The organism is Kluyvera sp. EC_51 (genome assembly GCF_019584505.1).
Lineage (GTDB): Bacteria > Pseudomonadota > Gammaproteobacteria > Enterobacterales > Enterobacteriaceae > Kluyvera > Kluyvera sichuanensis.
This window is the reverse complement of record NZ_VDAG01000006.1, coordinates 171,989-229,659: the sequence shown is the minus strand read 5'-3', so window position 1 is coordinate 229,659 and position 57,671 is coordinate 171,989. Positions and strand designations below refer to the sequence as shown.

Sequence of the window (57,671 nt, the reverse complement as noted above, 5' to 3'; positions counted from 1 at the left end):
CGGGTATAGCCGAAAAGCCCGCTGGAAGGACGAATCTCGGGTAGCGCTTCACGCGGAATGGCGAAGAGATCCAACATCTCGTCATCCCATCCGGCGGTGTGCAGATTAAATAGCTGCGTACGCGCTGCGTTGGAGTAGTCGCAGCAGAAGGCTTCTCCGCCGGTCAGGTTCCACAGCAGCCAGCTGTCGACGGTGCCCAAACAGATCTCACCGCGCGCCGCCAGCTCCGCGCCGTTAGGCACCGAGTCCAGCAGCCAGCGCATCTTAGAGGCAGAGAAAAGCGGCGCGATCGGGAGACCGGTTACTGCTTTGATACGCGCCTCTTTTCCCTGTTGACGGAGAGACTGGCAGAACCCGGCGGTGCGTGAGCACTGCCAGGTCAGCGCAGCGCCGAGCGGGCGGCCGTTGCGACGGTACCAGCCAACGGCGGTTTCGCGCTGGTTGCTGATGGCCAGCGCGGCAACGTTTTCCGCGCCTACCGTCTCAATGACTTGCGCGAGTACGCTGATGGAGGCCTCAATCAACAACTCCGCGGGCTGTTCGACCCAGCCATCGCGTGGTGTGCTGATGGTCAGCGGCTGCGAGCAGGACGCCAGCACGCGGCCGCGCGCATCCAGCGCGACGGCTTTGGCGTTAGTCGTGCCCTCGTCGAGGGCAATAATTACCTCTTTACTGGCCACGGTCGCCTCACTGGTGCAGGTAGGTGTTAACCCCAAGATAGCGGGTAAAGGCTTCATGCAATACCCCCGCGCAGGCGGAGTGGTTCATGGCGACATGGTGCTCGAAGCCTTCGCGGCAGATCCACGACAGCAGGTTTTCCAGGTGTGGAACCTGAATCACCGCGCGGCAGCCGACAGTATCCAGCGGATCGTCGACCGAACGGCCTTCGCCCACGTAGGCTTTGATTTCACCGGTAAGGTCGTCAGTGCTTAAGCGGAAGTAGGTGAGTTCGCCGCTTTTCATGCGCCCATGCACCGCGCCGCAGGTGTTCTCTTTGCCGACGGTGGTGCCGATGATATCAGCGGTCCCCATGTGCGGCGATTCGAGGCTGGCGGAGGCAAAGTTGCCGCAGTGGAACAGCACGCATTTGTCGCGATCGTCGCCAAAGTTATTGTTCCAGTCGGCGATAGAGGCCGGGCTGAGGTTACTGCTAGCAAGTGCGTACATCGACAGCGCCCCCATCACGTCCACTTCGCAGGCGCTCGGCATCAGCTGGCCGGACATTACGCTCATAATTGAGCAGACGTTAATGCCTAAGTTCTCCTGCAGCGAGGTCCAGCACTGGATGGCCGTAGTGTCGATGTCGTTGGCGATAACCCATTCGCTGATAACCACAAACAGTTTCGCCATGGTGACCAGTTTATCGGCAGGAATGCGGCTGGCATCGGCGTTGTCGAGCAGCAGGCGGCGCTTCTCATCGACACGAATATCGTCGTCGCGCAGCTGTTTAATGCGGGTGAAGACTTCGGACAGGTCGAGGGTTTCTACAGCGATCCCTAATCTTTCGAGCAGTTTTTCGCTGTAGCGGACGGTGTTGAAGCCCGCCGGACGCGCGCCGATAGCGCCAACGCGCACGCCGCGCATGCTGCTAACCACGCGGCAGACCTGAGCAAAGCGCTGCAGATCCTGGGCGAACACGTCACCCTCAAGGGCGCAAACGTGCTGGGTGGTGAGGGTAAACGGAATGCCGTACTGGCGCAGGTTGTTGCACAGTGAGATTTTGCCGCAGAAGCTGTCGCGACGCGTCGCCAGCCCCATCTTATCGAGGTTATCCTCTTCTGCCTGTACCAGCACCGGTACGTTGAGTCCGGACAGGCGCAGGGTTTCGGCGACGGCTTTTTCGTCACCAAAGTTTGGTAACAGGACGACCACACCGTGAATTTCATCGCGGTGAGCGCGGAACAGATCGGCGCAGATTTTTGCATCCTGGCGCGTTTCCACGCCGCCCAGTTCGGTCTGCGTGTCGTTCAGCATAATGGTGTTAATGCCGAGACGGGCAAAAAGTCGGGTGGCCTGCTCGCGGGCTTCTGCCACCAGGTAGCTTGGGAAAAATCCACGGTTGCCAATAATGACGCCCATCGTCAAGGTGTGAGGAATTCGGGACATTGCATGTTCTCCAGTAAGATGTTCGTCTTTTTTTATTGTATTGCCCGCTCCGGGCACAGCGCGGTGGCTTGTTTTACGATCCCTGCGGCATCAATGCCGTGGTAGGCCCGCATGGCGGCGCGATCGGCGGCCAGGGCATATTTCCCATCGCTAATGCCGAGTCGGCGCAGCGGTATGGCGCAGCCTGCTTCGGCCAGCACTTCGGCCACCAGGCTGCCAACGCCGCCGTTGATATTATGTTCTTCTACGCTGACCACGGCCCGGTGCGGCTTGAGCAGCGACAACAGTTGAGCGGTATCACAAGGGCGAATAGAAGGTACACTGAGAACCGTAGCATCAATACCCTTTTCCATCAGTTGTGCGGCCGCGCTGACGATTTCGTGAACCGTTGAACCCATCGCCACCAGCGCCACATCTTTGCCTTTGCGCAGCACGTCAATTTTCCCCGGCGCAAAGCGGTAATGCTCATCGTGCAGTTCGGGCAGCGCTTTACCGTCCAGACGAATATAGACCGGGCCGACGTGCTCGAGGGCGTAATCGATAATTTGCCGACATTCAAGCGGGCAGGAGGGGGCGTAGATTTCGATATTGCCGAAGCCGCGCATCACCGCAATATCGTCAATGCTATGGTGGGTGCTGGCGAGCGGGCCGTAGCTGGCACCGGAGTTCAGGCCAAACAGCTTCACGTTGGTGTTGTTGTAGCAGATATCGACTTTGATCTGCTCGTTGGCGCGAGAGATCAAGAACGGTGCAGCGTTGCAGGTTACCGCCACTTTGCCGCCCAGCGCCAGACCAGCGGCGGCGCCAACCAGCGTCTGTTCCGCGATGCCGACGTTGACCAGGCGGCCGGGAAATTTCTGCATAAACGGCGAGATTTTGGCGGTTGAGGTGGAGTCTGCCACCACCGGAACCAGGTCAACGCCGCGCTCGACGGCATCGATAAACGCATTCACCATGACGGTGGCCAGGTGTTCGCTATTACTCATCTTTCAGTTCCTCCAGCGCCAGTTCAATTTCTTCACCTTTCGGTACCCGGTGGTGCCACTCCGAACGCCCCTGAATAAAGGAGACACCGGCACCTTTAGTGGTATGGGCAATGACGACGTGCGGTTTACCGTGCGGCTGAAGCCCTTCGAGGGTGGCGACCACGTCGGCCATGTTGTTACCGCTGCACTCGGTCACTTCCATCCCGAAGGCGCGCCATTTTTCATCCAGCGGGTCGGTATTGAGAATTTCTTTGGTTGGGCCTGCGAGCTGAAGGCTGTTTTTATCGTTGATAATAAACAGGTTATCCAGCTGGTAGTGTGCCGCGACCAGCGCCGCCTCCCAGTTGCTGCCTTCCGCCAGTTCGCCGTCGCCGGTGACGACGAAGACGCGGCGTTTGCTGTTATCGCGTTTAGCGGCCAGCGCAATGCCGACAGCGACCGGCAGGCCGTGACCCAGCGCGCCGGTATTCAGCTCAATCCCCGGCGTTTTGTGACGAACGGGGTGGCCCGGCAGATGAGAGTCGGCGTGCTGATAGGTGGCAAGCCAGGATTCAGGGATAAATCCGGCTTCCGCCAGCACGCAGTAGTAGCCGCCCACCGCGTGACCTTTGGACTGAATATAGATATCCCGCTCGTCGCTGCTTTTCAGCTCTGGCGAACAGTTGAGAATACGGAAGTAGAGGGCGGTGAGCAGTTCAACCTGCGACAGGTCGGCCCCGGTATGGCCGCCCGCAGGGCTTTCGGCGTTCAGCACAATGATGCGGCGGCGAATGGCCCGTGCTTTCTTCTCTAACGCCTCGATGGAGAGCGAAAACGGATTCATAGAATACCTCTTGAATGTTAATTCCACTTTGAATAAATATTCAATCAGGGTGAAAAAAAACGCCGACCATCCTGACCCCGTCACATCCTGCGTAAACGCGGCCTTTTTCTATCGGCTGGAATATATATTCACTACTGATTTATTATTCATAATGGTAAGATATGCCCTGCTATCCGGTTTGTCCACGACTTGTACAGGCTATTTTCTACAAAAAGAGAAAACGATCACATTTGCACTCTGGCCTGCCGACAGGCCATGCTTGTTATCTATTCAGCGATGAATAAAAATAACGGGCAGGGAATTAAGGGGAATGCCATGTCAAAGCAGGATGAACAGCGGCTGTTGGTAAAGATAGCCACGCTTTACTACAGCGAAAATAAAAAACAGTCTGAGATCGCCTCGTTGCTGCATCTGTCGCAATCTTTTGTCTCGCGCGCGTTGACGCGCTGTCAGAAAGAGGGGCTGGTGAAGATCACCGTCGTTCAGCCGACCAATATTTTTGTCGAGCTGGAGAAGGCCATTGAGGAGCGTTACGGCATTCGCCAGGCTATCGTCGTCGACGTGGGGGAAAACGCCAGCAATGCGCAGGTCAAACATGCGATTGGCAGCGCGGCGGCGCACTACGTCGAAACGCGACTGCGTCCGGAAGATCTGGTGGGGATCTCTTCCTGGAGCAGTACCATCCGTTGCATGGTGGATGAGATGCACCCGCAGAATATTCGCGCCGCTGGCGTGATTCAACTGCTGGGCGGCGTTGGGCCGAACGGCAACGTGCAGGCCACCATTCTGACACAGCAGCTGGCGGCGCACCTCGGCTGCCCGGCCTGGCTGTTGCCGTCGCAAAGCATTGAACACTCGGTAGAAGAGCGCGAGCGCCTGGTCAACAGCCCGGACGTGGCGGCGGTGGTGGATAAATTTGCTGAAGTGGACGTCGCCATTGTCGGCATCGGCGAGCTTGAGCCTTCTCAGCTGCTGAAAAACTCCGGTAACTACTACAACGAAACCATGCTCGAACTGCTGGCCGAACGCGGTGCGGTGGGCGATATCTGTCTGCACTATTACGATGCCGAAGGCCGCCCGGTGCTGAGTCGTGAAGAAGACCCGGTGATCGGCATGGAGCTTGAGCAAACCCGCGCCTGCCCGCACGTGGTTGCGCTTGCCGGCGGCGTGGAAAAAAGCAACGCCATCCGCGGTGCGCTGCAGGGAAAATACATCGACGTATTGATTACGGATTACCCTACCGCACGCTCTTTAATCAAAGAGTGATTTTATCTCTTTGAATTTATTTATTTTATAAACATCGCTGTTTTTGTTGGGGTGTTTATTTATTGACTAAGTTCACAAAAGAAACTAAATGAGCTTAACTTTGTTTCCGCAGTTTACTAATGTGCGGATCGCTGAATCCTACAGTGCGAACTTCGATGGTGAACAACAATGAAAACACTCGCCACAACCCCAATACGCTTTCGCGAAAAGTTTTGCTACGGGCTGGGGGATACCTCTGCCAATATCTTCATGGGCATGACCATGATGTTTTTGTCCATCTACTACACCGACGTGTTTAAGCTGAACCCGGCGGCGATGGGCACCCTGTTTTTAATTACCCGCCTGATTGATGCCATTAGCGACCCGGTGATTGGCTCACTCTCCGACCGCACCCGCTCGCGCCTCGGGCGTTATCGTCCCTGGCTGCTGTGGTTCGCGGTGCCTTACGGTTTGAGCTGCGCCGCCGTCTTCTTTTCGCCAGACCTCGGAGAAACCGGGCGCACGCTGTATGCCTACGTCACCTACATCATTCTGGTGCTGACCTTTAGCCTGGTGGTGGTGCCTTACGTCTCGCTATTAGGGGCGATTTCCGCCGACAGCGAAGAGCGTATTCAAATAAACGCCATTCGTTTCCCGCTGGCGAAAGTCTCCTATCTCATCTGCTCGCTGCTGGTGCCGACGCTGATTGCGCTGTTTGATAACGACGTGCTTGGCTACCGCGTGGTGATGTGCGGTATTGGGGTGCTATCCACGCTACTGGTGCTGCTGTGCTATTTCAATACCACCGAGCGCGTGCTGCCGGATACCGGCCAGAATTTGAGCCTGAAAGAACAGGTGCAGTTCGTCTTTAAAAACGACCAGGCGATGATTGTCTTTGCCGCGCAGCTGGTGGTGATGATCATGAACACGCTGAAGTTTGGCGCGGCGGCCTACTTTGTGAAATACGTGCTGGAGATGCCGGCTTCTTTCCTCAGCCTGCTGCTGACCGCCGGTTCCATCGCTGGAATTGTTGCACCGCTCCTCACCGGCTACTGCCTGAAAAAAGGCTGGGTGAAGCGCATTCCGCTGCTGGTTGCCAGCCAGATTATCGGCGGGGTGATCACCCTGATTATCGGTCTCACCCCAACCAACGCCATCTATCTGCACGCCGCGCTGTTCGTTCTGGCGACGCTGGCGGTTGAGCTTATCGCCGTTATCCTGTGGGCGACCGTGGCCGACGTGGCGGATTATGGTTTCCACCGCTACGGCGTGCGTATTAACGGTATGATCGGCGGCGGGATGCTGTTTGCCACCAAGGCCGGTATGGCGATTGGCGGCGCGATTATTGGCTATGTTCTCGCCTGGTATGGCTACAACCCGGACACCATGACCAGCGCCTCACCGACCCAGCTTTCCGCTTTCACCTTGCTGTACGCCTGGCTTCCTGCGGCCTGTATGTTCCTCGCTGCGTTCCTGTTCTCTCGCTACAAACTGGACGAAAAAGCCTGCCAGGCGTTTCTCCAGGACAGCCCATCTTTATCATCAGGAGTAGGTTATGAAAAAACTGCACATTAATGGCCGAAGCTTTTATGACGACAATAATCAGCCATTTTTCTATACGGCCTGCACCGCCTGGGAACTGTTTCATAAGCTCACGCTAGAGGAGGCAGAGCGCTATCTGCGTAACCGGGCGGAGAAGGGATTTAACGTGGTGCAAGCGGTGGCAGTATGCGAACTCGATGGGCTGCATACGCCAACCTATGCTGGAGGGCATGTGCCGTTCCATGACCTCACCACGCTCGAGCCGAACGAGGCCTACTTTGACCACGTTCGCCAGGTGAGCGAAATGGCGAACCGCCTGGGTATTTTTATTGCGCTGGTGCCAATGTGGGGCTCCCACTGGAGCGTCAATAACAGCTGGGGGACCGATAAAAAGCCGCTGTTTAATGTTCATAACGTGTCAGGGTTTTGCCGTTATCTTAGCGATAAAATGCGTGATATTGGTCTTATCTGGATGATTGGCGGCGATCGTGCCATCGCCAGCGACGAGCAGCGTGACCTGCTGGAGGCGATGGCAAAAGGGCTGCGGCTGGGTGCCAGCGGTGACGCGCTGCTGACCGTGCACAGCCAGGGAGGACGCAGCACCCTGGATATGCTAGGCGAACGGCCGTGGCACGATTTTGTGGTCTGGCAAACCGGCCATATGGGTCAGGCCTATCCCTCATGGCGGCCGATTGAAATGGACTACCAACGCCAGGATAAACCGGTGCTCGACAGCGAACCGTGCTATGAAGCGCATCCGGTCATGTGTCAGCATCAGTTCAAACGTTCGCAGGATGCCAGCCGCTTCACCGACCGCGAAATACGGCGTACCAGCTACTGGTCGGTGTTTGCCGGCGGGGCAGGGATCACCTACGGCTGCTACAGCCTCTGGCAGATGCGCCGCCCGGAGGACGACAGCGTGGCGATCCCGGAAAGCGCCGCCAGCACCTATCAGGGCGACACTATCCCGTACTGGTTTAACGTCCTTGATTATCCGGGCGCGTTTAACATCGGCCAGCTGCGCCGCTTTATGGAATCGCTGCCGGACTGGCAGCATCGGGTGCCTGACCAAACGCTGCTGCAAAGTGCCAACCCAACCGACAGCCGTCACTGCCGGGCGATGCGTGATGAGAAGTGTCGCTGGATAGCGGTTTATGTTCCGGAGCAGCAGAATATCGTGGTCGACGTACGCGATTTCGCCCAGACCGGGTTTGAGATTGCCTGGTTTGACCCGCGATACGGCATTATGAACCGGGTGAGTGATGATATTTCCGAAACCTTCTTCCTGAGCATTGATCCGCCGGAAACGGGAGGTGATTGGGTGCTCGTTTTGCGGCAAAAAGAGAAGAGCAGGTAATACGCCGCCAGGGTGTTATGATACCGGCGCCAGGAAGTTATCACGCGCACCGAGGTTGAACACCATGGATTATAAAAAGCAGATCCTCAATATTCTGCACAGTGAAAATGAGTCGCGGGCGGAAATGACCCGTCGACTCGGCGTGACCAAAGCGTATATCACCAAGCTGACCTCTCAGCTGTTGGCTGACCGGCTTATCGAAGAACGCGAGGTCAAAGATATCGCTTTTGGTCGCCCGCAGCAGATGCTGGCGGTCAAATCGCAAACCTGGTTTAGCGTCAATATCATGCTGCGAAGAGGGAACTTGCAGGCGACGCTCAATGACTACAATACGCAGCAGACCGCGCTCGCCAAATATGATGGGGCGCTGGCGGAGGTGATGTCGCCAGCATCGCTGGTGCAGATTGTGGTCGACTGCGTTAAATCGCTCTGTGAATCCGCAGGCGTTCTGCTGTCCCGTATCAAAATCATTAGCATCGCGTTGCAGGGGGGGATTGAACACTACACCGGCATCGTGCGCTACTGCCCGCTGTTTATCGAAAACAACGTCAACCTGAAGCGCGATGTTGAAGAGGCGATTGGGATCACGGCGCAGATTTTTAATATTGCGCACTGTACCAGCCACATGCTTGCCAAGCTTTCACCGGGCTCATCCTGGGTGGCGTTTATGCCGGGCTTTGGTAGCCTGGGCTACGGCTATTGTATGAACGGTGAAACTGGCCTCGGCGAGAACGGTTTTTACCCGGAGATAGTCCATCTGCCCTATGAAGGTGGCATTGAGCAGGCATTTTACGTCAGTGAAGAGAATAAACCCGAAACGCTGCTCTCGACCGCGAAGGCGCTCTATTTCGCTATCTGCTGTACCGCACCCATCCACAACATCAAAAACGTGATTGTGACCGGGGAGCTGTTTGAAGACTATGGCGATGAAATTCTGCCGCTAACGCAGGGAATGCTCAACGACAGCCCGGACCGGCATATCCGCGAGATTCACATTCGCCACTACAAGACTGGCTATTACTATGGGGTGAAAGGGCTGGTGCAGCTCAGTTCCGATGGGATAACCGAGCTGCTGGTATAATGAGTTATGCGCGCTGCAGGCGCAGCGCGATCCACGGTTTGCCCGGCAGTTCCAGTTTGTCACCGTGCTGGATAAGCCCTTCAACCGGGGTGATGGTCATCGCCCAGGTATCGATAATCTCCACTTTCCAGCGGCTGCCCTCTTCGAGCATAGTCATCATCTTGAAGCCGGGGCAGTACTCGCCAAAGTAGAACAGCGCGTAGTCGCTGCCGCTTAGCCCCATCGACGTATCCCAATGGCTGCCCCACGGCTGTGCGGTCAGGCGCTTCGGCTGACCGTCTTCCAACATTTGGCGCAGGAACGCAATGCGCGCCACGCTCTCGCCTTTGAGCTTGCCGCCGTGCGACCACCAGATAATCTCATCGTCGCTGAGGAAGGTTTCGCCGTGGGTCACGTAGCCGCCGAGGCAGACGCCGTGCCAGAACTGCGCCACCATTTTCTGCGCCGTAATGTTGCCCCAGCCGAGGTCGACGTTGCCCTCATAGCAGCACTCGTCAATCACAATGGGTTTCTTAAACGCCTCGCGCCATTCCGGGACAAAGTGCATATCGTGATGCTGAATGCTGGCGTGGGTGAGTGCGGGGTTGTGGTGATCGTACCAATGCGCGTTAGAACGATAGTGGATCGGCGGGTTATGCCAGTTGTGAATGGAGATCAAATGGCGGGACGGGTCTTCGCGCAGGATTTGCGCGATCGCTTCATCCCAGAAGGCCATCGTTTTCGCTTTCAGCAGATCGAACTCGTTGGCGAGCGACCACCAGATGTTTTTAAACGACGCCAGACGCGCCACCAGATAACGGATATAGCGGCGATCCACTTCGGCGGGCAGGGCAGAGAAGCCCCAGCGGTCATACGGATGGAAAATAATCAGATCGACTTCAATGCCCATCTCATCCAGGGTGGCTATCTGCTGTTCGAGCTGGTCGAAGAAGGCGACGTTAAAACGTTGGGTATCAAACCCTGACTCAATATTGCCGGGGAAGGGGAAATGTTCTGGCTCGGCTAGATTGTAGCGATAGTGTTTCGGGAAGACGCACATGCGAATTTTATTGAACGGGCTGGCGGCAAGCGAGGCGTAGGTTTGCGCCTGCACGGCTTCGTTCTGGTAGTTCCAGACGTAGGCGGTTGTGCCAAACGGGTAGAACGGCGTGCCGTCGGCGCGGCAAAAATGTCCCTCGCCATCGCGCTGAACCGGGCCTTTTTCCTCAGGGGCTGCGTGACAGAAAAACGCGCCGCTCTGGCCGTGAAGCGTTGGAATATTTGACGCCAGGGTATAGCGCCATTCGCCCGGTTTGTCCGGCATAAAACGCAGAATAAACTCGCCGTTATCGTTGTAGAAGCCGTAGACCGTCTGCGCGAGTTCATCATGAATGAACGTGGCCGTAAGCCAGGAATCGGTAAAGTGACGCGGGTCGTCACTGACCTGTCCCACATATTCAAAACGCTGCCATTGCTTCACTTCACGTCTGGACATAGTTCGTTTCCTTATCGGTAAGAATATATATTCACATGTGATTATTTATACAATCACGATAAGGAAGTTACCGTTAACATTCTATGGCGATGTCGGTGATTTGCGTATTGGATCACAAAACCCTGCTGGAGTGCGCCGTTGCATCGCAGTTGCTACTCGAACGCGTAAAAAGGCGAATCGGGCTTTCTGTGATACTGGTAACAATGTGGCGTTTATTTTCTTGCCAGTGCGAATTGCTCGGGTTTAGGCTTTTGAATATAAATTTGATACTGAATATATATTCAATGAGCGAGGGTGAATTATGAATCAGCAAGACAAACTGACGATTAAAGAGAAAATATGCTACGGACTCGGCGACTCATCCGCGAATATCTTTTTAGGTATGACGATGATGTTTTTGCCTTATTTCTACACCGATGTGTTGGGCATTTCCGCCGCCGCAATGGGGGTGCTGTTTGTGGTTGCCCGTCTGGTGGATGCTTTTTACGATCCGTTTATCGGCAACGTCGCCGACCGAACGCGCTCGAAGCACGGCTCCTATCGTCCTTTCTTACTTTATCTGGCGCTGCCGTACGGCGTCTCCTGCCTGCTGGTGTTTCTGGCGCCTGACTTCTCGCCGACCGGCAAGCTGATTTATGCCACGGTGACCTATCTGTTCTTGATTCTGATGTACGCCTCCACGGTGGTACCGTACGTTGCACTGCTGACCTCGTTAACCTCCGACCCGATGGAGCGACTGAGCGCCAACTCCTGGCGCTTCCCGCTGGCGAAGATGGCCTTTTTGATTTGCTCTACCGTGGTGCCGATGTTCGTTGCCTGGTATGGCAAAACCAATGAGTCGCAGGCCTATATGGTTGCCATGAGCTTTATTGCGGTGCTGGCAACGGTGTTTATGCTGCTCTGCTTCTGGGGCACCAAAGAGCGTTATCAGGTGCAGCAGGCCAGCGCCAGCGTGCCGTTCACCAAACAGATTGGCATTATGCTCAAGGCCAAACCGGTGGTGATTTTCTACCTGTTCAAAATCACCAGCTCGATTGCGTTCGTGATTAAAGGCAGCGTGACCATTTACTTCGTGAAGTACTTCCTGAACCGTGGCGACAGCTTTGTCTCTGGCCTGCTGTCAGCGACGGCGATTGCCGGGATCATCGCGCCGATGATTGCCATCCAACTGATTAAGCGCGGCGTACTGTCAAAACTGGGGACGCTGAAAGTGGCGCAGGCGGGCGGCGGCCTGGCGGCGCTGGGGCTCTATTTTGTTGACCCGCAGCAGATATCCCTCGCCTGCGTGTTGCTGGTGGTGTCGGTGCTGCTGGCGGAACTGGGGGCGATTACCGCCTGGGCGCTGCCTTCCGACTGCGCGGACTACTGCGAAGCACGCTCTGGTGTCAAAATGTCCGGCGCTATCGCGGCGGGAACGCTGTTCTCCATGAAGGTTGGCCTGGCGCTGGCGGGCGGCCTGGTGGGCTTCGTGCTGGCGGCCAGCGGCTATAAAGCGGGTGAAGTGGTCTCGGCGGAGTCGATGAGCGCGATCATGTTCCTGATTGCCGGGGTGCCGGTTATCTTCCACGGCATCAGCCTGGTGCTGCTGATGATGTTCAAGCTGACAAGCGAACAGGCCCGAGCCGTTGAGCAGCCTTCGCTGAACTAAGGGAATAAAATAGCAAACCATGCCGGGCGAATCATGCCCGGCTTTTGCCGTTCAGCGGGCGGCATGATTACGCGGCGAGGATATGCTGAATGCCGAGGAACATCGGCACGGCACCGAAGGCGTTAGCGGGCTCATCCAGTTCAGTAAAGCCAAGCCGTGCATAGAAGCCCACCGCCGCGGGGGCGGCATCCAGATAGATACCTTTAATCGGCAGCGCGTGGTGAATCACTTTAACCTGCTGGAAGAAGGCATACAGCAGGTCGAGCCCATAGCCTTTCTTTTGTTCGCTTTCAACAACCCCTAACATCACCAGACGCACCACGCCGATATCGTTTGGCAGCGAGCCGGCAAGGGCGCTGGAGAGCCTGCCTTTTGTCAGGGAGTAGGCGGTATAGGTGCAAATCCCCAGCAGCTCGCCGGACTCGCTATCTATTAACGCTTTGGCGGCGCAATTGCCTTCGCGGACATTTTTCTTCAGCGAATCCTGAACATATTTGTTGATGACGGGATCGCCGCAGTTGAACTGCTTCTGCTTAGGATATGAAATGTCTGCCTGATAGTGGCAGCACATCACCTGGCGTTCATTATTCTGCGCTTCCATTCTTTTTTCTCTGCATCAGTGCCTGCAATGCTGGCGTCGGCGCGGCGGGTTCGGCAAGCAGGGCGTTCATCTGCTTCCAGCTTTTGCTGGAGAGCTGACGCTGGCGCTGGTTATCCAGCACGCTTTCCGCTCTTTCCAGTGCGGCATTCAGAATAAATGCGCTTAAATCCAGTCCTGCTGCCGATGCGGCTTCTCGCAGCATCTCCTTTAAATCTGAGCTGGTTTTTAACTCCACTCGGGCGTTCTTTACGCCTTTAGCTTCCAGAGGGAAGCGTGCTGCCTTGTCCATACTAACCTCACGCGTGATTCACATTTCTGCTTTAACGTGACATTACGATCGGCATCGCAATTAATTTTCACGTACGGCTATTAGCCGGATAAATTTACTGTAGGCTTATTAAAAAATGAAGTCAAATGGTACGGCTAATAGCCGTACCATTTTGAAGGGGAGGGGGAGTGACGACCGGTTATCGCAGCTTTACTGATTCTCTATCATCGCCTTTTGCGCCACCACCGCTGCCTTTTGCTGCATACGGTTTTGCATCTGGTCGATAATCACCGCGACGATAATTACGATGCCTTTAATGACCATCTGCCAGAATTCGCTGACCCCCATCATCACCAGGCCGTCCGCCAGAAAACCGATGACGAAGGCGCCAATCAGCGTGCCGAGGATGGTGCCGCGCCCACCGGCCAGCGAGGTGCCGCCGAGCACCACGGCGGCAATGGCGTTCATCTCAAAAGCGGTGCCGTTAGCCGGGTGGCTTGCCAGAAGCTGCGCGGAGACCACAATGCCCGCAATTGCCGCGCAAAAGCCGGAGAGGGTATAGACCAGCACTTTAATCTGCTTCACCTTAACGCCCGACAGTTCGGCGGCCCGTTCGTTATCGCCGATGGCGTAGACGTGACGGCCAAACGGCAGGCGGCGCGCGATATAGGCAATCACCAGTGCCAGCACCACCATCAGCCAGATGGCCCAGGGAATGCCCAGCAGCGAACCGGCACCTATCTCATCAAAACCGGTATTGCCCAACTGCGGATTACCCGCCAGCCCCGGGAAGGTTTGCCCGTCCGAGGTGAGCATAGCCGCACCGCGCAGCACGTACATCGTACCAAGGGTGCAGATAAACGGTGCGACGTTATAGCGGGTGATAATCCAGCCGTTGACCGCGCCGATAAGCGCGCCAATCACCAGCACGATAGGCACGATAAGCCAGACGCTGGGGAAAATGGCGATGCCAAACATCGGCAGGACAATCCCTTTGGTGATAAGCCACCCGGCTATCATCCCACATAGCCCAAGCGTCGCGCCGATAGAGAGGTCAATGCCAGCGGTAATAATGACAAAGGTGATCCCCAGCGCCAGAAACGCGTTGATGGCGATATGCTTAATCATGATAACCATGCTGCCTGCGGACAAAAATCCGGGCACCATCACGGTGAAAAAGCCGACGATCAAGAACAGGGCGATAAAGGTGCGCAGCTTCAGCAGAAGCAGCAGGATATTTTCGCGGGACAGCGATGTCCCGCCGCGTTGGGTTAACGCGACTGATTGTGTCGTTTTCATACTAGAACCCCTGAGCACTTGCTGAAACCAGCGCGGACTCTTCCGCTCGTTCGCGAACGATATCGGCGGTCAGTTTGCCGCCGGACATCACCAGAATACGGTCGGAAACCGCCATAATTTCTTTTAAATCCGAGGTGGAAAACACCACGGCGATACCCTGTGAAGAGAGCTGAACCATCATGCGAAACACATCGGCTTTGGCGCCGATATCAATGCCGCGCGTGGGTTCATCCAGAAACAGTACCTTTGGATTGGTGAGCAGCGAACGGCCTATCACCACCTTTTGCTGGTTGCCGCCGCTCAGCGCCTGGATCTCGACCTCCGGCGAGGAGACTTTGATCGACAAATTGCCGATGGTGCTGGCCACTACCGCCTCTTCTTCACTATTCGCGATGGTGAGACCGCGCCGCAGTCGTCGCCAGAGGCTGGCAATGGTCAGGTTATTTGCTACCGACGAGATGGGGAAAATCCCCGTGCGCTTGCGGTCTTCCGGCACCAGGCTCATCCCCATGCGGATGCGGTCGGCGGGGGTTAAGCGCTGCGGCACCGGCTTACTGTCCAGCCACAGTTTCCCCAGATAGTTACGTTCGGTGCCCAGCATGCATTCGAACAATTCGGTGCGCCCAGCCCCCATCAGCCCATAGATGCCGACTATCTCACCGGCATGGACCTTAAAGCTGACGTCGTTGACCACCGCGTTGCCCGCAGCGTTGATGCAGGTGATATTTTCCGCCTCCAGCAGCGGTGGGCCAAAGGTTCGCCCCGGTTCCAGGAAGTTACTGACCGGGTCGCTGCCGAGCATTTCACGGACAATCCACGGTACGTCGATATCGGCTACTCTGGCCTCGGACTGGAACCTGCCGTCGCGCAGGATAGTAATCCTGTCGCCGATCGCCATCAGCTCTTCCAGCCGGTGCGAAATGTAGATGATCGAGACCCCTTGACGAGTCAGCTCACGGATCACGCGAAACAGAATCTCCACCTCAGTTTTGCTGAGCGCGGAGGTCGGTTCGTCGAGGATCAGAATGTCGGCATCTTCGGCCAGCGCTTTGGCTATCTCGATCAGCTGCTGTTGCCCGACCTTCAGGTTACCCACCAGCTCGCGCGGCGAGATCGGCTGATCGAGGCGTTTGAGCAGTTCGGCGGCGCGTTTTTCCTGCTCTGCCTCATTAATCGGCGCAACGCCTTTTTGCAGTTCGCGGCCAAGGAAAATGTTCTCCGCGACGCTCAGGTTTTCAAACAGATTCAGCTCCTGATGCACCATGCCGATCCCGTGGGCGGCGGCATCGCGCGTGTTAGCAAACTTCACCGGCTTGCCGTTGAGCTGCATCTCGCCAAGGCTCGGCTGCTGTACGCCAGCGAGGATCTTCATCAGCGTTGACTTCCCGGCGCCGTTCTCGCCAATGATGACGTTAACCTTGCCGCGCCAGACGTTGTAGTCCACGTTGTCGAGCGCGATGGTGCCGGGGAACAGCATCGAGATGCCGCGGGTGCGCAGAATAATGTCATCGGCACAATGTTCAGCCATCATGGCGCCTCCTGTTTCAGTTCTAACGCGGCGGCGTCCTGCGCCACGCCGTTAACCACGGTCACGGCAAACAGCAGAGTCACCGGTTTTCCTACCCAGCTGTTGTCGAGTTTGGGCAGCGTTTTGACCGCTTCCCGGCTGTAGGCGCGGGAAAGCTGCGCGAACTGCACCTGGTTGGTGAAGTCGTCAAACTTAAAGCCGGTCGCGTCGCGGATGGCGTTGCCGCGCATCACCGGGCCGGTCTGAATGCTGAGCGGCTGGCCGTTAAGGGTTACCGTTAGCTTTTGCTCACGTTCATTGCTGATATCCACGGCGCTGACCTCGCTGGTCAGGCGCACGAAAACGCTCTGCGGCGTGTTGCCGGAGGTTTTGCGTAAATTCTCCAACGCATTCGCGTCAAGGGCGTGCTGATGCGCGGCATCGATAACGCGGGGTTTCCAGGTCTGTTGCGCGATCTGCTGTGGGGTCAGGTTGTCGAAGCTGGCTTTGGCATTGGGGTCGGCAGGCAGAATCGGCTTGCCGTTTTCATCCAGATCCACCACGGTGCAGGCCGTCAGCAACAGAGCGGCGCAGCCCATCGCTACGGCGCTCCATTGTTTTAAGGACATAACGTACCGCCTTACTCGCTAAGGTTGAACATGTTGAGTTTGCTGGCGTTAGCCTCATCGATCAGAATGCAGTCCATCAGCTGCTTCTCATCTTTTTGCGCTTTGCCATTTTTCAGGAAGAAGTCGGCCTGTTCGACGGCCATTTGCGCCTGTTTCCAGCCAGGTTGCAGCACGGTGGCCTTGATATTGCCTTTGTTGATGATCGAGTCGCGGGTGTAATCGCTGCCGTCAAAGCCGACGACGATGACATCTTTTTTCCCCGCTGCTTTCAGCGCCGCTTCCGCGCCCAGCGCCATGGTGTCATTACCGGAGATCACGCCGACGATATCCGGGTTGGTTTGCAAAATAGCTTCCATGCGGGTGAAGGCTTCGGTCTGGCTCCAGTTGGCGGTTTGCTGCGCCACCATTTTCATGTCCGGGTAATCGTCCAGCACGTCGTGATAGCCCTGCGAACGGACGCTGGCGTTGGTGTCCGACTGGCGGCCCAGCAGTTCAACGTATTTGCCTTTGCCGTTAAGTAATTTGGCGAACTTCTCTGCGCCGAGCTGCGCGCCCTGATAGTTATTGGAGACAATCTGCGCGACGGCCACGCCGGTTTTATTAATCTCGCGGTCGATGAGGAAGGCCGGTACGCCTGCGGCCTTTGCCTTCTCCAGCGGCCCGACGGTGGCATCGGCTCCGGCGTTATCGAGGATAATGGCCTTTGCCTTACGCGCGATGGCGGTTTCAATCAGTTGGTTTTGCTTGTTGACGTCGTCGTCATGCGAGGCGATGAGCGCGGTATAGCCCAGCGCTTTTGCCTTTGCGGCGGCACCGTCGGCTTCCGCTTTAAAGAACGGGTTGTCATGAGAGGGGGTGATGATGGCGATCAGGCCGTTATCGGCGGCGAACAGCGAACCGGAGACGGCGATCGTTGAAGCAAACAGCACAGACTTGATAAGGGTAGCGTTCATCTCTTTCTCCACATTGAATATATATTCAATAATGATTTATTATTCAATTTAACGATAAAGCTGAGCGATGAAACTGTCTACGGTTTGCACAGCTAATTTCTTAAAAGGAGAAAAGGATCACGCTTCGTTGGCGGGGGCAGTACAGGTGATAATCCGGTCGTTTAGTTTTAACCAGTTGATTAAGATAAGTTTATTTTCAAGCTTCGGTGAGAAGCTGGCCGTCAGGCGCAGCGTCAGGGCGCTAGCGTTCATATTGACGAGCTGCGCGCTGAAAAAACCGGGGAAATCCAACGCGTTGTGAGAAAAAGCCTTAAACACGCTCTCTTTTGCCGAGAACACGACGGTGAGGGCCAGCTCAAAAGTCAAATCACTACCAGCAATGACAAGGCGCTCTGCCGGGGTTATCACGCTGTTTTCCAGCTCCTGCGCCAGACGGCAATCGAAAAGCCGCTCAATATCCACCCCTACGGGTTCGTGGGAGACGACCGCCAGCGCGGTATTGCCGCAGTGGCTGATGCTACCAAACCACGGCGCGGGCCACAGCGGTTGGCCTCGGTCGCCGGGATGCGGTACGCGCTTTTCACCCACCTCTCGCAGCGCATGGACGGCGGCAATACGCCCCGCAAGGTGCTCGGCCTGACGCTTGTGTCCGTAGCGGTTGAGCAGTGCAGGATAGGGCAGCCAGAGAAGATCGGCCGGTCGCAGCGTCGTCGCATCAAAATCGACGCCGTGCAGGGTGTGGTGAGGGAAGGCGAGTGGGTAATGAGTGGTGTGCATTCATCCTCCCGACGCCCTCTCGAAAGAGGGCGGGGGATAGTGAGTGAGCTATCAGAAGTGGGTGTTGATGCTCATGTACCAGGTACGGCCAGGCTCGTTGTAGGTGTAGGCACCTGCACCGGCCATGTAGTCACCGGTTTTGGTGTCGCTCACGGTCTGGGCGTTGCCTTCACGCCACAGGCGTTTGTCGAAGACGTTGTCCACGCCGCCGGTCAGACTGACGTTTTTGTTGACGTCCCATGTTGCGCTCAGACCCACAATGCTGTACGGGCTAACCTCAGTGGCGGAGGTGCCAGTAACCGGTTTGCCCTGGTAGTCATATTTCTTAGGCTGTTGTTTACCGTACCAGGTGAAGGTTGACTGCAGCGACACATCCTGACGAACCTGCCAGCTCAGGGTAGAGTTCAGCGTGTACTCTGGAATGATCGACAGACGTTCGCCGGTCTCTTTGTTTTTACTTTGCAGCATATAGGTGATGTTGTTGGTCCAGCTCACCGTCTCGCTTACCGGAACGTTCAGCGTCCCTTCCAGCCCTTCAACCACCGCTTTAGGAATGTTTTCCCACTGGTAGATGTCGGTGTAGGTGGTGGTCGTGCCGCTGGTAATGGAAGTGCGGCTCAGTGGAGTGGTACCCGCTTCAATCTTGTTGCGGTAATCGTTACGGAACCAGGTCACGCCCGCAAGCCAACCGTCACGCTTGAATTCCAGACCAATCTCTTTGTTGACGCTGGTCTCGGCCTTCAGGTCATCATTACCCATCATGTAACAGCCGATGCCGGTAGCTGCGCCAGTGGCGTAGCAGCCCTGGCCTTTGCTGTACAGAATGTAGTTCGGGTTGAGCTGATACAGGCTCGGGGCTTTATAAGCACGGGCAATGCCCATTTTCAGCGTGAAGTCATCGCCTAAGCCCTGAGACAGGTTCAGTGAAGGGCTCCAGTTGTCACCCACGACGCTATGGTGATCGAAGCGCAGCGCTGGGGTCAGCATGGTGCTGTCGGTGACTTCCATGTTGTTCTCAGCAAACAGCGAGAAGATCTCAGCCTGAGAATACGGGCTACGGTCGGTGCTGCTGTAGCCTGGAATATTACCGCCCATGAAGGTCTGCGTGTTGGAACTGGAGTCCTTCATACGCTGCTGGTTCCACTCGGTGCCCAGCGTCAGGTTCTGATTCACCACAAAATCGAACGGAATGTTGATTTCGCTGTGCAGCGTCACATCAGCCAGATCCGTATCGCTGAACTGGTTGCTGTTAAACAGCCCTTCCAGACCACCGGCCAGGCCTTCGCCAAGACGGGAGTTACGGGTATGTTCATACTGCGCCCAGTTGCTAGTGGTGATGCCGCTATCCCAGCCACCGTTCCAGGTCAGCGCATAGTTCTGGCGATACATACGGTTAGTTTCTTTCCCGTAGTATTTTTTCACCAAACCTTTGCCGCCCTTGCTGGTGTTGTTATCGTTGTTGGTGTTCTGAGTATCGCCCGCGTACAGGTTACCCTGACGGCTGTAGCCCGCTTCGAACTCCAGCGACTGCATTGGCGCGAAGTCCCAACGAACCTGACCGTTAATATCTTTATTCTCAACGCCTTCACGACCGGCTGGCATCGTATCTGCGTAAGCACCGGTACGCTCTGACTGGTGCCCATCGTTGATGTCCCAGGCATCGGCCTGGGTTTTATCCAGGTTACCGAAGAGACGGAAGCTGAAACCATCGCCCATCGGGCCGGTCAGGCTGAAGTTAGTGCGCTTGGTGGAACCTTCTTCTTTGTGTTCCGGTGCGTTGAAATAGGTGTTCCAGGAACCGTGCCATTCATCACCACCTTTTTTGGTGATGATATTCACTACACCGCCCGCCGCACCGTTACCATAACGGGCAGCCGCGGGGCCACGCAGGACTTCAATGCGTTCAATCATCTCTGGCGGAACCCAGCCGGTATCACCGCGGGTATCACGCTCGCCGCGCCAGCCCTGACGCACCGAGTTACGGCTGGTAACCGGCTTGCCGTCGATCAGAATCAGGGTGTTTTCCGGGCCCATACCGCGAATATCGATCTGGCGGTTGTTACCGCGCTGGCCGCTGGTGGAGTTACCGGTCAGGTTAACGCCCGGCATGGTACGGATGATTTCAGAAACGTCGCGAGCCGGTGGGCGCTTACGAATTTCGTCGGCGGTGATGGTCGATACGCCCGGTGCCTGCAGATTCTGCTCGGCAGCGGTCACGACCATGGTTTCACCATCCACGTCTTTATTGCTGGTAGTCTCGGCGGCAAAAGCCGGCGATGCAACGCCATAAATACCCAGGTTGACCAGGAAGGCCAGGGATTTGATTTTATTATTCATTGTGTGTCCTGCTTTTCGTCGCCAACGTCCCGTCGTGATCCATTCCCAAAAGGGGAGACGCGGCAAGGTTGTATGCCAGAAGCATGAGAAAGTGCGCGGCAATACGCTATTGCAAATGCAAATAGTTATCAATAATATTATCAATAATTTTTTAGATGTAACAATAAATTCCACAATAAACATGGGGTTAACGTGGTGGAGAAGTTAACAACAGTAAGTGACGCGTGGTGGGATGCGATAAAAGGCCCGCAATATGAACGAGTTGGCGATAATTATCGCGTCACGTTCTGGTGGCGCGACCCCGCAGGCAGCGAGTATTCATCGCCCGTTTGCCGGGTGTGGATTTACATTACCGGCGTCACCGATCACCACCACAACTCTGCCCCGCAGACCCTCGAACGTATTCCTGATACCGACGTCTGGCGCTGGACAACCACGCTGCCATCCACCTGGCGCGGTAGCTACTGCTTTGCGCCGAGCGTGCGCGATGACGACTTTTCCCCCGAGCTGTTTACTGCCGCCGAGCCGGACCGCCAGCAGCTGCGCGAAGGCTGGCGCAAGCTGCTACCGAAGGCCATCTCCGACCCGCTGAACCCGCAAAGCTGGAAGGGCGGGCGCGGTCATGCGGTGTCCGCACTGGAAATGCCGCAGGCCCCGGAACAGCCCGGCTGGTCTGACCCAGCGACAGCCTGGCCCGAACCGCAGTGCATCACCTGGCGCAGCGAACGGCTGGGCAACCAGCGTCGGGTGTGGATTTTTACCACCGGCGACGTCAACGAGACCGACAGGCCGCTGGCGGTGCTACTCGACGGCCAGTTCTGGGCCGAAAGCATGCCGGTATGGCCCGCGTTAACCTCACTGACCACGGCAAAAAAACTGCCTCCCGCGGTCTATTTGCTGATTGACGTGATTGATAACGCGCACCGCAGCGTCGAACTGCCCTGCAATGCGGATTTCTGGCTGGCGGTGCAGCAGGAATTGCTGCCGCAGGTACAGGCCATCGCGCCTTTCAGCTCCCGCGCAGACCGGACGATAGTGGCCGGGCAGAGCTTCGGCGGCCTCTCCGCGCTGTACGCCGGGCTGCACTGGCCGGAACGCTTTGGCAGCGTGCTGAGCCAGTCGGGGTCGTACTGGTGGCCGCACCGAGGTGGGCAGCAGACCGGGGAAATTGTACAGCAGCTTGAAAGCGGTGAGTTGAACCCGCAGGGGCTGCGGATCGTGCTGGAAGCGGGCATCCGTGAACCGATAATTTTTCGCGCCAATCAGGCGCTTTTGGCGCAGCTACAGCGCACACAGCAGCCGATTTTCTGGCATCAGGTTGATGGCGGACATGATGCGCTTTGCTGGCGCGGCGGGCTGACCGCCGGGCTGATAACGCTCTGGAACCCCCAGACGGCAACGCGCGATTAACGACAGGAGTTTGGTATGCAAGTCAGTAACCCCTTCGACGTGGCGCAAGGGCAGTTTTACCTTCTGCAAAACCCTCACCAGCAGTTTAGCCTCTGGCCCCAGCAGTGTTCACTGCCTGTGGGCTGGACGGTGGTCTGCGAACCGCAGTCGCTTGAGGCGTGCAACGCCTGGCTCACCCAAAACTGGACGACGATTTATCCTGACCATTTCTCCGTCACCGGAGGCCGCCCATGAGCCCGCGTTTACCGCTGATCGCCGCCCAGCCGGGCATCTGGATGGCGGAAGCGCTGTCGACATTACCCAACGCCTGGAGCGTGGCGCACTACGTTGAGCTAAACGGGGAGATTAACGGCGACCTGTTGGCGCGCGCTATCGTGATGGGGCTGAACCAGGCCGACACGCTGCGCATGCGCTTTAGCGAAGAGAACGGTGAAGTCTGGCAGTGGCTGGATGACAGTATGGCGATTGCCGAACCGGCATGCCACGACCTGCGCGGTGAGTCTGACCCGCAGCAGGCGGCGCTAGCTCTGATGCAGCATGATCTCTCGCAAAATAGCCGCGTCGATAGCGGCAACCCACTCTATTGCCATCAGCTTTTCCGCGTCGGCGACAACCGCTGGTTCTGGTATCAGCGCTATCACCATCTGCTGGTGGACGGCTTCAGCTTCCCGGCGATTACCCGCCAGATAAGCCTGATTTATCAGGCGTTGGTCGCGGGTGAGACGCTGCCGGAACCGGCATTCACGCCGTTTGCCGACGTGGTAGACGAGTATCAACGCTACCGTGATAGCGAGGCGTTTCAGCGAGATAAAGCCTTTTGGGCCGAGCAGCGTAAAGCCTTGCCGTCTCCGGCCTCGCTCTCTTCTGCGCCGTTGCCGGGTCGCGCGCAAAGCACCGCTATCTGGCGTTTGAAGCTCACCGCCGACCGCCGGGCGTTTGCTCGACTGACCACCTCTGCACCGCAGTGCCAGCCCGCCGATTTGGCGTTGGCGCTGGTTGCACTCTGGTTAGGGCGTCTATGCGGGCGCAGCGACTACGCCGCCGGGTTTATCTTTATGCGCCGCATGGGCTCTGCCGCCCTGACGGCCACCGGCCCGGTGCTGAATGTGCTGCCGCTGGGCGTGACGCTGAACGGCCAGGAAACCTTGCCGGAACTGGCAACTCGCCTCTCCGGGCAGCTGAAAAAGATGCGTCGCCATCAGCGCTACGATGCGGAGCAGATTGTGCGTGATGCTGGAAAAGCGGCGGGCGATGAAGCGCTGTTTGGCCCGGTATTTAACGTCAAGATGTTTGATTATCGCCTCGGTTTCGCCGACGTTGAGGCGATAACACATACCCTAGCCACCGGCCCGGTAAACGACCTTGAGCTGGCGCTGTTCCCCGATGAAGAGGGCGGCCTGTCGCTGGAAATTCTGGCCAACCAGCAGCGTTATGATAAAGCGACGTTGCAGCAGAATATCGCTCGTTTAACCTCACTTTTGCAGCAGTTTGCCGATAATCCTGCACTGATGTGTGCCGATGCGGAGCTGCTGTCGCCTGACGAATATCAGCGTCTGGCGCAGATCAACGCCACTGAAAAATCCCTGCCGCGCGCCACGCTCAGTTCGCTGGTGGCCGAGCAGGCGGCGAAAACGCCGGATGCCGTGGCGCTGGTGGATGCGAACTATCGCTTTACCTACCGCGAGATGCGCCAGCAGGTAATCGCGCTGGCAAACGTGCTGCGCGAACGCGGGGTGAAGCCCGGTGATAGCGTCGCCGTCGCACTGCCGCGCTCGGTGTTCCTGACGCTGGCGCTGCACGCTATCGTTGAGGCGGGTGCGGCCTGGCTGCCGCTGGATACCGGCTACCCGGACGACCGCCTGCAGATGATGCTGGAAGACGCGCGACCGACGCTGCTGATTACCGCGGCTGACCAGTTGCACCGTTTCCCCAATATCGACAGCCTGTGCCTGAGCGCACCGCTGGAGGTGGGTGACGACCAGCCGCTCGCGCTGGCAACGCCGGAACAGACGGCCTATATCATCTTCACCTCAGGCTCGACCGGCCGCCCGAAAGGGGTGATGGTCGGCCATGAGGCTATTGTTAACCGTCTGCTGTGGATGCAAGACCACTATCCGCTGACCGCCGATGACGTGGTGGCGCAGAAAACGCCGTGCAGTTTTGATGTTTCGGTATGGGAGTTCTGGTGGCCGTTTATTACCGGCGCAAGCCTGGTAATGGCCGAGCCGGAAGCGCACCGCGACCCGTTGGCGATGCAGCGCTTCTTTGCCGATTATGGCATCACCACCACCCACTTCGTGCCGTCGATGCTGGCGGCGTTTGTGGCCTCGCTGACGCCGGGAACCGTAGACAGTTGCTGCTCGCTACAGCGGGTGTTCTGCAGCGGTGAAGCGCTACCGACCGCGCTATGCCGTGAGTGGGAAGTGCTGACCCACGTGCCGCTGCACAATCTCTATGGGCCAACGGAAGCGGCGGTGGACGTGAGCTGGTACCCGGCCTACGGCGAAGCGCTGGCGGCGGTGTCCGGCAACAGCGTGCCGATTGGCTTCCCGGTGTGGAATACCGGCCTGCGTATCCTTGATGCCATGATGCGCCCGGTGCCGTTTGGCGTGGCGGGCGATCTCTACCTCACCGGCATTCAGCTGGCGCAGGGCTATCTGGGCAGACCGGATCTGACCGCCAGCCGTTTTATTGCCGACCCGTTTGCTCCCGGTGAACGCATGTACCGTACCGGTGACGTGGCGCGTTGGCTGGATAATGGTGCGGTAGAATATCTCGGTCGCAGCGACGATCAGCTCAAAATTCGCGGTCAGCGCATTGAGCTGGGTGAAATCGACCGGGTGATGCAAAGCCTGCCGGACGTGGAACAGGCGGTAACGCACGCCTGCGTGATCAACCAGGCGGCAGCCACCGGCGGCGATGCACGCCAATTGGTGGGCTATGTGGTGTCGATTTCCGGTCTACCGTTAGATACCGAATCCCTGTTGGCGCAGCTCCGCCAACAGTTGCCGCCACATATGGTGCCAGTGGTGCTGTTACAGCTGAGCGCACTGCCGCTGAGCGCCAACGGTAAACTGGATCGTAAAGCGCTGCCGCTGCCGTCGCTGACGCAGAAAACGAGCGGTCGCGCGCCGCAAACGGCAACCGAACTGCAGGTCGCCGCGGCGTTCAGCCAACTGCTCGGCTGCGACATTCAGGACATCGACGCCGATTTCTTTGCCCTCGGCGGCCATTCGCTGCTCGCCATGCGCCTTGCCGCAACGCTGAGCCAGCAAACCGGGCGCAAAGTGACGCCGGGCCAGGTGATGGTGTCATCGACCGTTGGTCAACTGAGCGCGTTGCTCGACAGTAGCGACGACGAGCAGGCGCAGCGTCTGGGCTATGAGCCGCTGCTGCCGCTGCGCACCGGTGATGGCCCAACGCTGTTCTGCTTCCATCCGGCGTCTGGTTTTGCCTGGCAGTTCAGCGTGCTGTCGCGCTATCTGTCGCCGCGCTGGTCGATTACCGGCATTCAGTCTCCGCGCCCGGAAGGGCCGATGCAGAGCGCCGCGACGCTGGACGAGGTGTGCGAACATCATCTGGCGACGCTGCTCGCCCAGCAACCGCACGGGCCGTATTACCTGCTCGGCTATTCGCTCGGCGGTACGCTGGCGCAGGGCATCGCGGCGCGTTTACGTCAGTGCGGTGAAACGGTGGCGTTCCTCGGTCTGCTGGATACCTGGCCACCGGAAACGCAGAACTGGGCGGAAAAAGAGGCGAACGGCCTCGATCCGGCAGTATTGGCGGAGATTGACCGCGAGCGTGAAGCGTTTATTGCCGCCCAGCAGGGGCAGGGCTCTAGCGAGTTGTTCAGCGCGATTGAAGGCAACTACGCCGACGCCGTGCGCCTGCTGACCACCGCGCATAGCGCGAGGTTCGATGGCAAAGCGACGCTGTTCGTTGCCGAGAAAACCCGTCAGGCGGATCCACAGGCGGCCTGGGGGCCGTGGGTGGGCGAGCTGGAGGTTTACCATCAGGATTGTGCTCACGTCGACATCATTACGCCTGCGGCGTTTGAGGCGATTGGACCGGTGATGCGGGAGATATTGGGGTAGGTTTCGTGCTTTCCCGGGCTACATTGGATTCGTAGCCCGGGCAAGCGTTAGCGACCCCGGGAAAATTCACCGCCGCCCGAGCGGTACCACCAGCGGCGTATTCGCCACCGGGTCGTCAATAATCATGCAGCGCAGACCGTACACTGCTTCAATCAGCGCCGGAGTGACAATCTCTTTCGGCGCGCCTTCTGCCACAATCTTCCCATCGCGCAGGGCAATCAGGTGCGTCGCGTAGCGGCACGCCTGGTTTAAATCGTGCAGCACGGCGGCGAGCGTATAGCCGCGCTCGCGATTCAATTCGCTTAACAGTTCCAGCAGGTCAATCTGATGGCTGATATCAAGCCAGGTCGTTGGCTCGTCGAGCAACATAATCGACGTGTCCTGCGCCAGCACCATCGCAATCCACGCGCGCTGACGTTGGCCGCCGGAGAGGGTATCGACGCTCTGACCTGCCAGATTAACAATGCCGGTAGCCTGCATTGCATTCTGCACCGCATCCTCATCTTCCTGCCGCCAGCGGGTAAACAGTGGCTGATGCGGATAACGCCCGCGCGCAACCAACTCCTGTACCGAAATATCACCTGGCGTCGTGGCGTTTTGCGCCAGCAGGCCGACGCGACGCGCCACCTCTTTACTGGCGTAGCGCTGGATCTCTTCTCCGTCGAGATAGACGTGGCCGTGAACCGGCGTCATCAGGCGGCTGAGCGTGCGCAGCAGGGTCGATTTCCCGCAGCCGTTGGGGCCGATAATCGCGGTGAAATGGCCGTCAGGAATGGTGACGTTCAGCGACTCGGCGATGGTCTTTTTCCCGTAGGCAAGGGTTAACGCCTCGCCGCGCAGGCGAGCGACGGTGTCGGTCATTTTTTACGAGACTCCTGAATAAGCAGCACGATGAGGTAGATACCGCCCAGGCTAACGGTGACGACGCCCACCTGAAGCTGGTAAGGCAAGAACAGCTGCTGGGCGCAGTAGTCGGCGGCGGCCAGCAGCAGCGCGCCGCAGAGCGCCGCCTGGGTCAGCCCCCAGCGCGCGGTGCCGCTGAGGCGGCGGGCGATGTGCGGTGCGACCAGCGCAATAAAGGAAATCGGCCCGGCCAGCGCGGTGGCAGCGGCGGTCAGTACCACGGCGACCAGCATCAGCAGCAGGCGCGAAAGCTCGACGCGAACCCCCAACGCGCAGGCGCTGTCATCGCCCATTTCTAACAGCCGTAAACGGCGCACCAGCAGTGCCGAGCAGGCGAGGGCGACAACCATCATTGGTGCGGCAGGCCAGATTTTGGCCCACGTCAGGCCGTTAAGCGAACCGGCAAACCATAGCCCGGCGGAGACGGCGGTCTCCAGCGACGCGCGCAGCAGCAGCCAGGTGTTGAAGGCCATCAGCATCGCGCGGATGCCGATGCCGATAATAATCAGCCGGAAGGTTTCGATACCGTCGCGCCACGCCAGCGCCCACACGATAAGCGAGGTGGCGATGCCGCCCGCCATGGCGGCGAGGGTGATGGTGGTGAGGTTCTGGCCGAAGAAGACCAGCGCCACCAGCACGCCGCTCCACGCGCCGGTGTTAAAGCCCATCACGTCCGGGCTGCCCAACGGGTTGCGCATCAGCGACTGGAAAATCGCGCCGCTGACGCCGAGTGCGGCGCCAATCAACAGTGCCATCAGCACGCGCGGCAGACGCCATTCGGTGACCACCAGGGTGATGGCACGCGGCGCATCGCCGAACAGCGCGGCGAATATCTGTGAAAATTCCAGCGTGACCGCACCGCTGCGCAGACTCAACAGCGTGAGCACCAGGCATGCGGCGACCAGCAGCAGACAGCTGGCGACCAGACGGCGAGAAGGGGCGTTCATCGGCCACCTCCGTTTGATTTACGGCGGACGAGGAATATCAGCACCGGTGCGCCGATAAAGGCGCTGACCACTGACACCCGCAGTTCGCCGGGTACCAGCAGGCGACCAATAATATCGGCAAACAGCAGCAACGACGGCGTGGCGAGCAGGGTGACCGGCAGCGACCAGCGGTGATCTGAACCGACCAGCCAGCGGGAAATGTGCGGCATCATCAGGCCGATAAAGGCAATAGGGCCTACCACCGAGGTCGCGCTGGCGCACAGAATGGTGATCACCAGCAGCCCCATAATTTGCGTGCGCGCCACTTTATTGCCCAGCGCGGTGGCGGTGTCGGTACCGAGGCTCAGGCTGTTAAGCGAACGGCTCATCATCAGCGCGACAGCACCGGCAATCAGTACCGGAATGAGCACCGTTTTCAGGGTTTGCAGAGTGCGGATATCCAGCGAACCGGCCTGCCAGAAGCGCAGCTGATCGTAGACATCCTGGTTGAGCAGGGCGATGCCGCTGGAGAAACCTTCCAGTACGGCGGCGAGCGCCACGCCTGCCAGCGTTAAGCGTACCGGACTCAGTTGGCCGCCGCCCTGGCTGCCGGTAAAGGCGACGATTAACGAGGCGACCAGCGCGCCGCAAAAGGCCATCGCCAGCTGTTCCTGCGGCGAAGTGATGCCAAGCAGCGCCGCGCCTAACACGATGGCAAAGCTGGCTCCGGCGTTAACGCCAAGAATCCCGGGATCGGCAAGCGGATTACGGGTGAGGGTTTGCATCAGCGCTCCGGCAAGCCCCAGCGCACCACCGGCGAGCAGACCGGCCAGCGTTCGTGGCAGCCGGGCATCGAGCACGATGGTGCAGTCGGCGCTCTGGCAGGTGCCGCTAAGCGCGTCGATAACGACGTGAACCGGGAGCGGTTTGGCACCAATCAATAAACTGAGCGTGGCGGCGAGAAACAGCAGTATCAACAATCCAGGCAGCGCAAGGGCGCGCAGCACCGGGGTGGAAAACGACATGGCGACATCCCTGATTTGATAATGATAGTAATTATCGTTATCTATCTTATTCGCTTATGTTAGCATGAGCGCCCTCGGAAAGGGTAAGAAAAAACGTTCAAGGTTTTGTAATGAATCGACAATCCTGGCTGCTGAATCTGAGCCTGCTAAAAACGCATCCGGCCTTTCGCGCCGTCTTTATTGCTCGCTTTATCTCCATTCTCTCGCTGGGCCTGCTCGGCGTGGCGGTACCCGTCCAAATCCAGATGATGACCCACTCCACCTGGCAGGTAGGGCTTTCGGTCACGCTGACCGGCGGGGCGATGTTCGTCGGGCTGATGGTCGGCGGCGTGCTGGCGGACCGCTACGAGCGCCGCAAACTGATTCTGCTGGCGCGTGGCACCTGCGGTATTGGGTTTATCGGCCTGTGGTTAAACGCGCTGCTGCCGGAGCCGTCGCTGGTGGCGATTTATCTGCTGGGATTATGGGATGGCTTCTTTGCCTCGCTGGGCGTGACGGCGCTGCTGGCGGCGACGCCTGCGCTGGTTGGGCGTGAAAACCTGATGCAGGCTGGGGCGATCACTATGCTGACGGTACGCCTGGGCTCGGTGATTTCGCCAATGGTCGGCGGCCTGCTGCTGGCTTCCGGCGGCGTATCGTGGAACTACCTGCTGGCGGCACTGGGCACCTTTATTACCACACTGACGCTGCTGCGTTTACCGCAGTTGCCACCGCCGCCGCAGAAGCGCGAACATCCGTTCACTTCATTGGTGGCCGGTTTCCGTTTCCTGCTCGGTAGCCCGCTGATTGGCGGCATTGCGCTGCTGGGTGGGTTGGTGACGATGGCCAGCGCCGTGCGCGTGCTCTATCCCGCGCTGGCGCAGGGCTGGCAGATGTCAGCAGCACAGATTGGCCTGCTGTATGCGGCAATCCCGCTGGGGGCGGCTTTTGGTGCGTTAACCAGCGGAAGGCTGGCGCAGAACGAGCGTCCGGGCTGGGTGATGCTGCTGGCGACGGTCGGCGCGTTTGTGGCAATCGGTCTGTTTGCCATGATGCCGCATTGGGCGCTAGGGATGGTCTGTCTGGCGCTGTTTGGCTGGCTGAGTGCCATCAGTTCGCTGCTGCAATATACGTTGATTCAGACCCAGACGCCGGAAGCCATGCTCGGGCGCATTAACGGGCTGTGGACGGCGCAGAACGTCACCGGCGATGCCATTGGTGCGGCGCTGCTCGGCGGACTGGGGGCGATGTTGACCCCGGTGGCGTCGGCAAGCGTAAGCGGCTGGGGGTTGGCGATAGTTGGCGGGATTTTACTGCTGGCGTTGGGAGAACTGCGGCGGTTCCGGCGCGAGATCCCGGAGTCGGCGTAACCGCCTCGTCCGGGCTACAGGAAACCTGTAGCCCGGCCAAGCGAAGCACCGCCGGGAATGCTCGGTACTTAACCAAACAGCGCCGACAGCCGCGCTAACACGCGCGTTACGCTGTAATAGTCGAGGCGGAACGTCTCGGTACCTAATGCGTAAACATGCTTTTCTTTCACCGCCGGCAGGTGCGCCAGCAATGGGTTGGCATAAATCGCGTCCACGTCTTTCTGGTCACCGGCGAACAGGAACAGGCTGTTGCCGTTCAGTCCGGTCGCCAGGTTTTCACCGCCAAGCTGGATGATGTCGTGACGTTTGCCCTGGCTTTGGCTGGCGTGCAGGCCTTCCGGCAGCGTGGCGAGGGTAAAGCCGAGCTGGGAGAGGAACTGCCCCTGCGCGGATTCGCTGGTCCACAGGTTGGCACTATGCGCCGCGGCGGTATAGACCAGCGCGCTCACTGGCTGTGGTGGCAGCTTCATCTGCTGTTTCACCGTCGCCAGTTGCTTATCAAACTCGGCAATACGTGCCGCAGCCTGCTTCTCCTGCCCGGTGATAGTACCGAGCTGAGTCAACAGCGCCTGCCAGCTTTTATCGTCGTAGTTGACGATAAGCGTTGGGGCGATGGTGGAGAGCTGGTCGTACAGCGCCAGCGCGGAGTCACCGCCGGTGGCGCTAATCAGGATCAGATCCGGCATTTGCGCGGCCACGGCTTCGGCGCTTGGCTCGCCAATATAGAGGCGGGAGACCTTGCGTGCTTTTGCTACGTCGCCCCACTGGCGCAGGAAGCCCTGAGCATCGGCTACGCGGTTATTGGGTGTGGTAGCGCCGCTGGCGATTACCGGCGCATCAATTGCCAACAGAGAGCCGGTGAGGGTGACGCTGGTGGAGACGATGCGCGTCGGCTTGTGCTCCAGCGTGTGAACGCCGTGACTGTCGCTAATCTGGCGTGGCCATTCGGCGGCCTGGGTTGAGGATATTCCTAAAACACTGAAACCTGCGATGAGCGCCACGGTGCGCCATAAAGCGGAGAAGTTCACGGATATGCGTCCTGATTGTCATTGGTTAATGCTTCTCATTTTCAACTATTGTTCGCGCTGGATGCAAGCCCTCTTCCATTGCCGGGGCAGGGCAATATCAGGGCTACGCGCTTTTTATTAAGCACAAGATGCTGCTTAGCGCTGTTGACATACGAGGCGTTTACTTTTAGGTTACCCAACCAAAATATAAATGATAATTATTCGTAATATCTTTATCGTTTTTGGAGGATGATATGGAAACGTCACTTGCTGCGGATACACAAGAACAACACCATCAGGCTACGCTTTCGGCCGATAGCTTTTTCTTTATGTCGCCGTTCCGTAGTTTTACCACCTCGGGCAGCTTTCAGCGCTTCACCTGCCCGGCTGAAGGCGGTGATGCGCCAGATAGCGCATTCCAGCAGGGGCTAGCCTCGGCGTTTGCCGCGGCCAAAGCTGCCGGGATCGCCAATCCGGTGATGGTTGGTGCCATTCCGTTCGACACCACGCAGCCTTCCGCGCTGTATATCCCTGAACGCTGTGACGCGTTTTCGCGTACCGCAAAGCAACACGCTTCCCGCTACCACGCCTTGCGCGATCCGCTGGCGGTGGTGGCGCGCCGTGAAATCCCCGAAAGCCCGGTGTTCCTCGATATGGTGGCCCGCGCGGCGGCGCTGACCGCGACGCCGCTGGTCAATAAAGTGGTGCTTTCCCGCCTGATTGATATTGAAGCCGAGCAGACGTTGGACAGCGGTGCGCTGCTGGAGCGTCTGGTGGCGCAAAACCCGGCGAGCTTTAACTTCCACGTGCCGCTGCCGGACGGTGGCGTGCTGCTGGGCGCCAGCCCTGAGCTGCTGCTGCGCAAAGAGGGTTCGTTGTTCCATTCGCTGCCGCTGGCTGGCTCCGCGCGTCGTCAGCCGGACGACATGCTGGATCGCGAAGCGGGCAACCGCCTGCTGGCTTCGGAAAAAGACCGTCACGAGCATGAGCTGGTGACCCAGTCGATGAAAAAAACGCTGGCGCCGCGTAGCCTGCAGCTCTCGCTGCCGAGCACACCGCAGCTGGTCACCACGCCAACCCTGTGGCACCTCGCCACGCCAATTCAAGGCCAGGCTAAAGCGGAAGAAAACGCGCTGACGCTCGCTTGCCTGCTGCACCCAACGCCTGCGCTGAGCGGTTTCCCGCATCAGGCGGCGAAACAGCTGATTGCCGAGCTGGAGCCGTTCGAGCGCGACCTGTTCGGCGGCATTGTCGGCTGGTGTGACGCCGAAGGTAACGGCGAGTGGGTAGTGACTATCCGCTGCGCACGCGTCAAAGCCAATAGCGTGCGTCTGTTTGCCGGGGCGGGCATTGTGCCTGCGTCATCGCCGGAGTCCGAGTGGCGCGAAACCGGCGTAAAACTTTCGACCATGCTAAATGTTTTCGGCCTGCATTAAGGAATCATAATGACCGTAGAATTTACCCGCTGGCCGGACGCGCTGGCGGCGCGCTACCGCGAGAAAGGTTACTGGCAGGATCTGCCATTGACCGAAATGCTAACCCGCCACGCAGGTAGCGACGCAATTGCGGTGATTGATGGCGACCATCAGATTAGCTATCGGCAACTGAATATCTACGTCGATAACCTGGCGGCTTCGCTACAGCACAAAGGCCTTAAGCGTGGCGAAACCGCGCTGGTGCAGTTGGGCAATATCGCCGAGTTTTACATTACGCTGTTTGCGCTGCTGAAAATCGGCGTCGCGCCGGTGAACGCGCTGTTCAGCCATCAGCGCAGCGAGCTGAATGCCTACGCCGAGCAGATTGCCCCGGCGGCGCTGATTGCCGACCGTTCGCATACGCTGTTTGGTGACGATAGTTTCCTGAACGCGTTTTGCGAACAGCATCGCTCCCTGCGCATGGTGCTGCTGCGTAAAGGTGAGGGCGAACATGCGCTCGAGGCGGCGATTGCTCGCCCGGCCGTCGACTTTACCCCAACGCCAACCGCTGCCGACGAAGTGGCCTTTTTTCAGCTCTCCGGCGGCAGTACCGGCACGCCGAAGCTTATTCCCCGCACCCACAACGACTACTACTACAGCATTCGCCGCAGTAATGAGATTTGCCACTTTGATGCGCAGACTCGCTATCTCTGCGCGATCCCGTCGGCGCATAACTACGCCATGAGCTCGCCGGGGGCGCTGGGCGTCTTCCTGGCGCAAGGGACGGTGGTGCTGGCGGCGGACCCAAGCGCCACGCTCTGCTTCCCGTTGATTGAAAAGCATCAGGTGAACGTCGCGGCGCTGGTGCCGCCAGCGGTTAGCCTGTGGCTGCAGGCGATTACCGAATGGGGCAGCAACGCCCAGCTCCGTTCGCTGACGCTGCTCCAGGTGGGCGGTGCGCGTCTTTCTGCAACCCTGGCGGCGCGTATTCCGGCGGAGATCGGCTGCCAGCTGCAGCAGGTGTTCGGCATGGCGGAAGGGCTGGTGAACTACACCCGTCTGGATGATTCAGAAGAAAAGATCCTCAACACTCAAGGCTACCCGATGTGCCCGGACGACGAAGTGTGGGTGGCGGATGCCGACGGTAACCCATTGCCGCGCGGCGAAGTTGGCCGACTGATGACCCGTGGCCCATACACTTTCCGCGGTTACTACAAGAGCCCGCAGCATAACGCCTGCGCCTTTGATGCCGACGGCTTTTACTGCTCGGGCGATCTTATCTCCATCGACGAAGAGGGTTACATCACCGTTGAAGGGCGTGAGAAAGATCAGATTAACCGCGGCGGCGAGAAGATTGCCGCTGAAGAGATTGAGAATCTACTGCTGCGCCATGACGCGGTGGTCTACGCGGCGCTGGTCAGCATGGAAGACAGCCTGCTTGGTGAGAAAAGCTGCGCCTATCTGGTGGTGAAAGAGCCGCTGCGTGCCGTGGCCGTCCGCCGTTTCCTGCGTGAGCAGGGCGTGGCCGAATTTAAACTGCCTGACCGCGTCGAGTGCGTAGATGAACTGCCGCTGACCCACGTCGGGAAAGTCGATAAAAAACAATTACGTCAGTGGCTGGCGAGCCGCTCGCAGGGCTGAAGGAGAGAACAACATGGCGATTCCAAAATTACAGGGCTACGCGCTACCAACCGCGCTGGATCTTCCCGAGAACAAGGTCAACTGGGCGTTTGAACCGTCGCGCGCCGCGCTGCTGATCCACGATATGCAGGAGTATTTCCTCAACTTCTGGGGCGAGGACAGCGAAATGATGGAGACCGTGGTGGCTAACATTGCCGCGCTGCGTGACTTCTGTAAGAAAAACGATATTCCGGTGTACTACACCGCGCAGCCGAAGGAGCAGAGCGATGAAGACCGTGCGCTGCTGAATGATATGTGGGGGCCGGGGCTGACCCGCTCGCCGGAGCAGCAGCGGGTGATTGCGGCGCTGGCGCCGGATACGCAGGATACCGTGCTGGTGAAGTGGCGTTACAGCGCGTTCCACCGCTCGCCGCTGGAGCAGATGCTCAAAGAGACCGGGCGTAATCAGCTGATTATCACCGGCGTCTATGCGCACATTGGCTGCATGACCACCGCCACCGACGCCTTTATGCGTGATATTAAGCCGTTCTTTGTCGCCGACGCGCTGGCAGACTTTAGCCGCGACGAGCACCTGATGTCGCTGAAATATGTTGCTGGTCGTAGCGGCCGCGTGGTGATGACCGATGAACTGCTGCCGTCCGTGCCAACCAGCAAAGCGGCGCTGCGTGCGCTGGTGCTGCCGCTGCTGGATGAGTCTGATGAACCGCTCGACGATGACAACCTGATTGATTACGGCCTCGACTCCGTGCGCATGATGACGCTGGCGGCACGCTGGCGTAAAGTGCACGGCGATATCGACTTCGTGATGCTGGCGAAAAATCCAAGCATCGACGCCTGGTGGGCGCTGCTCTCCCGCGAGGTGAAATAATGGCCGGGTTCGATTTTAACGGCCAGACGGTGTGGGTGACCGGGGCAGGAAAAGGCATTGGTTACGCCACCGCGCTGGCGTTTGTGGAGGCGGGCGCGAAGGTGACCGGTTTCGACCTGGCCTTCGATGGTGAGCATTATCCATTCGCCACCGAAGTGCTGAACGTGGCGGATGCAAAGCAGGTAGCGCAGGTTTGCGAACGTCTGCTTGCCACCACCGAGCGGCTGGACGTGCTGGTGAACGCCGCCGGAATTTTGCGGATGGGCGCGACGGATGCGTTAAGCCTGGAAGACTGGCAGCAGACCTTTGCGGTCAACGTCGGCGGCGCGTTTAACCTGTTCCAGCAGACGATGGCACAGTTCCGTCGTCAGCAGGGCGGGGCAATTGTTACCGTCGCTTCCGATGCGGCGCATACGCCGCGTATCGGCATGAGCGCCTATGGTGCGTCGAAGGCGGCGCTAAAAAGCCTGGCGCTGACTGTCGGGCTGGAGCTTTCCAGCGCGGGCGTGCGCTGTAACATCGTTTCGCCGGGTTCGACCGACACTGATATGCAGCGCGTGTTGTGGGTGAGTGACGACGCTGAGCAGCAGCGTATTCGTGGCTTTGGTGAGCAGTTTAAGCTCGGCATTCCGCTGGGGAAAATTGCCCGTCCGCAGGAGATTGCCAACACCATTTTGTTCCTCGCATCGAGCAGCGCCAGCCACATCACGCTGCAGGATATTGTGGTGGACGGCGGCTCAACGCTGGGAGCGTAGGATGATCTGGAAGCGCCATTTAACCCTCGATGAATTGAACGCCACCAGTGAGAACACCATGGTGGCGCATCTGGGGATTGTTTATACCCATATCGGCGACGACAGCCTGGAAGCGGTGATGCCGGTGGACAGCCGCACCCATCAGCCGTTCGGCCTGTTGCACGGCGGTGCATCGGCGGCGCTGGCGGAGACGCTGGGCTCGATGGCCGGTTTTCTGATGACCCGCGAGGGGCAGTGCGTGGTGGGCACCGAACTGAATGCATCACACCACCGCCCGGTTTCTCAAGGGCAGGTGCGGGCGGTGTGCCAGCCGCTGCATCTGGGGCGTCAAAGCCAGAGCTGGGAAATTGTCGTTTTTGACGAGCAGGGGCGACGTTGCTGTACCTGCCGGTTAGGGACGGCGGTGCTGGGTTAGGTTTTGTGTCCGATCCCGGCGGCGCTTCGCTTGGCCGGGCTACAATTCGAGGCGTAGCCCGGCCAAGCGAAGCGCCGCCGGGAACCTCTCAATTTCTTCCGCCATCTCTCATCCGTTTTTCTGACTTAAGTGATCCCGTTAACAATGTGATGTAAATGTCGGGTGTTGTTCCTGTTCATATTCGTTTCAAGGTTGTTAAATCAAGTGTGCTTGCTATGGACACAAAATGTAACATCCTCTGCTACTGATACGGACAATAACTATGAACAATTCAGGGAAATACCTTATATGGGCGTTACTCTCCATTGTCGGAGCGTTTGCCCTGGGCTACATCGCCCTCAATCGTGGTGAACAGATAAACGCATTGTGGATCGTCGTGGCGGCGGTCTGCGTTTATCTCATCGCCTACCGTTTTTACGGCCTCTATATTGCCAAAAAGGTGCTGCAGGTTGACCCGACGCGCATGACGCCTGCCGTGCGTCATAACGACGGTCTAGACTATGTACCAACGGACAAAAAAGTACTGTTTGGTCACCACTTTGCGGCGATTGCCGGGGCGGGCCCGCTGGTAGGGCCGGTGCTGGCGGCGCAAATGGGTTACCTGCCAGGCATGCTCTGGCTGTTAGCCGGGGTGGTGCTGGCCGGTGCGGTCCAGGACTTTATGGTGCTGTTCGTTTCCACCCGTCGCGATGGTCGTTCGCTGGGTGAGCTGGTGAAAGAGGAGATGGGGCCGGTCGCTGGCGTCATTGCGTTGGTGGCGACCTTTATGATCATGGTGATCATTCTGGCGGTGCTGGCGATGATCGTGGTAAAAGCGCTGACCCACAGCCCGTGGGGAACCTATACCGTGGCCTTTACCATTCCGCTGGCGCTGTTTATGGGGATTTATATTCGCTATCTGCGTCCGGGACGCATTGGCGAAGTGTCGGTTATTGGTCTGGTGCTGCTGGTGTTTGCGATTATTTCCGGCGGCTGGGTGGCGGCAAGCGAAACCTGGGCACCGTGGTTTGATTATACCGGCGTACAGCTGACCTGGATGCTGGTGGGCTACGGCTTTGTGGCTTCTGTGCTGCCGGTATGGCTGCTGCTGGCACCGCGCGACTACCTTTCTACCTTCCTGAAAATCGGCACTATCGTTGGGCTGGCGATTGGTATACTGATTATGCGTCCAACGCTGACCATGCCAGCGCTGACCAAATTTGTTGATGGTACCGGCCCGGTGTGGACTGGCGACCTGTTCCCGTTCCTGTTTATCACCATCGCCTGCGGCGCGGTTTCTGGTTTCCACGCGCTGATTGCCTCCGGCACCACGCCGAAGATGCTGGCGAACGAAAATCAGGCCTGCTTTATCGGCTACGGCGGTATGCTGATGGAATCCTTCGTCGCCATCATGGCGCTGGTTTCTGCCTGTATTATCGACCCGGGCGTCTACTTTGCGATGAACAGCCCGATGGCGATGCTGGCACCAGCCGGTACCGTTGACGTGGTGGCTTCTGCGGCGCAGGTGGTCAGCAGTTGGGGCTTTGCGGTGACGCCGGACCTGCTGCATCAAATTGCCAACGAAGTCGGTGAGCAGTCGATCATTTCTCGTGCGGGCGGTGCGCCGACGCTGGCGGTGGGGATGGCCTATATCCTTCACGGGGCGCTGGGCGGCCTGATGGATGTGTCGTTCTGGTATCACTTTGCCATTCTGTTTGAAGCGCTGTTTATTCTGACGGCGGTGGATGCGGGTACCCGTGCGGCGCGCTTTATGCTGCAAGACCTGCTGGGCGTTATCAATCCAGGGCTTAAACGTACGGATTCTCTGCCCGCTAACCTGCTGGCAACGGCACTGTGCGTGCTGGCCTGGGGTTACTTCCTGCATCAAGGGGTGGTTGACCCGCTGGGCGGCATTAACACCCTGTGGCCGCTGTTCGGTATCGCGAACCAGATGCTGGCGGGTATGGCGCTGATGCTCTGTGCGGTGGTACTGTTCAAGATGAAACGTCAGCGCTACGCGTGGGTTGCGCTGGTACCAACCTCGTGGTTGCTGGTGTGTACGCTGGTAGCGGGCTGGCAGAAGTCGTTCAGCGAAGATACCCGCGTGGGCTTCCTGGCGATTGCCAACAAGTTCCAGGCGATGATCGACAGCGGCAACATTCCGCCGCAGTACACCGAATCGCAGCTGGCGCAACTGGTGTTCAACAACCGTCTTGATGCCGGGCTGACCATCTTCTTTATGGTGGTGGTGGTCGTGTTGGCGCTGTTCTCACTCAAAACCGCACTGGCGGCATTGAAAGAGGATAAACCGACGGCGAAAGAGACCCCGTATGAGCCGATGCCGGCGGATGCGGAGAATCTGGTGGCGCAGGCGAAACGCGCGCACTAATTTCATTTGCGCGTGGTTTAATGAAGTTGTAGCCCGGCCGAGCGCAGCGACGCCGGGCTTACCCAAAGGACAAAAACGATGTTTGATACGCTTTCGAAAGCCGGAAAATACCTCGGCCAGGCCGCTAAAATGATGATTGGCGTGCCGGACTACGACAATTATGTTGAACACATGCGCATCACGCACCCGGACCAGACGCCGATGACCTACGAAGAATTTTTCCGCGATCGTCAGGACGCGCGCTACGGCGGGAAGGGCGGCGCGAAATGTTGCTAACGTTTATTTAGACATCTAAACGTCTTGATTGCCAAACACGTTCGCCGTGTTATATTGATGTTAACTTTGGCATCACGAGCGGCAGACGAAGAATGACGAATAAGCAACTCATCCCACAAAGCAAGCTACCCAACCTCGGCACCACCATTTTCACCCAGATGAGCGCGCTGGCGCAGCAGCACCAGGCGATCAACCTTTCACAGGGCTTCCCCGATTTTGACGGCCCCACTTACCTTCAGGCACGGCTGGCGCACCATGTCGCCGCGGGCGCAAACCAATACGCGCCGATGACCGGCGCGCTGGCGCTGCGTGAAGCGATTGCCGAGAAAACGCAGGCGCTGTATGGCCACTCGCCGGACGTGAATAATGAGATTACGGTCACCGCCGGAGCGACAGAAGCGCTTTACGCGGCGATTACCGCGCTGGTGCGCGACGGCGATGAGGTTATCTGCTTCGACCCAAGCTATGACAGCTATGCGCCGGCGGTTGAGCTTTCCGGTGGCATCGTGAAGCGTATCGCGCTGCAGCCGCCGCACTTTCGCGTCGACTGGCAGGCATTTGCCGACACGTTGAGCGATAAAACCCGGCTGGTTATTCTCAATACTCCGCATAACCCCTCAGCCACCGTATGGCAGGCGGCCGATTTTGAGGCGCTATGGCAGGCCATTGCTGAGCGAGAAATCTACGTACTCAGCGATGAAGTGTATGAGCATATCTGCTTTAGCGAAGCCGGACACGCCAGCGTGCTGGCGCACCCGCAGCTTCGCGAGCGGGCGGTGGCGGTTTCATCGTTTGGCAAAACCTATCATATGACCGGCTGGAAGGTGGGGTACTGCGTCGCGCCCGCGCCGATAAGCGCCGAGCTGCGTAAGGTGCACCAATATCTGACCTTTGCCGTCAATACCCCGGCACAGCTGGCGCTGGCGGATATGCTGCGCGCTGAGCCTGAGCACTACCGCCAACTGCCCGATTTTTATCGGACGCGCCGTGACCTGTTCATCGATGCGCTAAGCCAGAGTCGACTGAAGTTGCTGCCCTGCGAAGGCACCTACTTCCTGCTGGCGGACTACAGCGCCATTTCCGAGCTCGATGACGTGAGCTTTTGCCAGTGGCTGACCACTGAAATTGGCGTGGCGGCGATCCCGTTGTCGGTCTTCTGTGCAGCACCGTTCCCGCATAAGCTGATTCGCCTGTGCTTTGCCAAGCAGGAAGCGACGCTGCTGGCCGCCGCTGAGCGTCTGTGCAGGCTGTAGCTATTTAACCGTCCAGGCCTGTGAGTACTGGCGATTGCCGAATAGTTCGCACAGGCCGTTAATTTGTTTAAGACGCAGAATTTCATCGGCGTCCATGCCCAGCTCCTGACCGATTTTCTCATCATCCCAGCCGAGCTGACTCAGTTCGCGCACGATATCTGACATTGCGCCTATCTGATGGCGGCCGCGCGCGCGGTTATGACGAACGGTGGCCGCCATTCGTGATGGCTGCGAATGGTCGCTATTTTCTAGCTGGGTAATCGGCAAATAGCCCTGTAGGCGTTTTTTCAGCGCGGCTTTTGACTGTGACAGCAGATGGCGGTGGAAACCATCGACAATCTCATAGGCGTTGCTGTTTTTCTCTATCACCACAATCGGTTGAGTAAAACCGTCGGCTTCCAGCGATTTGGCGAGCAGGCGTTTTTCCGGCGGCGCCATATTGTTGGGGTTGTAGTCATTCGGCGAAACCCGCTCCTCTTTCACCCACAGCACGCAGTCAATCGGCTGGTCGCGAAATGGGCTCTCCTCGTGCAAAGCCTGCCGAAACTGATTAATCGCATCAATCTTCTCTTCGTCCGATAAGGTCTGTAGATAGCCTTGCAGCTGCGCAATCAGTTTTTGTTGCATAGTAACCCCCATTGTTGACGCTTCTGTGCCATGCGCTTGCGGTAGCGTTGGTAGTGGCTGGCTTTTGTTGGGCTGAAAGAGAGCATCCGGCACCAATAATCATTGTTTAATAAGACTTTGCAGATTCGTCGCCACGACGGAACGTCTTTAGAGCCGAGGTCTTTCTCCTGGCTGTCTGGGATATCTTCCCATCCCTGCTTTTGATACCAGTGAAGATAGACGGCGATCTTATTGCGATAGTGGTCGGCGGTGGCTTCCGGCATGCTATACAGCAGAAAATGGGCGTAACTGCGCCAGCTATGATGCTGCGGCTTTTCGATTTTCCGATGGCCGTAGAACTGGTTATCCTGCCCGGCATAGATCCCGCCGCTGTGGACGCCGCTGACCCGCTGGCACATTGCGGCCCAGCGTTCAGGCTCCAGGACGTGATAGAGCCACAGCCCTTGTCGCTGCTCCGGGCCAAAGGGTTCGCAGATACGCATATAGCGCAGCGGCACGCCCGCTTGATGCATCAGATCGTAGAGCGGGTTATAGGGCTGCTTGCTTTTGGCAAACCAGGTCCAGATATCCGCCGTTTTCCAGTCATAGATCGGATAGACGTACCAGGCATGATTGCCCGGTGCAACGGTCGTCCAGGGTTTATCATCGGCAAAGCGGCGCTTTCGCTGCGAGGCAATAGTCAGAAAGCGGTTGTAGGACTCGTCGGCGCGAATACCGACCATCACGGCGGCGGGACGCTGCTGGGAAAACCAATCGGCAAACTTTTGTACGAACAGTTCGAAGCTCATGCCTGGCTCATAAAAGGGAAAAAAATCGGGGTCGGTAATGGCATCTTCAGGCGGCTGCCTGACCCATTCTGCCCCCGGCTCCCAGCACTGCCACTCAGGGTTGAATTGGGTGAGTGAATTTTGGGTGGTGAGCGGCAAGGCAACCCAATAAAAAGTGTCAATCACGTCGCAATACAGCGTGCGTAATTTTTGACAATGATTGATGGTATAGGAGAACTGAGCTTCCCAATCAATAAACAGCACGCTGAATTTTTTGCCAGATTGGCGCGCCTGTTCGGCGGCTAAATGCAGCATGACCGTAGAATCTTTCCCGCCGGAAAAAGAGATACAAACGCGGGGGAGGTTATTCAACGTCCAGCTTATCCGTTCCCGACTTGCCTCCAGAACGGAGAGAGGCAAGGGGAGTTTGATGATTGACATAAATCAGCAATCCTTTATGGCGATGATGTCTAATAAGGTGCTGATTATAGTACGCTGTTATGAGAAGTAATAAATAAGATAATACATGCAGTATTTTTATTTATGGTGGTGATGTATTTATTTTGTGAATGTATTAGAGGTTCTTTGTTTTTTCTATAATCTTAGAAAAGAAGGGAAGACTCATCGATGAACGGCTGTAAATCATGTATATTGGGAATGAAGGTAATATTATTTTTGTTGAGATTTCTTTTAGTGTTAGCACATCTTTTAAAAGCTCGAATGCAAATTTCGGCACAATACCGACTAAATCACTGTGGTTAAGAGTGTTAAAAATAGCCATTAATGACGATGAGGTGAACGCAATGTCTCTCTCTGTTAATTGTGCGGAATCATTGGCCTTCTGAAATTCTTTAATCTGATGTTCACGTGCCTGATATAGAGTGAATCGTTCTTGTGAAAGTTGCTCTGATGTTGCGCTGTCGCCCAATCGTGGATGGTTCTGACTGCAGGCCAGGATGAGTTGGGCTTCGCTAAACGGTACACAAACCAATGAACGATTACTATGCTGTTGCAGGGTAAATACCACGTCAGCCTTGCGATAATTCATTATTTCTTCAATGTCTTCGGTTTCTGTCGCTGTATCGTGATAAACCACCTCAAGATTTCTATCTTCAAGAAGAATGTTCATAAATTGATTGAGCTTAGGCTGGGCGTGAAGCTGCGGGCCATATACCACAAAACGTCTTCTGAGGTCAGCTTTACCCATAATGTTAATAGTCTGTTCAAGACCGTTAAGATTATCTTCAAGATGTAAGTGCAGGTTATCGGCTACGGTCGTTGGCGTTATACCTTTACCAGCGCGCACAAAAAGCGGGTCGTTTAACTGGACGCGGAGTCGCTGCAACGACTGGCTAACGGCTGAAGGTGTAATAAATAACGTTTGCGCTGCCTTACTAATACTCAAGTTCTGGTATATACATTCAAAAATAATGAGTAAATTAAGGTCAAAACGCTTTAGGTTGTAAAGATTTGCCATGAGATATTCCTTTATTGTTTTTACAAATGCATACATGACGAAACATGAGTCATGCTCTTCCGAAACTATCCATGTGTTCGAAAAACTACATTGAAATTTAACTGCACCTGAATATATAACAGGCGCGACTAATGATCCACTTATTACGTAGAATAATAGATGTATATATATATTGAATAATATTCATGTGATGAGTTTTATGGATGTTTCGCCTGATAAATTTTACCCAAGCCTGTAAATAAGGAGTAAAACTATTAGATAGTAAGGAAAATGTTCGTAAAATCAGTGGGTAATACACATTAAACGGCGTAGGCTATTACAGCCATAGATAAGACCGACGCCAGGTTGATTGCCCTTTGCGGAGCAGGGTGATGTAATCTAGGTGCTGTTACCACCTTTGTTAAGGTATGTAGAGCGCAACAATAAGCCAGCCTGGCTGGCGCTGAATTCACCTGCTGGGGATTCAGGTAACGGGGCCGCTGATGCGGCCTTTTTACGTCTGGGGATGAGCGATTTGTGCCCGTCCTCGTCATAGGTTCACAAAGCTGTCTTGTTCCGGTTGTTAGATAACGCTTATTGATTTGATAATGTAAACGCATTGGTCGAATCAGGAAAAAGTCGTTAACTTAGACCTCAACGAAAACACGGAGGAAGTACTCGATGTCTTTAATTAATACCAAAATCAAACCTTTCAAAAACCAGGCGTTCAAAAACGGTGAATTCGTAGAAGTTACCGAGAAAGATACCGAAGGTCGCTGGAGCGTCTTCTTCTTCTACCCGGCTGACTTCACCTTCGTATGCCCGACCGAACTGGGTGACGTAGCTGACCATTACGAAGAGCTGCAGAAACTGGGCGTGGACGTTTACTCTGTTTCCACCGACACCCACTTCACCCACAAAGCATGGCACAGCAGCTCTGACACCATCGCGAAAATCAAATACGCGATGATCGGCGACCCGACTGGCGCCCTGACCCGTAACTTCGACAACATGCGTGAAGATGAAGGTCTGGCTGACCGTGCAACCTTCGTTGTTGACCCACAGGGTATCATCCAGGCAATCGAAGTTACCGCTGAAGGTATCGGCCGTGACGCTTCTGACCTGCTGCGTAAAATCAAAGCAGCTCAGTATGTTGCTTCTCACCCAGGCGAAGTGTGCCCGGCTAAATGGAAAGAAGGCGAAGCCACTCTGGCTCCATCTTTGGACCTGGTCGGCAAGATCTAAATTTCCGTCGTCTTTCGCCCCACTGCGGCGTTGGCGTCGCGTGTTCACCCCGGTCACTTACTTATGTAAGCTTCCGGGGACTCACCCGCTAGCCGCCTTGCCGTGACGCGAAATACTGAGGAAATTACCCCCATTATAACGGGTGCGTGAGTGCCCGTTTTTTTCAATAGCGTCCATGATGCAAGCGCATTCAGGCTGCCTGACAAAGGCCGCTTGCATGATGATGTTTTAAGCCCAGGAGATAAAAATGCTCGACACCAACATGAAAACCCAGCTCAAGGCCTATCTTGAGAAGCTGACCAAACCTGTTGAGCTGATTGCCACGCTGGATGACAGCGCTAAATCGGCAGAGATCAAGGAACTGTTGGCTGAAATCGCTGAACTGTCAGACAAAGTCACCTTTAAAGAAGACAACACGCTCGCGGTACGTAAGCCATCGTTCCTGATTACTAACCCAGGTTCCGACCAGGGCCCACGCTTTGCGGGTTCCCCGCTGGGCCACGAGTTTACCTCGCTGGTGCTGGCGCTGCTGTGGACCGGTGGTCACCCGTCGAAAGAAGCGCAGTCTCTGCTGGAGCAGATCCGCGATATCGACGGCGACTTTGAATTTGAAACCTACTACTCGCTCTCTTGCCACAACTGCCCGGACGTGGTGCAGGCGCTGAACCTGATGTCGGTACTGAACCCGCGCATCAAGCACACGGCAATTGACGGCGGTACGTTCCAGAATGAAATTACCGACCGTAACGTGATGGGCGTTCCGGCGGTCTATATGAACGGTCAGGAGTTTGGTCAGGGGCGTATGACGCTGACTGAAATCGTGGCGAAAGTGGATACCGGCGCAGAAAAACGTGCGGCGGAAGAGCTGAATAAACGTGATGCTTACGATGTGCTGATCGTCGGTTCCGGCCCGTCCGGTGCAGCGGCGGCGGTTTACTCTGCGCGTAAAGGTATTCGTACCGGCCTGATGGGCGAACGTTTCGGCGGCCAGGTGCTGGATACCGTTGATATCGAAAACTACATCTCCGTGCCAAAAACCGAAGGCCAGAAACTGGCAGGTGCGTTGAAGGCGCACGTGAGCGACTATGACGTCGACGTGATTGATTCCCAGAGCGCGTCTAAGCTGATTCCTGCCTCGGTTGAAGGCGGCCTGCATCAGATTGAAACCGCGTCCGGCGCGGTGCTGAAAGCACGCAGCATTATCATCGCTACCGGGGCGAAATGGCGTAACATGAACGTACCGGGTGAAGATCAGTACCGTACCAAAGGTGTTACTTACTGCCCGCACTGTGACGGCCCGCTGTTTAAAGGCAAACGCGTAGCGGTCATCGGCGGCGGTAACTCCGGCGTTGAAGCGGCTATCGATCTGGCGGGCGTGGTTGAACACGTGACCCTGCTTGAGTTTGCGCCAGAAATGAAGGCCGACCAGGTGCTGCAGGATAAAGTGCGCAGCCTGAAAAACGTCGACATTATTCTGAATGCACAAACGACAGAAGTAAAAGGTGACGGCAGCAAAGTCACAGGCCTGCAGTATCGTGACCGCGTGAGCGGTGACGAGCATCACGTAGCGCTGGCGGGGATTTTCGTCCAGATTGGCCTGCTGCCAAATACCAACTGGCTGGAAGGCGCGATTGAGCGTAACCGCATGGGTGAAATTATCATTGATGCGAAATGCGAGACTAGCGTGAAGGGCGTATTCGCCGCGGGCGACTGCACCACCGTGCCGTACAAACAGATTATCATCGCCGCTGGCGAAGGTGCGAAGGCGTCACTGAGTTCATTTGACTACCTGATTCGTACCAAAACTGCATAAAAAGAAGACAATGCCTGCAATGTCAAAGGCCACCGAAAGGTGGCCTTTTTTTGTGACTGCTATTTCCCGGCGGCGCTTCGCTTGGCCGAGCTACGGTTTTTTATCGTACGACTAATACCGGGATATGCGCGTGGCGGATAACGCTGGAAGCGTTGGAGCCAAGCAGGTGCGTGCTGATAGATGGGTTACGTGAACCGATTACCACCATATCGGCGTTCAGCTCTTCCGCCAGTTCATTTACGGCATCGCGGACGCTGCCGAGGCGAACGTGAAGCTTAATACGCGAAGGGTCGATGCTGAAATGGCTCACCATGGTGGTCAGACGGCTTTCGGCTTCCTGCTGCAGATGCTCTTCAAAGCGGCGCAGGTCGGCGGCAAAGCGGCTCATGGTGTAGCTGGCCGATGCCGGCAGCACATGAAGCAGATGGATAATGCCATCCTGCTGGGCTAAAAATTCCGCGTGACGCACGGCTTTGTCACTCAATTCCATCTCAAAAACATCAACTGGCATAATGATTGTTTTGTACATATGGCTCCTCCTTGTCTTTGTGGAACTATCAGAACACATAATGAGTTCTAAATATGTCATTTAGTTCGCAAAATAGTTTATCGAGGCGAGGGGAGTTGTAAAGTTTCGTGAGGCAGAAAGTAGCCGAAGGGACAAAACAGAAAGAGGATGCAGAACATCCTCTTAATAGGTTAGCGCGGGAGATTAGCGATGAAATTCGCCTGCCGCTTCCGGCTGGTAAAGCAGCTCGAGCACTTCGAGATGGGTAGAAGTACCGCCTGGCAGTTCCCAGTGAATGGCGCTGCCTGCGCGCAGGCCAAGCAGTGCCGCGCCAACCGGCGCCATCACGGAAAGCTGGCTGCTGCTGTCGGTCATCTGGGCCGGGAAGACCAGCGTGCGGACACGCTCTTCGCCGGTGGTGAGATCGCGGAATCTGACCTGGCTATTCATACTCACTACATCGTGCGGCATGTCCTCTGGGGCACACATCTGGGCACGATCCAGTTCGTCGTTTAGCGCGTTCGCCACCGGGGAATTTGCGTAAGCAGGTTGCTCAAGCAGGCGGTCGATACGCTCGGCATCGAACTCATTAATAATGATGGCAGGTCTGGTCATTATTTACTCCATGTCTATCGATTATCCAAAAGAAAACCCTCACCGCCAGCGGCAAGGGTTCATCTCACCCCATCATACTGATCCTGAGGTCAGGTTTGAAGTGATACAGCGCACATTCGAGAATGGCAACGATCGGTGTTGTGTGAATTTTGTGCGAAATACATCGCAACCTATAAATCTGGATTATTCTTTTTAGGCTGCATTCGGCAGCGTCCTTCCAGTACAGGAGATCGTATGAGTGGTTTCGATAAACTGACCCTGAAAGATGGTAGCTATCTCTGGTTTAAAGATTGGGGAAGCGGACAGCCTATTGTATTTAGCCACGGCTGGCCGCTGACGTCTGATGCGTTTGAGGATCAGATGCTGTTTCTGGGCTCAAAGGGGTATCGGGTTATCGCCCACGATAGACGAGGCCATGGGCGCTCGGCGCAGCCCTGGGACGGGCACAATATGGACCAGTATGCGGATGACCTGGCGGAGTTGACCGCCCATCTGAACCTGAAGGATGCGGTGCACGTTGGGCACTCAACCGGCGGCGGCGAGGTGGCGCGCTATATTGGCCGTCACGGCACGCATCGAGTGGCCAAAGCGGTGCTGATTGGTGCGGTAACGCCCATTATGGTGAAAACGGACTTTAACCCGAACGGCGTGCCGCTGGAGGTTTTCGACGGTATTCGTGACGGGGTGATTAACGATCGCGGCGCGTTTTTCTATGAGCTGACGGCGGCGTTTTACGGCTATAACCGTCCAGGAGCGAAGGAGTCGAAAGCGGTGCGCGAAGGTTTTGTCGAACAAGGATTACAGGGTTCGATTAAGGCGCTGTACGACTGCATCAAGGCGTTCTCAGAAACCGACCTGCGTGAGGACCTGCGCAGAATGACGATCCCAACGCTGGTGATTCACGGTGATGACGATCAGATTGTGCCGTTTGAGACCTGCGGGAAAGTGGCGGCGGAAATTTTGCCTGACGCGGAGCTGAAGGTGTATCGCGGCGGATCGCATGGGATCTGTACCACGCATAAGCATCAGATCAACGACGATCTGTTATCGTTTATCGAGCAGTAGTGTGAATCGCCCCCGAAAACCGGGGGCGTAATCAAACCGTTAGTAGCCGTTTTTATCCAGGATGAACTGTTTGCCGCAGTTGCCGGGATGCGGCTGCGGAAGCAGTGAATCTGCGCTGAGTGGGTTGTTGATGCTGGCGGATTTAATGGCAATCTGCATTTCGGTCAGATAGGCCGGGTTACCGTCGCAGGTCAGCTTGACTGCTTTCACGTTCTCTTTGCCAAAAGCACGGGCAACCGCATCGTCAAAGCTCGCGCGGGTAACGGTTTTGCCGTAGTTAGCAGCAAGGAACTGACCTATTGCGCTCTGCTTCACTTCACTATTCATGCGTACCATGGTACCGAAATAGGCATCGGGGTCGAAACCAAAGCAGACGCCGTGCTTGGCGTACTCATAGCGCTCAAGGCAGGTTTTCCCACCGCTGCCCGGCATCACCTGGTTGAGCTTATTGGCGACTTCCAGCGACAAACCGGTCTCATCGGCGGCGCATTTCCGGCTGGCTTTTGCTTCCGGCATATTGGGGATTGGACGCGTGGCGCAGCCGAAACGCATCCAGCGGTTGTTATCCACGCCGCGTGAGGCAATGGAGCCCGGTAGCCCAGGCCATAGGCCGTGTACCGTTAGATAATCGGCCTTATTGGCGGACTCGGTTGTCCGCAGACATTGTATCGGTTCTTTGCGGTTTCTATCATGCTGGCTCTGGCAGAACCCGTTTTGCCAGGAGAGTGCCAGGACGTAACGGTCGAAGTCGCCATATTGTGTGGGTGCCAGTGGGGCCGCTTGAAGGCTGCCAGCGCAGAGCAGCAGCGCGCATCCTGACACAATATTCTTCCTTAACATTTTCCTGACTCCACGTTTTTAATCATTTAGTGACGTTATTACATAATAAAATAAGGCGCCCTCAGGCGCCTTATTTTATTTATCCGTTAATGATTATCCGGCGACGCCGGGCACCAGGACCTCGGTGGCGATAATCACCACGATAAGGCCAATGATGACCGGTACCGATGTACGTTTAACCACTTCAAACGGAGAGATCTTCGCCATACCGGCAACCGCCACCACCACGCCGGAAACCGGAGAGATGGTACGACCGAGGTTGGACGCCTGCAGCATCGGAATCGACAGGTATGCCGGGTTGATGCCGGAGGAGTGCGCCAGTTTCGGGATCATCTCCACGAAGGCGTAGAACGGTGCGTTACCGGAGCCAGTGGTCATCGCTGCCAGCATGGTCAGGATCACCAGCACCAGCATGAGAATAATGCTGGCCGAGCCGAACGAAGTGGCAATGGAAATCAAGCTGTTAATAAAGCCGATGGTGCTCAGACCCTGGGCGAAAACGCCTGCGGCAACCAGCAGCATTACCACACCAGCGAACGCATCGGCCATCCCGCGGTAGGCCACTTCCAGGCCAGCAAAGACGTTCTGGGTATTGAAGCCGCGGAAGAACTCCAGCACCGCTGCCAGCAGCATGCAGATAACCAGAATGGCGATGATGTGCAGTTCCGGGCCCCATTTACCGTCAAAGATCAGTACGCCGAAAATTGGGGTGAACGGCAGAATGGCGTAGAAGCGAGGCGCGCTGGTGGAGATTTCATTCACATCCAGCATTTCGTGAGAGATATGTTCTTTTTTATCCAGGTAGCGCTGCCAGAAGAAGTGGGCAATCGCCATGGCGACAATCGCGACGATGGAAATAGGCAGCGTGGTTTTAAAGGCAAAATCAATCAGCGGCATTTCTGCGGCTTTTGCTGCCAGCACGACGTCACCGGACGTTGGAGAGAGAATAATGGCCGCCGGAGAGGCGCAGATAGCCGCCGCCGCACCGCGGCTGATGCCGACGTTCACCATCACCGGGAACAGGGTACCCATCAGCAGCACGCCAAGGCCGGTTGCCGAAGAGACGGCCAGTGACATCAGGCAGGCAACGAAATAGGCCGCGATCATCAGTAAATAAGGTGAGTTGATAAACTTCAGCGGTTTAGAGGTCAGCTTAACGACCATATCATTCGCGCCGATATGCGTCATATAAGCAGCAAAACCACAGAGCATCATAATCATCATGCCGAGGTCGCCACCGCGGCTCATTAATAAGATCTTGATGTATTCAACAATATCGGTGGCAGAGTAACCCGTGCTGGTTGCGCTGCTAGGTAAAATCTTGTGACCCATCAATGCGCTGGCAATCAGTAGCAGTAAGCCACCGACGAAAAGGACTCCCGTTGCGGAATAACCTTTGATGATGTAGCGGGCTACGCCCACAATAACCACAACACCAATCAGGAGTTCAAAGAACGTTAACATTATTAACACCTATCGCCCAGTTGTAAAAATTGACGCAGTGCTGCATCAAAAGTAAGGGATGAAATGTGCCGAAAAAAACGACAAATTTAGCTGATGAAAATCAATAAAAAGATTAATTAAAGATGGCGAAGTTGTCATTTACTCGGTGTACTCACAAAGCTGAACATTGTCACCCCAATGAGTATAGCGCGCTGGTGGAATACTATACAGTCAGAGGAAATGAAATGTTGCCTTGCCGGGCACAAAGGTGAAAGGCTCGCGACACCAGTCGCGGTGGGGAAGTACGGTGTTGATGTTGCTCTTCCGCAGGGTAACGTGTGAAATAAAATAGGGAAAGATAAAGTTGCATAAAATATGTGCTAATTAAATCGTTATTTAATGGTTAAGCAATTATTCTCATATTACGAAAATAATATGGGCAAGTAGTTGGTTTAATATAATCAGAAGGCACTTTAAATTTATGGTTTTCTGCTCATGGACGATAATGCGAATCGTTGACGGTAATCGTGCATTATAATTTAGCTTAGGTTGTGCGGTTGGCTTGACGGTTTGTTTAGGAATATTCTAATTTGTAATTCAGGTGAAGAAAAAAGCTAAGCCGCCGCTGCGGTTACGATATCATTAAGCATACGCTTGATAGAATATTCTTAATTAATCATTTTTTGGCAAGACTATCGTGTTAAAACTAAATAGATTTTTCGCACTGCTGGTTGTGATGGTAGGGCTGTCAAGCAGCGCTCTGCCTGCGTATGCGTCTTTTACGGAGACGATTAAGGATGGCTATAACACGGTGAGCAATAACATCGTGCAAACCTGGGATGAACCGCAGAATTACGATCTGTATGTGCCTGTGATTACGTGGCACGCGCGTTTTGCCTACGATAAAGAGAAAACGGACAAATACAATGAGCGTCCCTGGGGTGCCGGTTTTGGCGTTTCGCGTTGGGATGATAAAGGCAACTGGCACGGCATCTATTTGATGGCGTTTAAAGACTCCTTTAACAAATGGGAACCAATTGGCGGCTACGGCTGGGAAGCCACCTGGCGACCGCTGACGGACGATAAATTCCACGTTGGGTTGGGTTACACGATTGGGGTGACCGCACGCGATAACTGGAACTACATCCCGCTGCCGGTGGCATTGCCGATGGCCTCTATCGGTTACGGCCCGGCGACGTTCCAGATGACCTACATTCCTGGCACCTATAACAACGGCAACGTCTACTTCGCCTGGCTTCGTTTTGACTTCTGAAACCGGCCTGGAGCACAGCCGGCGCTAAAGTCAACCCGCAAATAAAAGTTAGAGACATTTATCACTTTTTAACGAAGTTAGGCTGGACAAAACCGACGACAATTGTTGTACTGTTAACTGACACAGATTAGTGTCGTTTTTTCATATAAAGGTAATTTTGATGTCTAAGATTAAAGGTAACGTTAAGTGGTTTAATGAGTCCAAAGGATTCGGTTTCATTACTCCGGAAGATGGCAGCAAAGACGTATTCGTACACTTCTCTGCAATCCAGACCAATGGTTTTAAAACTCTGGCTGAAGGTCAGCGCGTAGAGTTCGAAATCACTAACGGTGCCAAAGGCCCTTCTGCTGCTAACGTCATCGCTCTCTAAGCGAAAAATAGCAGTTCAGAATTCAAAACCCGCTTAAATGCGGGTTTTTTTTATCCTTTTTCTAGCGACTGGCGCTAAACAACCAGAATGCGGCGGCGGTCATGGCGAATGAGCCCAGCAGGTTCACCGCAACGTTCAGCAGCGCCCAGCTCAATTTCCCTTCCTGTAGCAGAAAGACGACTTCAGCCGAGAAGGTGGAGAAGGTCGTCAGCCCGCCGCAAAAGCCGGTGGTGATAAGCAGTTTCCAGACCGGATCAATCTGCGGCAGACGGTTAAACCATGCCAGCCCTGCGCCGATGATAAACGCCCCGACCAGGTTAGCCGTCAGCGTGCCCAGCGGAATCGCATGGTGCATAGGATTAAATCTCAGGCTCAGCAGCCAGCGAGCGACGCTGCCGGTACCTCCGCCGATAAAAACGGCCAACAACAGTTGCATCATGCGAGTTTCCTGCCATTTTCAATTAATGCTGCCAGTGTAGCGTTGAACGGGTGAATCTGGCTATATACTCATCAGTATTCATCATATTGATATATTAGTAAAAGCAGAGGTGTGCGGATGCGGGTAGCAGCAGGGCAGTTTGTCGTCACGCCGGAGTGGCAGGTTAATGCGCAACGCTGCGTCACGCTGATGCGCTCGGCGGCCGAGGCTGGAGCGTCTTTGCTGGTGTTGCCAGAGGCGCTGCTGGCGCGTAGTGATAGCGACCCGGATATGTCCGTCAGGTCGGCTCAGACGCTGGATGGTGGCTTTATGCAGGTACTGCTGGCGCAAAGCCGTAGCGATGCGTTGACCACAGTGCTGACTATCCACACGCCGTCAGGGGAAGGCCGTGCGCGAAACACGCTGGTGGCGCTACGTGGTGGCGAAGTTATTGCCCACTATCACAAGCTCCACCTCTATGACGCCTTCTCCATTCAGGAGTCAAAGCGGGTGGATGCCGGTGAGGCGTTGCCGCCGCTGATTGAGGTTGAAGGTTTTAAGGTTGGCCTGATGACCTGCTACGATCTGCGTTTTCCGGAACTGGCGATGACGCTGGCGCTCCAGGGGGCTGAGATTCTGGCGCTTCCAGCGGCCTGGGTGCGCGGGCCGCTGAAAGAGCATCACTGGGCGACGCTGCTTGCGGCGCGCGCGTTAGATACTACCTGCTACCTGGTGGCGAGCGGGGAGTGCGGTACGCGAAATATTGGCCAAAGCAGAATTATCGATCCGCTGGGCGTAACGCTGGCAGGGGCTACGGCAGAATCGCAGCTGATTATTTCTGATATTCAGCACGAGCATCTTCTGAACGTTCGCCAACAGCTTCCTGTGCTGGCAAATAGACGCTTTGCGCTACCGCAATTAACGTGACGTTTTTTTAAACAACGCTTGATTCACCTTGTTACAGATTGCTATTGTGTGCACGCGCCGGATGACCGTTAATAAATGACAGTGATGTGGCGCATTCTGCAGCCTGTTTTTGAGAAGAAGGTATCTATGGGTGAGATTAGTATTACCAAACTGCTGGTAGTGGCAGCACTGATTGTTCTGGTGTTTGGTACCAAAAAATTACGGACTCTGGGTGGGGATCTGGGTTCAGCCATCAAAGGCTTCAAGAAAGCCATGAATGATGATGAAACTACGGCGCAGAAAAGCGCAGAAGAAACCCCGGCAGAAAAACTCTCTCATAAAGAGTAAGCAGGGCAGCGTTTCACATGGTGTGCTGATGTAGCGCGCCATGCGCAGGTTTAGCCGCCTGTGGAAGGGGCTACAGCGTAAGCACGTTGTAGCCCTTTTTTATGGAAATAACATTTCTGATATTGTCTGATTGCAACAATATATTTCTCACTGAGCTATTAAAAAAGCCGCTTCCAATAGAGAGCGGCTTTTTATCGTGGGTCTCAGAGCGCTTATTTCACTTCCAGGCCTTTGGCCTGAAGGTCGGCGTGATAGGACGAACGCACGAATGGGCCACAGGCCGCGTGGGTGAAGCCCATCGCCAGCGCTTCGGCTTTCATCTCTTCGAACTCATCCGGGCTGACGTAACGCTGCACCGGCAGGTGGTGACGGCTTGGCTGTAGGTACTGGCCGAGTGTCAACATAGTAACGCCGTGGCGACGCAGGTCACGCATAACCTCAACGATCTCGGCGTTAGTTTCGCCCAGACCCACCATCAAACCTGATTTGGTAGGGATTTCAGGGTGCGCTTCTTTAAAGCGCTCCAGCAGTTTCAGTGACCAGTTATAGTCAGCCCCAGGGCGCACGTGGCGGTAGATACGCGGCACGTTCTCCAGGTTATGGTTGAAGACGTCTGGTGGGGTTGCGGTCAGGATCTCTAACGCGCGATCCATACGGCCACGGAAGTCCGGTACCAGTGTTTCAATCTTAATGGTCGGATTCTTTTCGCGAATGGCGGAGATGCAGTCAGCAAAGTGCTGAGCGCCGCCGTCACGCAGGTCATCACGGTCAACGGAGGTGATAACCACATAGCGCAGTCCCATGTCCGCAATGGTCTGGGCCAGTTTTTGTGGTTCGTTCGCATCCGGGGCGACCGGGCGACCGTGGGCAACGTCGCAGAACGGGCAGCGTCGAGTGCAGATAGCGCCCAGAATCATAAAGGTCGCGGTGCCGTGGTTAAAACATTCTGCCAGATTTGGGCAGGAAGCTTCTTCACAGACGGAGTGCAGGCCATTTTTACGCATGGCCGCTTTGATACCCTGGATACGGGAGGAGTCTGCCGGAAGTTTAATTTTCATCCATTCCGGTTTTCGCAGCAGCGCTTCGCGCTCTGTTGCCACGTTTTTAACCGGGATAAGGGCCATTTTATCGGCATCGCGGTACTTAACACCGCGTTCCATCACAATGGGTTTACTCATAGCGTACGTGTTCCAGTTCCGAGTATCGAGGGAAAGCGTTTCAATTCAAGGGAATGTTGTATTTATCAACTATTTTTGAATTTATGGCAGGCAGTATACCATTTAAATGGGGTACAAAGCAGCCTACTGTGCCGGCAAATTGTAAAATAGTTGTTGAATAATGCTTTTTTGCCGGCTAGCGAAGATGAGGAGTACGAGGTTCAGAACGCCTGATGGATGACGTTGATAATGTTTTGCATTACCGGGTCACGCAGGCTGAGCTTATTGTAATGCAATGAAAAGTCGACGCGTTCCTGCTGGAGCGGCATAAAGTCCAGCGTTTGCAGCGGCCAGCACTGTCTGAAGATATGGTAAAAGCGCAGCGGCATAATACCAATCAGGTTGCTTGAGGCGATCAGTGACGCGATGGTGAATAAATTGTAACTGCTCACGCTCACCTGACGATCGGGCAGCATGTCGCGTATCCGCCGGTACTGGTCGTTTTGCCCCGCGCCGTCCATCGTCAGCAGCGTGTGTTCATACTGCATTAGCGTGTCCAGAGAGGGAGATTCCTCCAGCGCCGGGTGGTCGTTGCGACATACCAGCACCAACTTGTCGCTGAACAGCGCATGACGGCCCAGCGTGCGTGGGTTGTTGTGTTCATGATTATCGATAATTAAATCGGTCTGGAACTGGCTGAGCTGCGCGTTGGCATCGGTAACGGCTACGTTTCTCAACAGCACCTGGGTGTAGGTCTTCTTCACAACCTGATAGATAACCGGCATCACGATAGCGCCCACCGAGGCGGCGGTGCCGATAGTAATCACTCGCTGCTTGTCATAGCTGCCGTTCAGATCCAACGCGCCGAGAATCGACTCCAGCCCCTGACTGATATATTCATGAAGATGGGTAGCGTACGCCGTTGGAGTGACGCCCTGGCCTTTGCGAATAAAGAGAGGATCGGGGAAGAGCAGTCTAAGTTTTTGAATGGATTGGCTTATCGCTGAAGGGGTGAGATTCAGTATTTTCGCGGCGTTGACGATACCTTTATGCACGTAGACCGCTTCAAATATGGTCAATAAATTGAGGTCAATATTACGCAGCGTGCGGAAGATTTGTGGTGTCTCATTTTCAACGTTGAGGTTAGTTTTATTTTCGGGCTTATCGTTATAATCCACACTGCTTACTCCGTATTCATTCACTCCATGAATGATAGTTGAGAATAATAATATTATTATTATTCTGAGAAACGCAGAACCGCAAGGTAAAAATGTGATTTTTACGTTAATACTCAATGCATTAATGTTGCTAATACATTGCTGGTAGCTATGTCGTTATGCGTGTCATTGCGCAAAAGTGAGCGTTGTGATGCACTTTATGGCGAAATTAAGCAGAAAAAATAGAGAAACTTGCCGTTATTGTAAAGAGGGAGATGAAAAGATAGTGAATGACCCAACGGATTATTGGGTCAGGATGTATCATATATTAATCGTGAATATATTCATGTGGTGGATTGTTTAGCAAAGCTAAAAAGTGGGAGACCAGCCGAGGTGATATATTTTCCGGCGTTGCGTCGTTCACCCACTGTGATACCTGGGCCATTTCCATTCCCGCATAACCACAAGGGTTAATTCTCAGGAAAGGTGACAGATCCATCGCGATATTCAGCGCCAGGCCGTGGAATGAACAGCCTTTACGGATACGTAGCCCCAACGAACAGATCTTTTTCTCCCCTACGTATACCCCTGGCGCATCGGCGCGAGGGTGCGCTTCGATCCCGACCTCCGCCAACGTATTGACCACCGTCTGCTCTAACAGCGTGACGAGCTCACGCACGCCAAGCTTACGGCGCTTGAGGTTTAACAGGACGTACATCACCTGCTGACCGGGACCGTGATAGGTCACCTGGCCACCGCGGTCGCTCTGAATGACCGGAATATCACCTGGCACCAGCACATGTTCGGCTTTTCCTGCCTGGCCCTGGGTGAAGACGGGCTGATGTTCTACCAGCCAGATTTCATCCAGCGTGGATTCATCGCGGCTATCGGTAAAATCATGCATTGCCTGGGAAACCGGTTCGTAAGGTTGCAAGCCAAGTTGACGGATCAGGAGGGTATTTAAGTCCAAAACAGCGTCTCCGCAGAGAGGGGAAATGATGGACGCAGAGTATATCACGGGAGGAGGGGAGAGGCGTTACCCGGCAGTGCCGGGTAACGGTGATGCGATTACAGCACCATACGGACGATTTCGATATTGCCCAACTCTTCGTACAGCGTTTCTACCTGCTCAATGTGGGTTGCATTGATGGTAATGGACACCGAGTGGTAATTGCCTTTGCTGCTCGGTTTTATCTGCGGAGAGTAGTCACCTGGCGCATGGCGCTGTACCACTTCAACCACCAGGTCAACCAGCTCAGGTTTCGCCAGACCCATTACTTTGTAAGTAAATGGTGTAGGGAATTCAAGCAGTTCGTTCAGTTTGG

The 57,671-nt window shown here is 56.1% G+C and carries 53 protein-coding genes (2 of these 53 running past the window's edge); 24 read left to right on the top strand and 29 right to left on the bottom strand.

Annotation, left to right across the window (positions count from 1 at the left end; translation table 11 throughout):
- The 4 genes in view from FHC49_RS02625 to FHC49_RS02610 are tightly spaced (at most 32 nt apart) and all read right to left on the bottom strand, a layout consistent with a single transcriptional unit that may run on beyond the window.
- Window positions 1–737 carry the 5' end (the start) of an FGGY family carbohydrate kinase gene (locus FHC49_RS02625; protein ID WP_220438547.1) on the bottom strand. The gene continues 832 nt to the left of window position 1, outside the view, so 737 of the gene's 1,569 nt are visible here — the first part of the coding sequence; it begins with the start codon at window positions 735–737; the stop codon falls past the left edge of the window.
- Window positions 688–2,106, bottom strand: a complete 1,419-nt coding sequence (locus FHC49_RS02620; protein ID WP_220438545.1) for an L-fucose/L-arabinose isomerase family protein — start codon at window positions 2,104–2,106, stop codon at window positions 688–690. Before FHC49_RS02620 ends, FHC49_RS02625 begins: the two co-directional genes overlap by 50 nt.
- A 32-nt stretch (window positions 2,107–2,138) precedes the next feature.
- A complete protein-coding gene (locus FHC49_RS02615; RefSeq protein WP_185669567.1) occupies window positions 2,139–3,092 on the bottom strand; it encodes a transketolase family protein in 954 nt (317 codons plus the stop codon).
- Window positions 3,085–3,915: a transketolase gene (locus tag FHC49_RS02610; RefSeq protein ID WP_185669568.1), complete on the bottom strand. Its 831-nt coding sequence runs from the start codon at window positions 3,913–3,915 to the stop codon at window positions 3,085–3,087. The genes FHC49_RS02615 and FHC49_RS02610 overlap by 8 nt, the downstream gene beginning before the upstream one ends.
- 315 nt (window positions 3,916–4,230) lie before the next feature.
- Between FHC49_RS02610 and FHC49_RS02605 the strand changes: the two genes are divergently transcribed.
- The 4 genes from FHC49_RS02605 to FHC49_RS02590 all read left to right on the top strand — a co-directional run bounded on the left by FHC49_RS02605 (window position 4,231) and on the right by FHC49_RS02590 (window position 9,140).
- Window positions 4,231–5,181, top strand: coding sequence for a sugar-binding transcriptional regulator (locus FHC49_RS02605; protein WP_185669569.1), 951 nt, complete (start codon window positions 4,231–4,233; stop codon window positions 5,179–5,181).
- Window positions 5,182–5,349: 168 nt separating this feature from the next.
- The gene (locus FHC49_RS02600; protein ID WP_220438544.1) at window positions 5,350–6,735 is read left to right on the top strand and encodes an MFS transporter; all 1,386 of its coding nucleotides are present in this window, start codon (window positions 5,350–5,352) and stop codon (window positions 6,733–6,735) included.
- Window positions 6,716–8,059: a DUF4038 domain-containing protein gene (locus tag FHC49_RS02595; RefSeq protein ID WP_220438542.1), complete on the top strand. Its 1,344-nt coding sequence runs from the start codon at window positions 6,716–6,718 to the stop codon at window positions 8,057–8,059. The genes FHC49_RS02600 and FHC49_RS02595 overlap by 20 nt, the downstream gene beginning before the upstream one ends.
- A gap of 64 nt (window positions 8,060–8,123) precedes the next feature.
- On the top strand, window positions 8,124–9,140 hold the full coding sequence (locus FHC49_RS02590; protein WP_185669572.1) for an ROK family protein: 1,017 nt from the start codon (window positions 8,124–8,126) through the stop codon (window positions 9,138–9,140).
- A gap of 4 nt (window positions 9,141–9,144) precedes the next feature.
- On the opposite strand, the gene FHC49_RS02585 is transcribed toward FHC49_RS02590, so the two are convergent.
- Window positions 9,145–10,614, bottom strand: coding sequence for a DUF4038 domain-containing protein (locus tag FHC49_RS02585; RefSeq protein ID WP_220438534.1), 1,470 nt, complete (start codon window positions 10,612–10,614; stop codon window positions 9,145–9,147).
- 301 nt (window positions 10,615–10,915) lie between these two features.
- Here FHC49_RS02585 and FHC49_RS02580 point away from each other — a divergent pair, with 301 nt between their 5' ends.
- Window positions 10,916–12,262, top strand: a complete 1,347-nt coding sequence (locus FHC49_RS02580) for a glycoside-pentoside-hexuronide (GPH):cation symporter (protein WP_220438532.1) — start codon at window positions 10,916–10,918, stop codon at window positions 12,260–12,262.
- Between the two features lie 67 nt (window positions 12,263–12,329).
- Here FHC49_RS02580 and FHC49_RS02575 read toward each other — a convergent pair whose 3' ends face one another.
- From FHC49_RS02575 to FHC49_RS02540, 8 genes are all read right to left on the bottom strand, one after another.
- A complete protein-coding gene (locus tag FHC49_RS02575) occupies window positions 12,330–12,863 on the bottom strand; it encodes a GNAT family N-acetyltransferase (protein WP_185669575.1) in 534 nt (177 codons plus the stop codon).
- Window positions 12,847–13,152: a DUF1778 domain-containing protein gene (locus FHC49_RS02570; protein WP_185669576.1), complete on the bottom strand. Its 306-nt coding sequence runs from the start codon at window positions 13,150–13,152 to the stop codon at window positions 12,847–12,849. Before FHC49_RS02570 ends, FHC49_RS02575 begins: the two co-directional genes overlap by 17 nt.
- A gap of 189 nt (window positions 13,153–13,341) precedes the next feature.
- Complete coding sequence (locus FHC49_RS02565; protein WP_185669577.1) at window positions 13,342–14,430, bottom strand: ABC transporter permease; 1,089 nt, start codon at window positions 14,428–14,430, stop codon at window positions 13,342–13,344.
- 1 nt (window position 14,431) lies between these two features.
- Window positions 14,432–15,958, bottom strand: a complete 1,527-nt coding sequence (locus FHC49_RS02560) for a sugar ABC transporter ATP-binding protein (protein ID WP_220438672.1) — start codon at window positions 15,956–15,958, stop codon at window positions 14,432–14,434.
- Window positions 15,958–16,566 carry a DUF2291 family protein gene (locus FHC49_RS02555; RefSeq protein ID WP_220438522.1) on the bottom strand — a complete coding sequence of 203 codons (609 nt, stop codon included), beginning with the start codon at window positions 16,564–16,566 and terminating at the stop codon, window positions 15,958–15,960. The genes FHC49_RS02560 and FHC49_RS02555 overlap by 1 nt, the downstream gene beginning before the upstream one ends.
- A gap of 11 nt (window positions 16,567–16,577) precedes the next feature.
- Entirely contained in the window at window positions 16,578–17,519 is a 942-nt protein-coding gene (locus FHC49_RS02550; protein ID WP_220438520.1) for a D-ribose ABC transporter substrate-binding protein, read from the bottom strand.
- A 117-nt stretch (window positions 17,520–17,636) separates the two neighbouring features.
- Complete coding sequence (gene entD, locus FHC49_RS02545) at window positions 17,637–18,296, bottom strand: enterobactin synthase subunit EntD (protein WP_220438519.1); 660 nt, start codon at window positions 18,294–18,296, stop codon at window positions 17,637–17,639.
- A gap of 51 nt (window positions 18,297–18,347) precedes the next feature.
- Window positions 18,348–20,633 carry a TonB-dependent siderophore receptor gene (locus FHC49_RS02540; RefSeq protein WP_220438517.1) on the bottom strand — a complete coding sequence of 762 codons (2,286 nt, stop codon included), beginning with the start codon at window positions 20,631–20,633 and terminating at the stop codon, window positions 18,348–18,350.
- Between the two features lie 195 nt (window positions 20,634–20,828).
- Here FHC49_RS02540 and fes point away from each other — a divergent pair, with 195 nt between their 5' ends.
- From fes to entF, 3 genes are read left to right on the top strand one after another with little or no spacing between them, the layout of a single operon-like run.
- Window positions 20,829–22,043 (top strand): enterochelin esterase, encoded by a 1,215-nt coding sequence (gene fes, locus FHC49_RS02535; protein ID WP_220438516.1) that lies wholly within the window; start codon window positions 20,829–20,831, stop codon window positions 22,041–22,043.
- A 15-nt stretch (window positions 22,044–22,058) separates the two neighbouring features.
- Window positions 22,059–22,277, top strand: coding sequence for an MbtH family NRPS accessory protein (locus FHC49_RS02530; protein ID WP_220438514.1), 219 nt, complete (start codon window positions 22,059–22,061; stop codon window positions 22,275–22,277).
- On the top strand, window positions 22,274–26,137 hold the full coding sequence (gene entF / locus FHC49_RS02525) for an enterobactin non-ribosomal peptide synthetase EntF (RefSeq protein ID WP_220438506.1): 3,864 nt from the start codon (window positions 22,274–22,276) through the stop codon (window positions 26,135–26,137). The genes FHC49_RS02530 and entF overlap by 4 nt, the downstream gene beginning before the upstream one ends.
- A 66-nt stretch (window positions 26,138–26,203) precedes the next feature.
- Here entF and fepC read toward each other — a convergent pair whose 3' ends face one another.
- From fepC to fepD, 3 genes are read right to left on the bottom strand one after another with little or no spacing between them, the layout of a single operon-like run.
- Complete coding sequence (gene fepC, locus FHC49_RS02520; RefSeq protein WP_220438505.1) at window positions 26,204–26,998, bottom strand: iron-enterobactin ABC transporter ATP-binding protein; 795 nt, start codon at window positions 26,996–26,998, stop codon at window positions 26,204–26,206.
- The gene (gene fepG / locus FHC49_RS02515; RefSeq protein ID WP_185669585.1) at window positions 26,995–27,987 is read right to left on the bottom strand and encodes an iron-enterobactin ABC transporter permease; all 993 of its coding nucleotides are present in this window, start codon (window positions 27,985–27,987) and stop codon (window positions 26,995–26,997) included. Before fepG ends, fepC begins: the two co-directional genes overlap by 4 nt.
- Window positions 27,984–28,991, bottom strand: coding sequence for a Fe(3+)-siderophore ABC transporter permease (gene fepD / locus FHC49_RS02510; protein ID WP_185669586.1), 1,008 nt, complete (start codon window positions 28,989–28,991; stop codon window positions 27,984–27,986). Before fepD ends, fepG begins: the two co-directional genes overlap by 4 nt.
- A gap of 110 nt (window positions 28,992–29,101) precedes the next feature.
- On the opposite strand from fepD, the gene entS reads away from it, so the two are divergent.
- Window positions 29,102–30,340: an enterobactin transporter EntS gene (gene entS / locus FHC49_RS02505; RefSeq protein ID WP_185669587.1), complete on the top strand. Its 1,239-nt coding sequence runs from the start codon at window positions 29,102–29,104 to the stop codon at window positions 30,338–30,340.
- 68 nt (window positions 30,341–30,408) lie between these two features.
- Here the strand turns inward: entS and fepB are convergent, their stop codons facing one another.
- Complete coding sequence (gene fepB, locus FHC49_RS02500) at window positions 30,409–31,368, bottom strand: Fe2+-enterobactin ABC transporter substrate-binding protein (protein WP_220438503.1); 960 nt, start codon at window positions 31,366–31,368, stop codon at window positions 30,409–30,411.
- Between the two features lie 233 nt (window positions 31,369–31,601).
- Here fepB and entC point away from each other — a divergent pair, with 233 nt between their 5' ends.
- The 8 genes from entC to FHC49_RS02460 all read left to right on the top strand — a co-directional run bounded on the left by entC (window position 31,602) and on the right by FHC49_RS02460 (window position 40,338).
- A complete protein-coding gene (gene entC, locus FHC49_RS02495; protein WP_220438501.1) occupies window positions 31,602–32,783 on the top strand; it encodes an isochorismate synthase EntC in 1,182 nt (393 codons plus the stop codon).
- A 9-nt stretch (window positions 32,784–32,792) separates the two neighbouring features.
- Entirely contained in the window at window positions 32,793–34,403 is a 1,611-nt protein-coding gene (entE, locus tag FHC49_RS02490) for a (2,3-dihydroxybenzoyl)adenylate synthase EntE (RefSeq protein WP_220438499.1), read from the top strand.
- 13 nt (window positions 34,404–34,416) lie between these two features.
- Complete coding sequence (locus tag FHC49_RS02485) at window positions 34,417–35,271, top strand: isochorismatase (RefSeq protein ID WP_220438490.1); 855 nt, start codon at window positions 34,417–34,419, stop codon at window positions 35,269–35,271.
- A complete protein-coding gene (gene entA, locus FHC49_RS02480) occupies window positions 35,271–36,026 on the top strand; it encodes a 2,3-dihydro-2,3-dihydroxybenzoate dehydrogenase EntA (protein ID WP_220438488.1) in 756 nt (251 codons plus the stop codon). Before FHC49_RS02485 ends, entA begins: the two co-directional genes overlap by 1 nt.
- A gap of 1 nt (window position 36,027) precedes the next feature.
- A complete protein-coding gene (gene entH / locus FHC49_RS02475; RefSeq protein ID WP_185669593.1) occupies window positions 36,028–36,441 on the top strand; it encodes a proofreading thioesterase EntH in 414 nt (137 codons plus the stop codon).
- Window positions 36,442–36,703: 262 nt separating this feature from the next.
- The gene (gene cstA / locus FHC49_RS02470) at window positions 36,704–38,809 is read left to right on the top strand and encodes a pyruvate/proton symporter CstA (protein WP_185669848.1); all 2,106 of its coding nucleotides are present in this window, start codon (window positions 36,704–36,706) and stop codon (window positions 38,807–38,809) included.
- Between the two features lie 78 nt (window positions 38,810–38,887).
- A complete protein-coding gene (locus tag FHC49_RS02465; protein WP_035895883.1) occupies window positions 38,888–39,085 on the top strand; it encodes a YbdD/YjiX family protein in 198 nt (65 codons plus the stop codon).
- Between the two features lie 92 nt (window positions 39,086–39,177).
- Complete coding sequence (locus FHC49_RS02460) at window positions 39,178–40,338, top strand: pyridoxal phosphate-dependent aminotransferase (protein WP_220438486.1); 1,161 nt, start codon at window positions 39,178–39,180, stop codon at window positions 40,336–40,338.
- On the opposite strand, the gene FHC49_RS02455 is transcribed toward FHC49_RS02460, so the two are convergent.
- The 3 genes from FHC49_RS02455 to FHC49_RS02445 form a co-directional block, all read right to left on the bottom strand.
- A complete protein-coding gene (locus tag FHC49_RS02455; protein ID WP_220438485.1) occupies window positions 40,339–40,965 on the bottom strand; it encodes a ParB/RepB/Spo0J family partition protein in 627 nt (208 codons plus the stop codon).
- Window positions 40,950–42,173 (bottom strand): phosphoadenosine phosphosulfate reductase, encoded by a 1,224-nt coding sequence (locus FHC49_RS02450; protein ID WP_220438484.1) that lies wholly within the window; start codon window positions 42,171–42,173, stop codon window positions 40,950–40,952. The genes FHC49_RS02455 and FHC49_RS02450 overlap by 16 nt, the downstream gene beginning before the upstream one ends.
- 133 nt (window positions 42,174–42,306) lie before the next feature.
- A complete protein-coding gene (locus tag FHC49_RS02445; RefSeq protein WP_185669845.1) occupies window positions 42,307–43,209 on the bottom strand; it encodes a LysR family transcriptional regulator in 903 nt (300 codons plus the stop codon).
- Between the two features lie 660 nt (window positions 43,210–43,869).
- Here FHC49_RS02445 and ahpC point away from each other — a divergent pair.
- Both ahpC and ahpF read left to right on the top strand, forming a co-directional pair.
- Window positions 43,870–44,433: an alkyl hydroperoxide reductase subunit C gene (gene ahpC, locus FHC49_RS02440; protein ID WP_035895873.1), complete on the top strand. Its 564-nt coding sequence runs from the start codon at window positions 43,870–43,872 to the stop codon at window positions 44,431–44,433.
- A gap of 247 nt (window positions 44,434–44,680) precedes the next feature.
- The gene (gene ahpF, locus FHC49_RS02435) at window positions 44,681–46,246 is read left to right on the top strand and encodes an alkyl hydroperoxide reductase subunit F (RefSeq protein ID WP_220438483.1); all 1,566 of its coding nucleotides are present in this window, start codon (window positions 44,681–44,683) and stop codon (window positions 46,244–46,246) included.
- Window positions 46,247–46,346: 100 nt separating this feature from the next.
- On the opposite strand, the gene uspG is transcribed toward ahpF, so the two are convergent.
- Entirely contained in the window at window positions 46,347–46,775 is a 429-nt protein-coding gene (gene uspG, locus FHC49_RS02430) for a universal stress protein UspG (RefSeq protein ID WP_185669843.1), read from the bottom strand.
- 183 nt (window positions 46,776–46,958) lie between these two features.
- Window positions 46,959–47,369, bottom strand: a complete 411-nt coding sequence (rnk, locus tag FHC49_RS02425; protein WP_185669842.1) for a nucleoside diphosphate kinase regulator — start codon at window positions 47,367–47,369, stop codon at window positions 46,959–46,961.
- A gap of 234 nt (window positions 47,370–47,603) precedes the next feature.
- Here rnk and FHC49_RS02420 point away from each other — a divergent pair, with 234 nt between their 5' ends.
- Complete coding sequence (locus tag FHC49_RS02420; RefSeq protein WP_185669841.1) at window positions 47,604–48,434, top strand: alpha/beta fold hydrolase; 831 nt, start codon at window positions 47,604–47,606, stop codon at window positions 48,432–48,434.
- A gap of 39 nt (window positions 48,435–48,473) precedes the next feature.
- On the opposite strand, the gene rna is transcribed toward FHC49_RS02420, so the two are convergent.
- The gene (gene rna / locus FHC49_RS02415) at window positions 48,474–49,274 is read right to left on the bottom strand and encodes a ribonuclease I (RefSeq protein ID WP_220438482.1); all 801 of its coding nucleotides are present in this window, start codon (window positions 49,272–49,274) and stop codon (window positions 48,474–48,476) included.
- 93 nt (window positions 49,275–49,367) lie between these two features.
- Window positions 49,368–50,738: an anaerobic C4-dicarboxylate transporter DcuC gene (gene dcuC, locus FHC49_RS02410; protein WP_185669839.1), complete on the bottom strand. Its 1,371-nt coding sequence runs from the start codon at window positions 50,736–50,738 to the stop codon at window positions 49,368–49,370.
- Window positions 50,739–51,414: 676 nt separating this feature from the next.
- Between dcuC and pagP the strand changes: the two genes are divergently transcribed.
- The gene (gene pagP / locus FHC49_RS02405) at window positions 51,415–51,990 is read left to right on the top strand and encodes a lipid IV(A) palmitoyltransferase PagP (RefSeq protein ID WP_370631741.1); all 576 of its coding nucleotides are present in this window, start codon (window positions 51,415–51,417) and stop codon (window positions 51,988–51,990) included.
- A gap of 160 nt (window positions 51,991–52,150) precedes the next feature.
- Window positions 52,151–52,360 carry a transcription antiterminator/RNA stability regulator CspE gene (cspE, locus tag FHC49_RS02400; RefSeq protein WP_000034825.1) on the top strand — a complete coding sequence of 70 codons (210 nt, stop codon included), beginning with the start codon at window positions 52,151–52,153 and terminating at the stop codon, window positions 52,358–52,360.
- A 61-nt stretch (window positions 52,361–52,421) separates the two neighbouring features.
- Here cspE and crcB read toward each other — a convergent pair whose 3' ends face one another.
- Complete coding sequence (crcB, locus tag FHC49_RS02395; protein WP_185669838.1) at window positions 52,422–52,799, bottom strand: fluoride efflux transporter CrcB; 378 nt, start codon at window positions 52,797–52,799, stop codon at window positions 52,422–52,424.
- 117 nt (window positions 52,800–52,916) lie between these two features.
- On the opposite strand from crcB, the gene FHC49_RS02390 reads away from it, so the two are divergent.
- Together FHC49_RS02390 and tatE are read left to right on the top strand one after the other, a co-directional pair.
- Window positions 52,917–53,705, top strand: coding sequence for a deaminated glutathione amidase (locus tag FHC49_RS02390; RefSeq protein ID WP_185669837.1), 789 nt, complete (start codon window positions 52,917–52,919; stop codon window positions 53,703–53,705).
- Window positions 53,706–53,831: 126 nt separating this feature from the next.
- On the top strand, window positions 53,832–54,032 hold the full coding sequence (gene tatE / locus FHC49_RS02385; protein ID WP_061283475.1) for a twin-arginine translocase subunit TatE: 201 nt from the start codon (window positions 53,832–53,834) through the stop codon (window positions 54,030–54,032).
- A 212-nt stretch (window positions 54,033–54,244) separates the two neighbouring features.
- Here the strand turns inward: tatE and lipA are convergent, their stop codons facing one another.
- From lipA to ybeD, 4 genes are all read right to left on the bottom strand, one after another.
- Window positions 54,245–55,210 (bottom strand): lipoyl synthase, encoded by a 966-nt coding sequence (lipA, locus tag FHC49_RS02380; RefSeq protein ID WP_185669836.1) that lies wholly within the window; start codon window positions 55,208–55,210, stop codon window positions 54,245–54,247.
- Window positions 55,211–55,410: 200 nt separating this feature from the next.
- Window positions 55,411–56,367: a YbeF family transcriptional regulator gene (locus tag FHC49_RS02375; RefSeq protein WP_220438481.1), complete on the bottom strand. Its 957-nt coding sequence runs from the start codon at window positions 56,365–56,367 to the stop codon at window positions 55,411–55,413.
- A gap of 307 nt (window positions 56,368–56,674) precedes the next feature.
- Window positions 56,675–57,316, bottom strand: a complete 642-nt coding sequence (gene lipB / locus FHC49_RS02370) for a lipoyl(octanoyl) transferase LipB (RefSeq protein WP_220438480.1) — start codon at window positions 57,314–57,316, stop codon at window positions 56,675–56,677.
- A gap of 98 nt (window positions 57,317–57,414) precedes the next feature.
- On the bottom strand, window positions 57,415–57,671 hold the 3' portion of the coding sequence (ybeD, locus tag FHC49_RS02365) for a DUF493 family protein YbeD (protein ID WP_035894333.1). It continues 7 nt past the right edge of the window; 257 of the gene's 264 nt are visible here — the last part of the coding sequence; the start codon falls outside the window, past its right edge — the gene reads right to left on this strand; it ends in the stop codon at window positions 57,415–57,417.

Coding starts and splice junctions, on each gene's coding strand:
- FHC49_RS02620 (WP_220438545.1), bottom strand. CDS start 2,106: ATGTCCCGAATTCCTCACACCTTGACGATGGGCGTCATTATTGGCAAC.
- FHC49_RS02615 (WP_185669567.1), bottom strand. CDS start 3,092: ATGAGTAATAGCGAACACCTGGCCACCGTCATGGTGAATGCGTTTATC.
- FHC49_RS02610 (WP_185669568.1), bottom strand. CDS start 3,915: ATGAATCCGTTTTCGCTCTCCATCGAGGCGTTAGAGAAGAAAGCACGG.
- FHC49_RS02605 (WP_185669569.1), top strand. CDS start 4,231: ATGTCAAAGCAGGATGAACAGCGGCTGTTGGTAAAGATAGCCACGCTT.
- FHC49_RS02600 (WP_220438544.1), top strand. CDS start 5,350: ATGAAAACACTCGCCACAACCCCAATACGCTTTCGCGAAAAGTTTTGC.
- FHC49_RS02595 (WP_220438542.1), top strand. CDS start 6,716: ATGAAAAAACTGCACATTAATGGCCGAAGCTTTTATGACGACAATAAT.
- FHC49_RS02590 (WP_185669572.1), top strand. CDS start 8,124: ATGGATTATAAAAAGCAGATCCTCAATATTCTGCACAGTGAAAATGAG.
- FHC49_RS02585 (WP_220438534.1), bottom strand. CDS start 10,614: ATGTCCAGACGTGAAGTGAAGCAATGGCAGCGTTTTGAATATGTGGGA.
- FHC49_RS02580 (WP_220438532.1), top strand. CDS start 10,916: ATGAATCAGCAAGACAAACTGACGATTAAAGAGAAAATATGCTACGGA.
- FHC49_RS02575 (WP_185669575.1), bottom strand. CDS start 12,863: ATGGAAGCGCAGAATAATGAACGCCAGGTGATGTGCTGCCACTATCAG.
- FHC49_RS02570 (WP_185669576.1), bottom strand. CDS start 13,152: ATGGACAAGGCAGCACGCTTCCCTCTGGAAGCTAAAGGCGTAAAGAAC.
- FHC49_RS02565 (WP_185669577.1), bottom strand. CDS start 14,430: ATGAAAACGACACAATCAGTCGCGTTAACCCAACGCGGCGGGACATCG.
- FHC49_RS02560 (WP_220438672.1), bottom strand. CDS start 15,958: ATGGCTGAACATTGTGCCGATGACATTATTCTGCGCACCCGCGGCATC.
- FHC49_RS02555 (WP_220438522.1), bottom strand. CDS start 16,566: ATGTCCTTAAAACAATGGAGCGCCGTAGCGATGGGCTGCGCCGCTCTG.
- FHC49_RS02550 (WP_220438520.1), bottom strand. CDS start 17,519: ATGAACGCTACCCTTATCAAGTCTGTGCTGTTTGCTTCAACGATCGCC.
- entD (WP_220438519.1), bottom strand. CDS start 18,296: ATGCACACCACTCATTACCCACTCGCCTTCCCTCACCACACCCTGCAC.
- FHC49_RS02540 (WP_220438517.1), bottom strand. CDS start 20,633: ATGAATAATAAAATCAAATCCCTGGCCTTCCTGGTCAACCTGGGTATT.
- FHC49_RS02530 (WP_220438514.1), top strand. CDS start 22,059: ATGCAAGTCAGTAACCCCTTCGACGTGGCGCAAGGGCAGTTTTACCTT.
- entF (WP_220438506.1), top strand. CDS start 22,274: ATGAGCCCGCGTTTACCGCTGATCGCCGCCCAGCCGGGCATCTGGATG.
- fepC (WP_220438505.1), bottom strand. CDS start 26,998: ATGACCGACACCGTCGCTCGCCTGCGCGGCGAGGCGTTAACCCTTGCC.
- fepG (WP_185669585.1), bottom strand. CDS start 27,987: ATGAACGCCCCTTCTCGCCGTCTGGTCGCCAGCTGTCTGCTGCTGGTC.
- fepD (WP_185669586.1), bottom strand. CDS start 28,991: ATGTCGTTTTCCACCCCGGTGCTGCGCGCCCTTGCGCTGCCTGGATTG.
- entS (WP_185669587.1), top strand. CDS start 29,102: ATGAATCGACAATCCTGGCTGCTGAATCTGAGCCTGCTAAAAACGCAT.
- entC (WP_220438501.1), top strand. CDS start 31,602: ATGGAAACGTCACTTGCTGCGGATACACAAGAACAACACCATCAGGCT.
- entE (WP_220438499.1), top strand. CDS start 32,793: ATGACCGTAGAATTTACCCGCTGGCCGGACGCGCTGGCGGCGCGCTAC.
- FHC49_RS02485 (WP_220438490.1), top strand. CDS start 34,417: ATGGCGATTCCAAAATTACAGGGCTACGCGCTACCAACCGCGCTGGAT.
- entA (WP_220438488.1), top strand. CDS start 35,271: ATGGCCGGGTTCGATTTTAACGGCCAGACGGTGTGGGTGACCGGGGCA.
- entH (WP_185669593.1), top strand. CDS start 36,028: ATGATCTGGAAGCGCCATTTAACCCTCGATGAATTGAACGCCACCAGT.
- cstA (WP_185669848.1), top strand. CDS start 36,704: ATGAACAATTCAGGGAAATACCTTATATGGGCGTTACTCTCCATTGTC.
- FHC49_RS02465 (WP_035895883.1), top strand. CDS start 38,888: ATGTTTGATACGCTTTCGAAAGCCGGAAAATACCTCGGCCAGGCCGCT.
- FHC49_RS02460 (WP_220438486.1), top strand. CDS start 39,178: ATGACGAATAAGCAACTCATCCCACAAAGCAAGCTACCCAACCTCGGC.
- FHC49_RS02455 (WP_220438485.1), bottom strand. CDS start 40,965: ATGCAACAAAAACTGATTGCGCAGCTGCAAGGCTATCTACAGACCTTA.
- FHC49_RS02450 (WP_220438484.1), bottom strand. CDS start 42,173: ATGTCAATCATCAAACTCCCCTTGCCTCTCTCCGTTCTGGAGGCAAGT.
- FHC49_RS02445 (WP_185669845.1), bottom strand. CDS start 43,209: ATGGCAAATCTTTACAACCTAAAGCGTTTTGACCTTAATTTACTCATT.
- ahpC (WP_035895873.1), top strand. CDS start 43,870: ATGTCTTTAATTAATACCAAAATCAAACCTTTCAAAAACCAGGCGTTC.
- ahpF (WP_220438483.1), top strand. CDS start 44,681: ATGCTCGACACCAACATGAAAACCCAGCTCAAGGCCTATCTTGAGAAG.
- uspG (WP_185669843.1), bottom strand. CDS start 46,775: ATGTACAAAACAATCATTATGCCAGTTGATGTTTTTGAGATGGAATTG.
- rnk (WP_185669842.1), bottom strand. CDS start 47,369: ATGACCAGACCTGCCATCATTATTAATGAGTTCGATGCCGAGCGTATC.
- FHC49_RS02420 (WP_185669841.1), top strand. CDS start 47,604: ATGAGTGGTTTCGATAAACTGACCCTGAAAGATGGTAGCTATCTCTGG.
- rna (WP_220438482.1), bottom strand. CDS start 49,274: ATGTTAAGGAAGAATATTGTGTCAGGATGCGCGCTGCTGCTCTGCGCT.
- dcuC (WP_185669839.1), bottom strand. CDS start 50,738: ATGTTAACGTTCTTTGAACTCCTGATTGGTGTTGTGGTTATTGTGGGC.
- cspE (WP_000034825.1), top strand. CDS start 52,151: ATGTCTAAGATTAAAGGTAACGTTAAGTGGTTTAATGAGTCCAAAGGA.
- crcB (WP_185669838.1), bottom strand. CDS start 52,799: ATGATGCAACTGTTGTTGGCCGTTTTTATCGGCGGAGGTACCGGCAGC.
- FHC49_RS02390 (WP_185669837.1), top strand. CDS start 52,917: ATGCGGGTAGCAGCAGGGCAGTTTGTCGTCACGCCGGAGTGGCAGGTT.
- tatE (WP_061283475.1), top strand. CDS start 53,832: ATGGGTGAGATTAGTATTACCAAACTGCTGGTAGTGGCAGCACTGATT.
- lipA (WP_185669836.1), bottom strand. CDS start 55,210: ATGAGTAAACCCATTGTGATGGAACGCGGTGTTAAGTACCGCGATGCC.